Below are 57,671 nucleotides of genomic sequence, written 5' to 3'. Positions count from 1 at the left end.
TTCTTCATTTCACCGGTTGAAGCTGAAACGATATCAATCGCGCTCCAAGGTGTGTAGCCAATCAGCGGCACACCATCTTCAGCGACAGCCTTTTCGGCTTGCAACAAGTGGTCGCTCAGGTACTTGATGCGGTAGTCATCGTGAATGCTGCCATCCGCTTCCACCGTATCGTAAGCACCAAAGCCATTTTCTACGATAAACATTGGCTTGTGCCAACGGGCGTTCATCCAGTTCATCGCATAGCGCAGGCCGACGGGATCGATTTGCCAGCCCCAGTCGGAGCGCGGTACATACGGATTTTTGACGCTGGAGTTCGGTTCGTCGTAGTCCATTTCGGGGTTGTTTTCGTTATATTCTACGGCATTGCTGTTGTAGTACGAGAAGCCGATGTAGTCCACGGCGCCGGCCTTCAAAATGGCCTCGTCTTCCGGCGTTACATCGACATGGATGCCTTTGCGGTCCCAGTAGTGGCGGACCCAAGCTGGATATTCGCCATTCGCCTGCACATCGCCGAAGTAGTAGCGGTAGTCCATGGCCCGCTGCGCAAACAGCACATCTTCTGGCTTGGCCGTCAGCGGGTAGATTGGGGAGAAGGCAATCATATCGCCAATTTGTAGGCTTGGATCGATGGCATGACCGATTTGAACCGCTTGGGCGCTAGCGACGAATTCCAGGTGAGCGGCTTGGAACATAGCTTCTTCCCAGTTTTCGTCATCCTTCAAAATCAAACCAGAGTTTTGCAGCAGCGCATGATCACTGCGCCAGTTGGTCTGGTTGTTGATTTCGTTGAAGGTCATCCAGTACTTGACCTTGTTGTGATAGCGGCGGAAGCAAGTTTCGGCAAATTTGGTGAAGGCATCCACCACGGCTCGGTTGCGGAAACCGCCGTATTCCTTGACCAGCTTCAGCGGAATTTCAAAGTGCGACAAGGTGACAACGGGCTGGATGCCATTTTCTAGGCAGGTATCAAACAGGTCGTCGTAGAACTTGAGGCCTTCCTCATTCGGCACGGCTTCGTCGCCATTGGGATAGATCCGAGTCCAGGCAATTGAGGTCCGGAAGCACTTGAAGCCCATTTCAGCAAATAGCTTGATGTCTTCCTTGTAGTGCGAATAAAACTCAACGCCCCAGTGGTTAGGGTAAGTCTGGTCAGGCAAAACCGCATCGTCCTCGATGCGGGCCACCCCATTGGCGCCGGCGCGCATCACATCCGCGATACTTAAGCCCTTGCCGCCTTCTTGCCAACCACCTTCAGCTTGGTGCGCCGCAATCGCGCCGCCCCATAAAAAGCCTTCCGGCATCTTATAACCTTTGCTCATAAAATGATCCTCCTTGTGACGATAAAATAGACGAGTGTGACGGACGAAATGCGGCCCGCAGCCTCTAGTTGCGCTCCGTGGGGCCAACGCCCGAGCAAGTAGCCTTTAGTTACGCTCCATGGGGCCAACGCCGAAGTGAGTAGCTACGCCAGAGGGCTCGCCGCCAAAACCAGCGGCAATCCCTCTGGCTAGGCTACTCATTCGGCTAAAAACAGCCCCATTGCGCAGCCTCTTTTACAAAAGTTTGGCGCTGCTTTGGGCCTCGCGACTCTGGCTAGCCAGGGGCGGGGCGCCATCACAGCGCCAAACGGAAATTATTTGTCAAGCAAACGCGGGAGACTACTTGCCTTCCTTGTCCAAACGCTTGTACAGATCAACGATTTCGCCCGCCAAGTCGCGGAACGTAATGCTGGTCATCAAGTGGTCTTGTGAGTGAACCATGAGCAGGCTAACCTTGGCGTGTTCGCCGTTAGCTTCAGCCGTCAGCATCTTAGTCTGTGAGTTGTGCGCATCAACTAAGAAACCATCAGCTTCTTTGAGCTTGGCATCTGCCGTGTCAAAATCACCCTTCTTGGCGGCTTGAATTGCTTCAAAAGCGGAGCTCTTCGCGTTACCACCATTCAGGATCAAGCCCATGATTGCGTCCATGTTCTGTTCTTCTTCAGCCATTGTATTCTCCCATCAAAAACTAGTTATTGCGTTCTGGTACCGGTTACTTTTTACGGCAAGCTTACTTTTGGAAGTTGTCGATTGAGGTAACGGCTTCCTTGAGGACCTTTTCGCCGTTCATCATGCCGTAGTCTTGCATGTTGATGACTTCGACAGGAATGTTGTTAACCTTCTTCTGGAATTGGCCAAGCAGGTAACGAACCTGAGGTCCAAGCATTAAAATGTCTGGGTTCTTCGTTGCCAATGCGTTGTCAGCATCGGAGGCAGCGGTTGCAAAAATCTCCGTATCAAGACCTTGAGCTTCAGATGCCTTCTGCATCTTGGATACAAGCAAGCTGGTGGACATCCCAGCAGAGCATACGAGCATGATTGTCTTTTTGTCAGCCATAATTAAGAACTCCCTTTGATTAAAATTTTCGCAGTTAAAGTTTAACCGCTTTCATTACAATGCTATAATAATACGTGGGTACAAAATAAACAAGTGCTTAGTGCAAAAATTTGTTTGGAGGGGCGCTCATGTATCATCAAATCGCGGAGGAACTGCTTCAATCGATTCAAGCTGGGGAGTACCAATCGAAACTCCCAACCGAGCAAGAATTGATGAAACGCTTTAATGTCAGTCGGAATACGATCAGGCGGGCGATCGATGTTGTTTATCAACACGGGTTGCTCCGCCGGATTCAAGGCAGCGGCTACTATGTCAATAATGTGCAATTGCAAAGCACGATGACCATTAATTTGTCCATCGGCGCCGGCAAATCCTTGGCCAAACGTGGCCCGCTGAAGTCGAAAATCGTCACCTTCGACCGGGTGCTGGCGCGTGAAATCCCGCTGGCTCAAAAAATGAAGATCAATGACGACACCGAATTGTGGCGCATCATTCGCCTGCGTTATTTCAACGGGATGCTTTACTGCCTTGAGGAAGCCTACTATCTGCGGGATGTCGTCCCATTTATCTCCACCGATGTCCTCGATGACTCGCTGTTTGACTTCGTGAAGGAAACATACGATATCGATCCCGATTCAAGTGATGACTTCTTATCCATGACCACCTTGGGCCCCGACAAAGCCGACCTGATGAACCTGAAGCCAGGCACGTCCCTGTTGACGCTGGCTCAGATCAACTACATGCGCAACAACGTCATCTTCAACTTCTCCCAAACGGTCTACTGCTACCCTGGGCTAGACTTCTACTTCCACTCAGCACACTTGAGCAGTAATTGACAGGCTGCGGAGGTCGACCGCACTTAGCCGGATGGGTAGCCTAGCTGAAGGCATTGCCGTCGCACTTTGACGGCGAGGCCTTCAGCGTAGCTATCCACTCCGGCGTTGGTCGGCCGGAGCGCAACTAGAAAGGGTGCGGAGGTCGACCGCACTTAGCCGGATGGGTAGCCTAGCTGAAGGCATTGCCGTCGCACTTTGACGGCGAGGCCTTCAGCGTAGCTATCCACTCCGGCGTTGGTCGGCCGGAGCGCAACTAGAAAGGCTGCGGAGGTTGACCGCCCCTAGCCGGATGGGTAGCCTAGCTCAAGGCATTGAAGCCTTTCCTTGGCTTCGGTGCCTTGGGCGTAGCTATCCACTCCGGCGTTGGTCGACCGGAGCGCAACTATAAAGGCTGCGGAACGGGGCGCACTTAGGATGATGGCGAGCCTAGCACAACACCTTGAAGCTGGACTTTGGTTTCGAGGTGCTGTGCGCAGCTGGACACTCATCCGTTGCCCCGTGGAGCGCATCTACGGCTGTGACGGTCGGCGGGCTTAGTCCGACAAGTAGCCTATCCAGCTGCTCTTTACCAGTATGGCACATTAGAATTCTCTCCAACCAGTCAAAAGGACTCGCCTTCTGCATGAAGACGAGCCCTTTTGCGTTCCTTTTAAACGGCCTATAACGGTCGCGCTGGCTGCTTATCGCTAACGGTATTCCTGTCCCCTGCCAAGCGTCAAAGCGTTGAGCGTGCCTGCTAGGCGGTTTTAACCTCATACTGGTCGGCATCGCGTCGGCCAGTTCGAGCCCGCAGTGCGTACAAAATCGTGATAGTATCGACGACTTCTTGGAACAAGGCGCCAATGATCACCGGAATGACGCCGGCACTGGCAATCAGCATCAGGACGGTACAAATCCCAATCCCGATCCACACCGCTTCTTTCGCAATCCGCATGGTGTCTTGGGAAATGATCACGGCACACGCGACTTTGGTCAGGTCATCGCGCAAGACCACCGCGTCGGCGGATTCGCTGGCGGCCGTGGCACCGTGGGCACCCATGGCAATCCCAACATCGGCGACCGCCAAGGAAGGTGCATCGTTAACGCCATCGCCGACCATGACCACTGGCCGGTTTTCCTTAGGCGTTTGATCGAGCACGGCAATTTTGTCAGCCGGCAATTGTTCGGCATAGACCTCATCCAGACCAACTTGAGCCGCTACTTTATCAGCAATCGCTTGGGAGTCGCCAGAAATCATCAAGGTCTTTTCCACGCCTAATTCGTGCAAAGCCGTGATGGTTTGCTTAGCTTCAGGCCGCGTGCGGTCGGTAAAGGTGATAACGCCGGCGTACTGACCGGCCACGTTAACGAAGACGGAGGTGGCATCAACTTGCTGGTCAGTTTCAGCAAAGGCCGCCTTCCCGACCCGCACTAGTTGACCATTCACCGTACCTTGCACGCCTTGCGCGGTCACTTCTTCGGCATCCGCCACCGGCAGCAAGTCCTTGCCCGCTGCTTTAACCAACGACCGGGCCAAAATATGAGTGGATTGCTGTTCAGCACTGGCTGCCAGCTGCAAGAGCTGATCGGCCGTATAACCGGCTGTAGGCAAAATCTGATCCACCGCCAAGACGCCTTGCGTGATGGTCCCAGTTTTGTCGAAAGCGACAGTTTTCGCAGTGGCGAGCTTTTCCAAAGCGGTCCCAGACTTCACAATAATCCCGGCCCGGCTGGTGCGGCTCATTCCTGAGACCATGGCCACCGGCGCCGCCAAAATCAAAGGACATGGGCTGGCCACCACCAGCACCTCAGCGAAGCGCAACGGGTTACCCGTCACAGCCCAAGCCACGCCGGCAATCAGGTATGCCACCAGCGTAAATGGCAAGGCGTAGCGATCGGCCATGCGGACAAAATGCGCTGGCCGCGCTTCTGATTCTTGCACCAGCCGCACAATCCCTTGGTACTGGCTGTCGGCGGCGCGCTTGGTGACGCGTACGGTTAAGGCGGCATCGCCGTTGACCGTCCCACTCATCAGCTCATCATGAACGTTTTTCTCCACGGGCTTGGATTCACCAGTCAAACTGGCTTCATCGACCAAGCTACTGCCGGCCGTGACCACACCATCGACAGGCACCAGTTCACTCGGTTTTACCACGACGATATCGTCCACCTGCACGTCATCCACTGAGATATCGTGCAATTGACCGTCAACGAGGCGATGCGCCGTGGTCGGCGTATTATCCAGCAGTTGCTTGAGGTCAGCATTGGCCTTGGTGGCGGCAAAGTCTTCCAGCGCATCCCCACCAGTCAGCATCAGTAGCACAATTAAGGCTGCCCAATACTCCCCTACCGCCAAGGTCGCGACTACCGCGGTGATGGCCAAGAGGTCCACCCCAAAAGAGCCGCTCCGCAGCGTTTTGATCATATCAAGCAACATCAAAAGGGCAATGACCGCCCCAATCACTGTAATGACCACTTGCGCCCACTGTGCGTGGTGAAGCCCAAACTCACAAATCAACGCAATAATCCCGACACCTAGTACCGCCCAAAGCCGACGATAGTTTTTCACCGATCTCACTCCTTCATCAAATATCCGTCTTAATTATAACGGTTCTAATGTAGAAAGTCCAGTTAGATGAGAATTATTCTTCTTTAGGCGGGCACAACTCAATTGGCCACGCCACAGTCCCCGCTGCAATCAGGTTTTGCATGTGATTGAACAAAAATAGCAACCAGGTAAAGCCAATGGCAAAGCCTTGCATCTCAAACGCGGTTAATGACGGGTAGCGGAAAAACTGAAAGCCCATGTACATTAGGAATTCCAGTCCACCAACGGCATACGAAGCCCAGAGGAATTCTTTGGACACCCCTGGCAGCAGCCAGCGCAGGCTCAAAATGATGAGCAGGATAATCGACACCAACCACATCGACACCCGGTCGTGCAAGACGTGGAACTGGGCGTTGTTCGGGAAAATCCCAATGCACGCCAAGTCCACCGCCGCCAGTGTCAGCAAGCCGCGCAGGACATTCAGGCGCATGTTATGTGGATACTGCTCCGCCAAACACACAAACAGGTAATCGACCAAGGTGATCATCACCAGCGCGGTCATCACCAACGTGAGATTGAACTGCCAGGCATTGCGCGCCAACTGCGTCCCCAAAAAGCTCAGGTTATACTGCCACCAGCGGCGACTACCATTAGACGCCATCGCAATGACCGCGCCGGAAATCACCACCACCGTCAACAAAGTGGACAAGGTCGTGGCATTGAGCCGCAGCGCCATTTGCACCATAAAAATATTCGCTAACGACAAAAATACCAACAGCAGTACCAGCGCCGTGAACAGGTCGAAACTCGCGCCAGGGAACAAAGCCCCCAACACCCAAGAACCCCCTAGCAGCAGCATGCCCAAGATCACCACAAAGGCAATCATGATCACAGGAAAATTCCGCCAGTACACCCGCTTGGAAAAGCGATTGTCTGGGTCATTGCGCGATTGGATGAAGAACCCGGCAAAGAGCAAGGTCCCACTGACCAGCCCCAACCCAATGGTAAAACTGGCCACTGACACATCCCCATCCAGTGGTATCATGCGCAGGCCTTGACTCAGCCAATAAATGAACGCTCCCAGCGCTGCAACCCCTGCAGCCGCCAGTGGCCAAAGGAAACTCAGCCGCCCAGAGCGCAGCCGCTCTACCCGCTCTGGTTGCATGATGATGCGATCATTTTTAATTAACAGTTGCATTGGGGTATCTGGTTTCACCCGCAACTGTGCATACACCCCTTCTGGCACGGTGACGGTCAAGCGCTCGGTCGCCGGTTGCGGCGGGATTTTTGCTTGCTCCGTTTCTTTCATGATGATTTTCACTCCTATATTTGATCTCTTTGCCTATAATACCGTAACCAGCTAGCAAAATTCGCCTTTCACGCAAAAAAGCCCCGTCTCAGACTGGGCAATCTGAAGCAGGGCTCACTTTTTGGGAGGAGGAAATGGGTATCGATGATGAGAATAGTGGAGTCTATTCAATCTCGATGTGATGAGGATCTTGTTGCTGTTCGGTCAGCTTCGGCAAGGTAATGGTCAACACGCCGTTGTCGTAAGCCGCCTTGATGTTATCTTCGTCAACGTTGGGCAACCGATAGCTACGGCTCATCGCACCATAGCCACGTTCACTCATCAAGATATTGCCTTTGTCATCACTGTGATCGTTGAAGTCTTCCTTCTTCACACTGATGTTCAGCACATTGTCTTGGTAGTTGATGTGAATGTCGTCCTTCTTGATGCCAGGCACATCCACCTTCGCGACATAATTCTTGTCGGTTTCTTTGATGTCGGTCTTCAGCACCTTCGTATCAGGCATCATACGGTCAAAGAACCGTGGAGCAAAGTGATCGAAAAAGGGATCATCCAGCCAGTCATTCCGCGTCAACAAGTCATTTGCCATAACCAAAACTTCCTTTCTAAAATCTGAACTAGTCGCGCTGATTGCGCGGCGCGTACTTCTTTGGAACAATTCAAGGCTAACAGGTCGCCATTTTGACATTCAAATAAAATGCTTAAGCAATTGGAATCTGATGGTCAGCGGCAGCTTGGGTCAGCTTCGGTAGTGTGATGGTCAAAACCCCAGCCGTTAAATCAGCGGTAATCGCGTTAGCTGCCACGTTCGGCAACCGAAATGCCCGCTTGGCCGCCGCTTGGGGCCGCTCTTGAATCAAGTAATTGTGGTTCCCAGCTTCGGCCGACTTTTGCACTGCCACCGTCAACTGTTGATTTTGATAATTGAGGTCAATCTGATCTTTAGTGACCCCAGGAACATTCAACCGCGCAATATAAGCATCGGCAGTTTCTTCAATATCCGTTGGTAAATCGTTGGTTGGGCCCGCGTCCAGCCAATCGGAGAATGGATCAGCCAACCAGCGATCGCGCATAAGTTCATTTGCCATCATTGATGACTTCCTTTCATATCCAGCTCAACAAGGTTTCGTTCATTCCTTGTTTACATAATGTATTATCAGCCCTTTTAGCACTCTTGTCAATAGAGTGCTAAAAATAAATCAAAAAAACTGCTGCACCCGCATGGTCCCGATACAGCAGTGCTTTTAATCACCTGTTAGCAGATTTTGCCACCCAAGGCTTTCATTTCTTCACGCCGGGCTTGTTCCTCGTCACTGAGCGACTGCGCGCGGTCTAAGGTCACCGCACCGTCCAAGACGCCACTATCATCGCGCAGGTTCAGGGCCCCATTGCGATAATCCAGGGTGAGACCATGGCCCAAGTACATCGGCTCCAAGCTACCAGTCGTGATGGTCAGATCGGCATCATTGGCGAGAACGTCGGCATAATCGTCATCGGCCACTTCGCTGATCACCAGCTGGAACTTGTTGCCAATGGCACAGGTGCCGCCGAGCTTCGAGTACTTGCTGCTACCGTCGTCTAAGGCGAGGAACAGGTGCTCACTAGGTAAGACCTTTCCTGCTAAGTACGTCTTTGCTTCCGGCTTGATTGAGATTTCCATTTGACTCACCCTTTCGTGGTTTTTAGGTTGTGCACAACCTTTCCATCTCTTATATTACGGAGTTGCGAGGATAAAGTCAAGATTAACTTACTTTACGATAGTCCGTAAAGTGATCATACACACCCAAGCACACGCTATCCCCAACAGTTATCCACACGGTCAAAAACTTGACCCCTAGTGATTGTGTTCACTTCTGCTTTTGACACCAGATTTCGTGTCGCAAAAAATCAAGTCAATTATTTTTGATTTGGAGTTATCCACACTGACCAAATATTCAATTTCACGAACTACCCTGTCCAAAACCGCGTCCCAATAGGCCGTACAGGTGTTTGGTGAGCAAGAAAATTTTCTTATCCACAGGCCATCCACACCCTGTGCAAAAAACTATCCACGCTCGACAATCCAAGTTATGAACACTATCCACAGACTTATCCACAGGCTAAGGGGTCAGTTGTCCCCACTCGCAATTCACACTTGACAAAGTAATCCTGAACATTTCGGCGTGGCCACTGTCCAACATCTGGAAATGGGCAGAAAAAAGCCCGTCGCATCGTCGAATGCAACGGGCTTTACGAATGAGGGGCAGGGTGGGGTGAGTTCTTCGTGAATCATTCAGAGCCAGAAGCTGCTAACAACGCCAAAAAAGCGGAATGACCTTAACCGGGTCATTCCGTTTTTCTCATTAATGATAATTAGTTTGAACTCGACGTATCCAGCTGATCCGTGGTTTGACTCAGCTTCACACTGACGGTCTTCTTCTCGCTGCCGCGATAGTACGTCAGCTTGATGGTATCCCCGACTGCGTGCTTGTAAAGCGCGGTGTGCAAGGTGGCCACACTGGAGACGCTGGTGCCGTCAACGGCGACAATCACGTCGTAGCGCTTGAGGCCGGCTTGCTTGGCCACACTGGTCGAAGTAAAGCCTGCCACGACGATGCCTGAGGTGACACTAGATGGCACCTTCAGTAAGGAGCTCTGCTGCGAAGCGGAAACCGAGGACAGATCCCGGGCTTCAATCCCTAAGGCTGGGCGGACAACTTTCCCTTTTTCTACCAACTGGTTGATGATCGAAACGACTTCGTTACTTGGAATAGCAAAGCCCATCCCTTCAATCGTCGCTTCTGAGTTGCTGGTGCCAGACAGCTTCATCGAGTTAATCCCAATGACTTGTCCAGACAAGTTGATCAGCGGCCCACCAGAGTTCCCAGAGTTGATGGCGGCATCGGTTTGGATAACCGTGGCTTGGCCGGTAGTTTGGCCGGTGGTTTCATCGGTCACATCCACGGTCCGGCTGGTGGCAGAAATAATCCCTTGGGTCACTGAGGTTGCGTATTGCGAACCCAGCGGCGACCCAATCGCCAAGACGGTTTGGCCAGCGGCAATCGAGCTGGAGTCGCCGAAACTGGCGACTGTGGTGACCTTGCTGGCATCAATGGACAGTACCGCCAAGTCGGAAGTCGAATCCGTCCCGACTAATTTCGCGGTGACCTTGGTGCCATCAGACAAAATGACTTCCAGCGCATCGGAACCGGAGACCACGTGATTGTTCGTCACAATGTAGGCCTTACCGTCTTTCTTTTGGTAAATGACCCCGGAACCTTCGCTGGCTTCTTCTAGCTTGCCTGAGCTGCTACTATCACTGGATGATGAGCTGCTATCTTGGCCGAACATGTCACCAAAAACATCGAGGCCGCTGCTGGTGCTTTGCGACTTTTGCATATTGATGACCGAAACGACGGCCTTTTCAACCTTCGCAAAAGCGGTTTGCGAAGCGCTGCTTTCCTTCACTGAAACATTTGAAACTTGGGTGGTGCCAGATTTCTGACTGGTATTCGTCACGCCAAGATCCGCGCTACTACTTTGGCTGAGGCCCCAGTAGGCGACCCCGCCACCAACGCCGCCCCCGATCAAAGCCGCCACCACGGCAACGATGGCAAGTTGCTTGATGCCACCGCGCTTTGGTTTCGGCTGATTGTCAGGGGTTGGTTGTTCTTCTTGGAAATCGTGTGATTGATTATCCATTTCTGACCCTCCTACACGCTTATTTCGATAGTTTAAGTGTACAAAGTGGGTATGACGAAAATATGAAGAAGGCTAGTAATTATCGTGTCACTCGCCCTACGCGCCAACCGTGAACAACGGATCGGCAATTGCGGGGTCGGTGTCCAAAATCTTGAAGTCATGATCCACCGCCAAGCCTTGCGCTTTGAGCATATTCGCCACGGTCACATGGGCCAAGGCTTTGATGTTGTTATGCGGTGACAAGTGCCCGAGGTAGATGCGCTTGGTTTTCAGGCCAATCACATCCATGATGGCATTGGCCCCATCTTCATTGCTCAGATGGCCAAAATCGCCCAGAATGCGCTGCTTCAGCGACCACGGATACGGTCCTTCACGCAGCATTTCCAAGTCATGATTAGTTTCCATCACTAACGCATCGGCGTCGCGAATGGTGCCTTCGATGTGGTCCGACACGTAGCCCGTATCCGTCACAATCGCAAAGCGTTTGCCGTCATGCTGGAACTGGTAAAACTGGGCCGCCGCCGCGTCATGGGACACCCCGAAACTTTCGACATCGAGGTCGCCTAAATCTAGCGCCGCCCCGCGGTCAAACACCCGCAGCTGATCTGGTGGCAACTCGCCGACACTGCGCGGCAGTGCCGCAAACGTCGGGGCATTGGCATACACCGTCAGCTGCGGATACCGCCGCGCCAACACCCCAACGCCGCGACAATGATCCGTATGCTCATGCGTAATAAACACACTATCGATATCTTTGAGATCCCGATCGATACTATGCAGCAAATCATTCAGCTTTTTGCCCGACAACCCCGCATCCACTAGCACCTTATGCTGCGGCGTTTCGATATACGTAGCATTACCTGAACTACTTGATGCCAGCACCGACACCCGCATCCCAAAATCCTCTGTCAAAATAGTCACCTTTCTTTATAGGCTGCGGAGGTCGACCGCACTTAGCATGACGAGTAGCCTAGCCAGCTGGTTTGCCACCGCTTTTTGTGGCGGACCAGCTGGCGTAGCTAATCGCTCAGGCGTTGGTCGACCGGAGCGCAACTTTAGAAGCTGTGAAATAAGGCCGCTCTTAGCCGGGTTAGTGTAGTTGCGCTCCGCCGAGCACCGGGGGGAGCGTCCAGCTACGCTTAAGGCCTCTCCGTCAAGACCAGACGACAATGCCTCAAGCTTGATCAGTCTGTAGCGCATAGCGCGTACAGACTGACATGCGTTAGAAAGGCTAGCCGTCCCCCTAAGTGCGCTCGGCTCCGCAGCCTGTTAATCTGCTACTCTAGCTTTCAGCACAGTCTTATTGATCGCGTTGACTTTCTTCACGGTCAAATTCTTCGACCCTTGACTTTCAATCCCGACGAACCAGGCGGGGATATAAACGGTACTGCCTTTTGCATCCAGGAGGTAAGTATAGGCTAAGCGCGTCCATTTGACCGTGCTGTTGTTGGCAATTTCGTTTTCCCGGTACAAGGTCGTTACAGCATCTTGCGCGCTGCACAACGCGACATTCGCACGCAAGGTGGTGGCGCTTGGCAGGTAGGTTTGGGTATAACCGGTCAGGCGGTGGTTGGCCACATGCAGCGTCAACTGCGCCCGGTCATCATAAAACAGATGGCCCCCGATTTTCTGCGCGAAGACGTAAGCACTGGCGCTGGAAAGTTGCGGGGCGTAGACATAGACCTCGCCATGGATCACATTGCCTTCCGTCACCCAGCGCTTGAGCCGCGCCGTGACATTGCTTTTGACCGTAAGCGGACTTTGCAAGGTCGCCGTGAGCGTCGTGCCATCAGTCTTGGAGAAGCGCAAACTTTGGCCGGCCAGCGGCGCCGCATCGGCTTGAAGGGTCGAGGCGTTGGTGCTGGCTAGATAGCTGCCTTCGCGCGTGGTAGCGCTGAGTTTGGGCAGCTTAATGTCATCGCGCTTAATGTCTTGCAGCACTTCCGAAGTCGCATCCCCAGCCGTGGCCAAATCCACCTGCTGATTTTGGAAGAACGTCATCCCTAAAAAGATGTTCAGCGCCACGAACACAATTAGAAAAATAGTTTCGATGCGTCTAAAGTCCATCCTTCACCCCTCCTTTCTATTGCACGATTTGCGTCGCTGCCCGGTTGATCTGGGCGGCATTGCTTGGTAACAGCCATTCGGTATAGCGTTTGTACTCATTATTGATTTTGACGAAATACGTTGGCGTCAAATCCACGACCTGGCTGTTGTCCTTTTGCGGTTGCCAATAGTAGCCAAGTTGAATATCTTGCACCGAGGTTTCACTGTAACCGGCATGATCCAACTGCGCCAGGACATCTGCGGTGCTCGGCAGGGAAACTGCCGCCTGCTTCGTCGGAATCGCGACAGTTAAATTGTTCAAGGAGAAGGTCATGGCTAAGCCGTTGCTGGAGTTGGTGACTTCGACGGTGCCATTATAAACATCGTTGAAAATCGGCAAGCCTTGCGCGTATGAACGGAAGGTGACCGTATGATTGGTTTTGTCATAACCGGCGTAATGCATGGTATTCACGCCTTGCAAGTTCAACTTGGTAATGGCTTTATACCCCGCCTGCAGGGTCGCGGTCAACTGCTTCGCCTTCGTTGCACCGTTGCTATCTTCATACTGCACCACATCGTCGTCATCGTTCAGCGTCATGCGGTAGCGGTCATTGAGTGTATAAATAACTTCATTCCCAATCTCCCGCGAATCGACCGTATTACCTTGTGAACTTGGCATCAGTAACGACACGAAATGATTGGCGTTTTGCTGATCGAGCAAAAAGGCATACGGCGTCACGGCGATACTCTGGTCAAACGCGGTGATCCATTTCCCGTTCAACTTCTTTTCGGTGACCGGCAAACTGGTCGCTTTAACACTGGCCAACACTTCATTCACTTGCGTGGCACTGGCGTTTTTCAAGGTGACTTCACGTTTGGTGTGCGTTTCGTCATTCAACAGGGTCAGCTTTGGCGTCTTATCTGCGAGGTGAATCAGCAGCCGGTCAAACTGGAAATCAGCTGGGGTGTTCACTGCCTGATGTTTGAAATAACGCGTGTCGAACAGCTTAAAGCTAATCGGCCCCGCATATTTCAGCTGCAGGGTTTGATCCGTCTGGAGCAGCGCGGTGTAAGCCGCACCGCTTAAGGTCGCCTTCGCGCCGACTTTGACAATGCGCCAGTTGCGTAGCGCTTTGTGCAGCTGGCCAGTTACTGCCGTATCGGGCTTAAACAGCAATTGTTTTTGGTCTGATTCCACCGCATACGCCGTGGTCGGCATCAACAAATACTCGGTCTGCTTGCCCACCGCGGTATCCGGCGCGGTTTTGACCGTGGCCGATGATTCTTGGCGACCAAGGCGGGAGGGATTTTGCCAAATGAGCCAAGTGAAAATCAGACTCAGGGCCACCATCGTCATTAAACTGACGCGTAAAATCCAGCCACTAAGCTTCATCCCAATCACCTCCGTCTTCATCTAGCGGTTGGTAAGGCAGCGAAATGTAGAAGGTACTGCCTTTGCCTTCTTGCGAATCGACCCAGATGCGGCCGCCCAGCACTTCGATGACTTCCTTGGAAATCGCTAGGCCCAGCCCGGTGCCGCCTTGCTGCCGGGAGCGCGCCTTGTCGACGCGGTAGAAGCGATCGAAGACTTTGTTGATATCCTGGCGCGGAATGCCCAAGCCTTGGTCGGAAATCGACAGAATGACGTGGTTATGCGTTTCCAGCAACCGCGCGGAAATCACGCCGCCATCGGGGCTGTACTTGATCGCATTATTCATAATATTGTCGATGACTTGCATAAACTTGTCTTGATCGATTTCCACCCACAAATCGCGCTTGGTGATTTCACGGCGAATCGAATACTGCTTGTGCGTCGCATGCGCAGGCAGGCTCTGGTTATTATCCTTACCGGCCTGCTCATTATCGGTTTTCAGCATCATATCGAAGCGATCGAGGATGTAGTTGAAGAACTCATTCAGGTTCACGTATTCCAGTTCAATCTTGCTGGTGCCAGAATCCATCCGCGACAGCGACAGCAGGTCGTTAATCATGCGAATCATGCGATCCGTTTCATCCTGCGTCACCTTCAAAAACTGCGGTGCAATCTCGGGATCCTGCCAAGCGCCATCGCTCAGCGCCTCAATGTAAGAACGCATGGAGGTGAGTGGTGTCCGCAATTCATGCGAGACATTTGACACGAATTCCCGGCGCTCGCGCTCGTCTTTTTGCTGTTCCGTGACATCATGGAGCACCGCTACCAGCCCGGAAATAAACCCGGTTTCCCGCTGGATCAAGCTAAAGTCCACGCGTAAAATCAGCTCGTGATTGAGCTGCTGGGAGAAATCGAGCAGCAGTTCTTTTTGATTTTCCAGCAAATCACGCAGCGTGTAATCTTTTTCAATGTTAAGCAAGCGCAAAATCGAGACGCCAATCACGTCTTCGTTCTTGGTGTTCAGGAAATCCAGCGCCGTTTCATTGATAATGATGACATTGCCGCGGCGATCGGTGGCGATAACGCCATCAGTCATGTGGGCCAGCACCGAATCCAACCGGCGCCGCTCGGCCTCACTGGCTTCTTGCGCCTCTTCCACCCGCACCGACAGGTTATTAACCGCTACCGCCAGCTGACCCAGTTCATCTTGCCCGTAAATCCGGACTTGGCCGGAATAATCGCCGCGGGCCATGCGAATGGCTTGCTTTTTCATTTCTTCAATCGGCCGCGTGATGGCGCGACTAATGACAATCGAAATAATGACCCCCAACATCCCTGCGACTAAGCTGGCAATCAGGAAAATACGGACGATTTGATTGATATTGTGATACACGGTTTCCATCGAGGCCGTCACCGAAACGGCCCCAATCACGGCATTACCTTCACCGGTAGCACTCGGGTTTTTAATCGGGATAATGCGGGTATACATCGAGCCGGTGTTTGAGGCATATTCATAGCCCTCAAAAATCTGACCATTATACAGTACATTTTTGATGTTGTTATTCGCCGACTTGGTCCCAACATCGCCTTGCGCGTTCACGTTGGAATTCGCCCGCACCGTCCCTTTGGCGTCTACCACCACAATCGTCGCGGTATTGGCAATATCAGCCTGAGAAATCGTGGACTTCATCGACCCATTGGCATCATCGGTATCCGTGCGCATCAAATCCGTGGCCAACTTATCCTGCAAATAAGGATCCAAGTTAATGCTGGTCTTGAACGTATCAATATTCTGCTGCTCAAGCGACTTCACAAAATACGCGCCAATGATTTCCACCGTCACTAACAACAGCAGAATAAACACCAGCGCGATTTTGAAGTTGATCGATTGAAAGAACTTGATCTTCTTATTCATGAAAATCTCCAAATGAAGGCAGGCTGCGGAGGTCGACCGCACTTAGCCGGAAGGGTAGCCTAGCTGAAGGCATTGCCGTCGCACTTTGACGGCGAGGCCTTCAGCGTAGCTAACCACTCCGGCGTTGGTCGACTGGAGCGCAACTATGAAGGCTACGGAGCGGGGCGCATTTAGGATGACGGCTAGCCTAGCTCACCGCATTGAAGCCGGTTTTTGGCTTCGAGGCGGTGAGCGTAGCTAGACGCTCATCCGTTGCCCCGCGGAGCGCAACTATGAAGGCTGCGAAGGCCGGCCAGCGCAACTACAGGCTGCGCGCCTTCACGCCCTTATTCCGCGTCTGGGTTCTTCAGGTAATACCCCACCCCACGCCGGGTGATCAGCCATTCCGGATGCGAAGCGTTGTCTTCTATTTTTTCGCGCAACCGCCGGACAGTCACATCAACGGTCCGCACATCGCCGAAGTAATCATAGCCCCAAACGGTTTGCAGTAAGTGCTCCCGCGTCATCACCTGGCCCAGGTGCTGGGCTAGGTAATGGAGCAACTCAAATTCACGGTGCGTCAGCTCGATTTTGTCGCCGCGCTTAGTGACCGTGTAAGCATCAGGATGGATGGTCAAGTCGCCGACGGTCAGCTCCTTGTTGTCATCATCTTGCTCCTGCTGCTGCATGCTGGCGCCACTGCGCCGCAAATTAGCCTTGACTCGCGCTACCAGCTCCCGGTTAGAAAATGGCTTGGTGACGTAATCATCCGCGCCCATTTCTAGGCCCAAAACCTTGTCGATTTCGGAGTCCTTAGCTGTCAGCATGATGATCGGCGTGTCGTGGTCTTTGCGCACTTGACGCGCGACTTCCAGCCCATCGATTTTCGGTAGCATTAAGTCCAGTAAGATCAAATCAGGATTTTCTTCGTTTACTTTGGCTAGCGCTTCTTCACCGTCGTACGCGGTGACCACGTCGTAGCCTTCTTTACTCAAATTAAATTTGACGATATCAGAGATTGGTTTCTCATCGTCCACCACAAGGATTTTTTTTGCCATCATTGGCCTCCAATACTCTCCAGTTGCGTTGTTTCTATTATAACGGTTTCTCACGGGTTGGGCAAAAGGCTGTGGAGTGAGGCTGCCTTTAGCCTGATGCTTAGCCTGTCTGGGCCCGGGCAGGCCAGCCTCCGCAGCAAGGGGCCGGAACGTGGTGGCCAGCGCTTTGAGCCTCTGCGAGTCTCAAAGTCGCGGCTTGTTCTAAGCCGGAAGTCCACCGGCTAAGAACAATTTCACCACTGAGCCCCTTGCTGCTCCGGCCGGCCTGCCCTACGGTAGTAGTTCTTGTTTCACTATCGGCTTAACCCTAAGATACGTAGCGGTCTGACACGTCCGTTGCCATCGACAATGCTCGCGATGGAATCGGCAACTTGTCCCAGTGAATATTTTTTGCATATTCTTGAATTTTTCTTGCATATTTTCCCAAATGGGTATATATTCATATAAAATTCATCTTGAGGGGTTGGCAGGTTATGCATAAATTTTATCGGTGGGTCCTCAGTCTCATCGCCATCTTATTCATCGGTGGCGGACTGATCTCAACTTCGACCCAAACGGTCCAAGCGGCAACGAATGACAGTACGCCGGCGGCCATCAAAAAACGGGGTTACATCATTCTTGGGGTGTCAGCAGACTACGCCCCGATGGAATTTCATGCGACCGTTGATGGCAATGACAAAATCGTCGGCGCCGATATTTCCTTAGCGAAGAAAATCGCCAAGGATATGGGCGTGAAATTACAGATTAAGGAAATGGGCTTCGATGCGTTGATTGGCGCTTTGAAGACTGGCAAAGTCGACATGGTTATTTCTGGGATGTCTGACACCCCAGAGCGGCGCAAGCAGGTCGACTTTTCCAAGCCTTACACCTACGAAAAGCAAATCATGGTCATCCAGAAAAAGGATGCCAGCAAGTACAAGAACATTGCGGATTTCGAAGGCGTGAAGGTCGGCGCCCAGAAACAGTCGACGCAGGAACAAATCGCCAAAGCCGAGCTGCCTGATGCCAAGATCGTCAGCCTAGAAAAAGCGAACGACGTGATTGCCCAGGTTCAATATGGCAAAATCAACGCTGGGGTCATGTCCAACGTGGTTGCCGGGGCCTATGTTCAAAAGAACCAAGCGCTGAAGATCATCGATCCTAAGTTTGCCACTGGGAAGGCGCCTACCGTAGTCGCCATCGCCAAAGGCAACAGCGGCTTGACCAGCGCCGTCAATAAGAGTATCAAGGACATGCAAAAGCAAGGCCTCTGGTCCAAGTACATGGACGAAGCCTACACCTTGCAAAACCAAAGCAATAGCTTCTGGCAAAAATACGGTAGCTTCTTCATCAAAGGGGCCGTTAACACTCTGGTCTTCGCGCTGTTAACAGTTATCGCCGGCACAGTGTTAGGTACCCTGCTGGCCTTGATGCGTCGCAGCAAGGTTTGGATTTTGAAAGCCATCGCGGTCATCTACGTGGAATTCATCCGCGGCACGCCTTTGATGGTGCAAGCCTTCATCGTGTTCTTCGGGACGCAGGTGCTGGGCCTGAACCTCTCCGCCTTCGTGGCTGGGGCGATTGCCATGGGCATCAACTCTGGCGCTTATGTCGCCGAAATCATTCGCTCCGGCTTGAACTCCGTGCCGATTGGCCAAACCGAAGCGGCGCGTTCCTTGGGCCTGTCTGGCACTGAAACCACCCGCTTCGTGGTGCTGCCACAAGCCATCAAGAACATCTGGCCAGCGCTGGGGAATGAATTCGTCACCGACATCAAGGAAAGTTCCGTGCTGTCCGTGATTGGCGCGACGGAATTGATGTTTGAAGGGACCACGGTGCAAGGCGCATCGTTTGAACCGTTCTTCCCGATGATGATTGTGGCTTTGATCTACTTCGCCATGACCTTTATCCTGAGCCGGTTGCTCGGGGTTGTGGAACGGCGGATGAACTAGCACTGCGACAAAAGGCGGGCATGAGCCGGCCTTTTGCACGTTACCCGGTTAGAATTAAACTTTGATCTGAACTAATCTAGGAGGAATTATTGATGACAGACAAAATTGTATTGGCATATTCTGGCGGCTTGGATACTTCGGTGGCCATTCCTTGGCTCCAAGACCGCGGCTACGACGTTATCGCCGTGTGCCTGAATGTCGGCCAGCCCAACGCGGACATGGCCTTCATTCAAAAAAAGGCCCTGCAGGTCGGCGCGATTGAAAGCTACGCCATCGACGCCCAGGACGAATTTGCCGATACCTACGTGGCGCCTGTGATCAAAGCCAACGCCTTGTATGAAGGCGACTACCCGCTGGTGTCCGCGCTGTCGCGGCCACTGATCATCGATCACCTGGTGCAAATTGCCCATGAACACGGCGCCGTGGCCATTGCCCATGGCTCAACTGGGAAAGGTAATGACCAAGTCCGCTTTGAAGCGGCCATTCATGCCTTGGATCCCCAGCTCAAAATCGAAGACCCGATTCGCGATTTTCATTGGTCCCGGGAAGAAGAAATCGACTACGCCAAGGAGCACAACGTTCCCGTGCCGATTGGCAAAAAGTCCCCTTACTCCATCGACGCCAACCTCTGGGGCCGCGCCAACGAAGCCGGCATTCTGGAAAACCCTTGGAACCAAGCACCAGCTGACGCTTGGGCGATGAGTGTGGCCCCAGAAGAAGCGCCAGACCAGCCAGTCTTCATCGATTTGACCTTTGAGCAAGGCCTGCCGGTGGCGATTGACGGCAAAGCGATGAAACTCGCTGATTTGATTAAGCACTTGAACAAGCTGGCCGGCGAAAACGGCATCGGCCGCATCGACAAAATCGAAAACCGCATGGTGGGCATCAAGTCCCGCGAAGTTTACGAAGCGCCAGCCGCAGCGGTGATCATGGCGGCGCACCACGAACTGGAAAACCTGACCTTGGAACGCGATGTGGCCCACTACAAGCCGCTGATTGAACAGCAGCTCGCCACCATGATCTACGAAGCCAAGTGGATCACCCCGCTGTTTGACGCCTTGATGGCCTTTGTTGACCACACGCAAACCGTCGTCAACGGCGTCGTCAAAATGAAGCTGTACAAAGGCAACGCCACCGCAGTCGCGCGCAAGTCCGACACGAACTCGCTTTACGATGAGAACCTGGCAACTTACACCTCGGCTGATACCTTCGATCAGGAAGCCGCCGCTGGCTTTATCAAGCTGTGGACCTTGCCAGGCACGGTCTTTGAAGAAGTTAATCACGTGCACTCACAGAAACCGGAGGAAAAATAATGACCGACAAACTCTGGGGCGGCCGGTTCACCGCCAAAGCCGCCAAATGGGTGGATACCTTTGGCGCCTCCATCAGCTTTGACCAGCAAATGGCCAAAGAGGACCTCACCGCTTCCATCGCTCACGTCAAAATGCTTGGCGCTCAAGCCATCATCCCAAAAGCTGACGCAGCAACGATTGAAGCGGGTTTGAAGACTCTCATGACCCAGCTGGAAAACGGTGAACTGCACTTCACCGTTGAAAACGAAGATATCCATTTGAACATGGAAAGCCTGCTCACGGATTTGATTGGGCCGGTGGCAGGCAAGTTGCACACGGCACGCTCCCGCAACGACCAAGTCGCCACGGATTTTCACCTGTGGCTGAAGAACCGCCTGCCGGAAATCATGGCCGCGATTAGCAACCTGCAAACCGTGCTGGTGGAAAAGGCTGAGGAGAATGCCGGCACCATTATGCCTGGCTACACCCATATGCAGCACGCCCAGCCCATCACGTATGGTCACTATCTGCTGGCGTATTTTGAAATGCTGCAGCGCGACTATGAACGCTTTGAATTCAACCAAAAGCATACCGATATGTTGCCGCTTGGCGCCGCCGCACTGGCCGGTACGACCTTCCCGATTGACCGCGAAGCCGTGGCTGAGAGCCTCGATTTTGATGCCGTCTATCACAACAGCTTAGATGCCGTGTCGGACCGTGATTTTGCGCTGGAATTTCTCAGCAACGCCGCGATTTTGATGCAGCATTTGAGCCGGTTGGCTGAAGAGCTCATTCTCTGGTGCACGTACGAATTCAACTACATCGAAATGGCGGACACTTTTGCCACTGGTAGTTCGATTATGCCGCAAAAGAAAAATGCCGACTTCGCCGAGCTCGTGCGCGGCAAAACCGGCCGGGTCTACGGCGCCTTGATGGGGCTGTTGACCACCATGAAGAGCCTGCCCCTGGCCTACAACAAGGACATGCAGGAAGACAAAGAGCCGGTGTTCGACGCGTACACCACTATTCTCGGCTCGTTGCACATTTTCACCGGCATGCTGGAGTCGATCACCGTGCACAAAGAGCGGATGCATGACGCCACCGTGAGCGACTTCTCCAACGCTACCGAATTAGCGGATTACCTCGCCACCAAAGGCGTGCCGTTCCGGCAAGCCCACGGCATCGTCGGCCAGCTCGTGCTCCATGGCATTCAGACCCACCAGAGTCTGCAAGACATGCCGCTAAGCGAACTGCAAGCCGCCGCGCCGCAGATCGAAGCAGATGTTTATACCGAGCTCACCTCGGAAGCCGCCGTGAACCGCCGCACCAGCCTCGGTGGAACAGCCGTGGCCAACGTTGAAAAAGAAGTGGCCCGCGCTAAGGGCATAATCGCCAGCCACTAAAGCCAAAAATGACCAACCTCGCGGATTCGCAAGGTTGGTCATTTTTTAGTTGGGGCGAGCGTCAATGACTCGTTATCGACTGCACTAAAGCCGCTGGTAGCCACTGATTTTGACGTCTGTATGCGCCGCTAAGTAGGTCTGCCAGGGGTCAACCAACCATTGCCGATCAAGTGCCCGGTCTTCATTCAACGAGCTACGCTGCGCCAGCAGCGAGCTCGGCGTGCCTGGATGGGTAATCAAAGCCAACGTGCTCGCCTCCGGAAGCGCCTTGATGGCAGCGGCAACGGTTTTCAAATCATCGGCGGTGTGCCGCAAACCTAACGCTTGCGTCGGCGCCGTAATCGACCGCGTCTTCAGCATCCCCCAGAGCTTGGACTGCTGCCCGGCAACCAGGTTGTGCCGCAGCGGCAGACCGGTTTCCTGGGCCAGCTGTGACACCACGTCAAACACCGCGGGGCTGAGCAACTCGAAGTTCTTGTGGGTGGTGATGTGATCAATCGTGACCCCGAAGCGCTGGGCCAGCTTGATTTGCTGGCGCAGTTCGCTCGCCAGTTCACCGAGGTTGATTTCACCAATCGCCAGCCGGGCCGTGAATTGATCAAACGCCAGCAAGTAGCCGCGTTCATCCACCAAGGACGCTATTTGCTCCGGCGAGCTGGCCGGCAAATGGCGGTCGATGATCAGATGAATGCCCATCTGCGTGCGACCAGCCGCCTCGGCTAGTTGCATCGAGTCCTGAAAGCCTGGCATGGTGGGCATGCAATTTGTCGCCGTCACCACGCCTTGGTCCAACAAGGCCAAAATGGTTTTGGCAATCGCTGGCGTCAGGCCAAAATCATCCGCTTCGACAATCACTTGTTTCACGATGACACCCCCTTTTTGCTTACTGTAACACAAAACCGGCCGCACGAAGCGACCGGTTGCCGGCAAAACTAAAGTAGATATTGTTGCCACAGCTGGGTGGCAGTGTTCAGGAAGCGCGCGCGATTTTGACCTTGCACATTACCTAAAATCACCACGCCTGACTGCCCGTCGCGGCTGATTTGCACCGTCGACAAGAAGCCATAACCCGAGCCGTTGGCATGCAGCGCTTGCGGCTCATTCAGATAGAAGCCGCCGCCGTAATGTTGCCCAGCCGGATACAGCGCAGCCGGCGTGACACCAAGCAGCTTGCCAGAAACCAAAGCCTGCTCGGCGCGGAACAGATCCGTGGCACTCATATACACCTGGCCAGTGCCGAGTTCGGCATGCATCGTGTCCTTCGAAACGAATTGCGGCTCAGCGTACAGGTTACTGCCTTTCAGCGAGTAGCCGGTTGCGACCGGCTGGGTAGCAGACAAGTCGTACGCCATCGCGGTGTGTTTCAGCGCAAGCCGGTCGCGGTAGAGGCCCATGAACAGTTGCTGATAATCTTGCTGGGTGATCTGTTCGAGAATGCCCGCCAGCAGTACATAATTCACTGGCATATAGGCATATTGCCCCAGAGTTTTCGGCCGCACGGTCAAATGCGCCGCGTCATAGGCCACCAGCTGCGCATCACTTTGATATTTGGGCACCAAGGTATGCGGCGTGCTCAGCCCTGAGTTCATGTGCAGCAGGTGCGCCACGGTCAAGGTCGGCTCGCCTTGCAGGCGGGAGTAAAATTGGCCGACCGGGGTGGTCAGTGCCAGCTTACCGAGCACCATTTGCTGCATCACCAGGCCCGCGGTGAGACTTTTTTGCAGCGAATCGATTTGAAACATGGTATCGGCGGTGTTCAGGCGCTTACGCGCGGCATTGGCATAGCCCGCACTGTATTCGGCGACAATGCGGTTATGCTTCACCATCAAAGCCGTGCCGGAAAAATGCTGTTGCGCCAGCGGGCGTTCCAGCGCTTCTTGCATGGTATTGTTAATCGCACGTGGCAGCGAACTGCCGGCTTTTTTGGCTGGTTTGGCTTTAGCCTTCACCACCACTGTCTTCGTTTTCGCGGGCGTTTTAGGGGCCGTCCAGCGGCCCAAGCTAAAGCCTAAGCCCAAACTCAGCGCGGCCACAATGCCCAGCAAAGCCAGCCGGCGGTGAACGCGAGTGCGGTTATTTTGTGCGTAACGCATGTGCTCACCCCACTGTCTTCGTCTGCGCCCAGGATTTGGTGTAGAAATAGTCATTCAGCTGGTAGTGCGGGGCCAGTTGCGGCGTCGTCAAAAACGGTTTGACCACGTGATCAACGGCCAACCAGCCTTGCCAGCCCAAATGAATGGTGTCTTGCATGAAATACGGCAAGCTCCCTTTGCGACTCAGATCCAGGACTTTATCGAAGCCTTGTTCGGCGAGCTGATATTTGAGCTTACCCACTGCTTCTTCGTATTCCGGCATCGAGAGCCCGGTGTAACGGGCCCATTTTTGGTTGATCGGCGGAATAATGAATTGCACGTTCATATTGGCCTTGGCAAACTGCTGGAGCAGTAGCTGAAAGTCGCCGTACTCTGGGCTGACGCGATAGTCGAAGCCGCGCTGACTGCCAGCCAGCTGTTTGAGCCGTTTGCCCTTGAGCCGCTTGTTGAAAAAGTCATTGTCGATGCCCAAGTTGTTTGAAGTGGTGCGTGCCTTACCGATTTGCGTGGCCAACGTGCTGAGGGCAGCGGGATCGTCAGTGGCTGGCAATTGCCGCATACCGCGTTCAATCTCGTGCCAGCGCGGTGAAATCGACAAGGTGCTGAAGAGGTTGTCCTCATTCTTCAACGCTTGCAGTTCGGCTTGCAGTCCCACGCGTTGCGGCTTGGTCAGGCGCTGACCAGCAGCAATGCGATACAAGGCATCGCGCATCACGATACTTTTGGCTGGGGCCCCCATGGCGAGCAGGCGGCGCGCGGCATAGCGATCCGCTTCGCCGCGGCCGGCCTTAAGGAGCCAAGTGGCAAGCTGCAACGGGGAGTAATACTGATCAAAGGCCGCCGGAATCTGGCCTTGCTTGGTGAACCACTGCATCGAGACAATGAACACCGCCCGTTTACCATGGAGCTGCGGCATCATGGTTTGCTCATCGACAAAATGCACCAGTGACTGGGTCCCAGGATCACCCAGCAGCAGCGGTTGATAAGACCGGTGATACTTAGCCGCTAAAACCGAAGGATGAAACGGGTCCATCCGCGCCAGCTCTGAAGAACCGTAAAAGGGCACATAGTTTTTGGCCAAGGCTTGGTGTTTGATGCGCTGGCCGCCGAGAACGGTTGGGGACAGTGAGACGGCGTCGGCGTGCAGCCGCTGAACGCTTAATTTCTGGTTTGGTAGCGGCGCCAGCAGCAACCCCAGCACAATCAAAGCCGCTAGCACTACCGGCCCGAAAATTTGCCAGAGTCGTTTTTTCATACCGTTGCGCTCGCTTTGGCAATGATTTTAGCTGGGGTGTCCCACTGGCTGCGGTCGAATTCAGAGACAGGCACGTCCACGCCGAGCTGGGATTGCAATTCCAGCAGGAGTTGCACGGTGTCCATTGAGTCAAGCAGGCCGCTGTCGAAGAGGTTTTCGTCCAAGTTGGCGGAAAAGTCCTCGCCGGTTAAGTCGTTCAGAATTGCCAAAACAGTTTCTTTTGTATCCATGTTGTTTTCTCCTTTGATTGTGATTGGGTTTGGGCCGCGGTTGGATGTCGCTCTGGGGTGGCGCCTCGCTGTGCGGCCGGCCCGAGCCGAAAAGCGGTCTCGGACCTAAAGTTGAAGCCAGCTTCGCTTCGCTCATTGCTGGCTTCAACTTTGCCGCGAATGGCTCTGGCAAGCCTGCAAAGGGCGCAGTCTTGCGGTCGCCATTCGTTTCACTGCGAACCGCCGCCCCGCCGCTTGACCCAACCTCACTCCACTCGCTCGTTAACAAACGCTTTTGACATTTCTCGAGTCTGTGCGAATGAGTTTATTTAAACCACAGGGTGTCTAAGAACCCTGAGAAGATGAGGAAGCTGAAGCAGACGACGTTAAAGGTGATGAAGATGGCCAAAGCTTCGGTCCAGCGGTTGTGGGGTAGTTGTTTGCGATGCTTCTTTTTGAAGCGGAGCCAGTAGTCGTTGATGATGATGGCCCCGGCGTGGAAGAGGCCGTAGACGATGTAATACCAGGTGACGCCGTGCCAAAAGCCCATTACCAAGAAGTTGATCAAGTACGCGACTTGCGAGATGCGAATGCGGTTTTTGATCAGTTTATGTTTCATGATGAAAAAGGTGACGCGCATGAAGATGAAATCGCGGAACCAAAATGACAGCGTCATGTGCCAGCGGTTCCAGAAGTCCTTGATGTTGTGCGCCTGAAACGGCCGGTTAAAGTTCATCGGGGTGTTGATGCCCATCACTAAAGACAACGCGACGGCGAACAAGCTGTAGCCGGCGAAGTCGAAGAACAGATACATGGCGTAATCGTACATGTATAAGCCTAAGGCCGGGCTGAGGCCGAGCCAGCCGCGGTGCACCAAGGCGGCTTGCGCAAGGCGCGGGAGCCATAAGGTGCCAAAGACATAGCCGAGAATGAACTTGTAGAAGAAGCCGAGAAACAGGTACCACACGGCGCGTTCCAGCATGCCCACATAGTCGCTTTGGGTCGGCACCTGCTCATAATCCTTGGCGAAGCGCCGGTAACGGTCGATGGGGCCAGAGGAGATGACCGGCATGAACAGCATAAAGCGCAGGAACATCCCCAGCGACAGCTGTTTGATGGTGCCGTCGCGCAGTTCCATCAGCACTTGCACGGCTTTAAAGGTCAGATAGGAAATCCCCAGGAACCCCAGCAGCGATTGGTTGGGACCAAGCGCCGGCGTCACTTTGACAATGACCAACGGCAAAATGCTCAAGGCCACCACGGAAACAAACACCGGGGTCGTGTTTTTGGTTTGGCGATACCGCGCGTAGCCGGTGACCAGCAGCAGCTGATACACCACGTAAGCGATCAGGGCCACGCCCTGCTGCCACTTCGCGCCGGTGAACATCAGCGTGATGAATGCCGCCGAGACGATGGTTTCATAAACGCGCAGCCGGTGCCCGTAATACAGGCCAATCATCAGTGGCAACAATGCCACCAGCAAGAGGACAAAGTATTTGGGGTCGGCATAAGGTTGTAAATTGATCATTGGCCATTGACCTCAGCAATCAGCGCTTTGACCGCCACCTTGCCATTTTGGGTTAGCGGCAGCTCATCGCGGTAAATGAAGCGTTGCGGCACCATGTAAGGCATCATCACGCCTTGCAAGTACACGCGAATGGCTTTGGTCAAGGCCAACCCGGATTCGGCTGGCGCTTCCGGCACCACATAAGCCAGCAGTTGTGCCACCTTATGCTCGGCGTTGTATTTCGGCACCGCCACAGCTTGGTGAATCATTGGCGCCTGGTTGAGGTAGTGGTCCACTTCTTCCAGCTCAATGCGGTAGCCGTTGAGCTTGATTTGAAAATCGGTCCGGCCTTGATAAAAAATCAAGCCGTCCTCGGTGATATAGCCGAGGTCGCCGGTTTTATAGCCGCGCACAGCGCCGGAGGTAAAGGCCGCAGCGGTTTTTTCTGGGCGGTTGAGGTAGCCCTTGGACACGCTCGGCCCAATCAGCTCCAGCTCGCCGCTTTGATGGTTTTCGGCTTCACGCTCTGAGCCTGGCACCAAGGTAATGGTGGTATCTGGTTTGGCATAGCCAATCGGTAGCCGATCATGATCGGCCAACACTTGATCCGTGATTTCAATCGCCGTCACCGCCACTGTGGCTTCAGTTGGGCCATAGGTGTTAAACACCTGGGCCTTCGGGAACCGTTGCCGCAATTTGGCCGCGGTGGCATGAGTCAGTTCCTCGCCGCAGAAGAACAGCTGCTTCAAAGCCGGGTAATGACTGGCATCAAAGGTCTGATCCAGCAGGCAGATATCGATGAAACTCGGCGTGGACACCCACACATCCACCGGCAGCTGCGGCAAGGTTTCAAACAGCTGCTTCAAATTCTCGGTCGCTTCACGCGGCAAGATCTGCAAGCAACCCCCTGCGGTTAAGGTCGGGTATAAGGACATCACGGACAGGTCAAAGGAAAATGGTGCTTGCGCCAACATCCGCGGCTGGCGCGGCAAGTTGAAGCTGGCCATCCAGGCCACAAAGCTGGTGAGGTTGCCATGGGAAATCTGCACACCCTTGGGCTGGCCGGTGGTGCCGGAAGTGAAGATGATATAGAAATTATCATCAGCCGCTGGCGTCGGCAGAGCCGTTGTCAGCGGTACGGTCATCATTTCCGCCACTTGACCCGGCGTTTTCACTGGGGTCTTCAGCGCCACTGGCACGGGCTGCGTGGCCAGCACCACGGCCGGTTCAGCGATAGCTTCAATCATCAGCAGCCGGTCTTGCGGCGAATGGGTATCCACCGGAATGTAGGCCCGTCCGGCTTTGACGACGCCTAAAAATGCCGCGATGGTGGCAAAGCTTTGGTCGCAGTAGACCAGCACCGGGCCGGCGGGTAAGCTGCTAGCCAGCAGCGCTGCCGCAATGCCATCAGAGGCGGCCTTCAACTCGCCGTAGGTATAATGATCGCCCAGCACGGTCAGGGCCAGCCAGTCGGGATGTGCCAGCGCAATATCATCGATTTGTTGCACGATTGTTTTCATGAGTGCCTCCTAGAATTCGTTGTAAATAAAGTGGCCACCAGCGACGCCGCGATAGCTGTATAAGTAGACCAAAATCAGAATGATCACGGTGTAGAACAGCGTTTTGGCGACGAATCTCACGCTCGGTTTCGCGAAGAAAGCTTTCATCTGGGATCCTTCTTTCTGCATTAAAAAAGCAATGACCTTAGTGTAGTGGTCATTGCTTTTGCCTTCAGGAGTACTTTCTAAACCCAAGATTAGAGATTTTCAGAAACCGCCAACGGCAGATGCACCATGAAGCGACTGCCTTGGGGCACATTATCGACCACGCTTAACTCACCGCCGCTGAGTGTGGTCAGCTGTTTGGCAATCGCGAGGCCCAACCCGGTGCCCTTAATCGCTTTAGACCGGGATTCGTCCACCCGATAAAAGCGATCAAAAATCTTCGCCTTCTCCGCATCAGGAATCCCAGGCCCCAAATCCGCCACACTTAACAGCGCGCGCTGGCCGCCCTTAGTGATTTGAATCGTGACAACACTGTTAGCTGGGGCATATTTGCGGGCATTGGACAACAAGGCCAGCAAAGTATGTTCGATCGCCTCGGCATTGGCCTGCACCATCATCCGATCCGGCACGATGACTTTGAGGGTCTGCGGCGTTTGCTGCTGATAGCGACTGACCACTCGCTTGACCTGCGCCACCAAATCATACGCGGCCACGCTCATTTGGGCGTTTTCCATGCGTGACAGGGCTAGCAGGCTTTCAATCAGCTGCTGCATCTTCTGCGATTCGTCATCGATTACCGCCAGCGAGTCGGCAAACAGTTCCGGATGGGCCTTGCCATGGCGCTGCAGCAAGGCCACATGCCCGCGAATTGCCGTCAGCGGCGTGCGCAGTTCATGACTGGCATCTGAGACAAATTGGTTGTCCCGCACCACCTGCTGCTTCAGCGAATGGAGCAAGCGGTTGAACTCCACCGTCAGCTCCCGCACTTCCTCTGGTCCTTGCGGCACCGGCAGCGCCTCTTGCCCATCGGGACTCGGGGCATTGGAAATCACCTTCGCCGCACTGGTCAAGGTTACCAGCGGCTGGTTAAGCCGCCGGGCCAAGACCCGCGTCGCCCAGCTACCGACCAATAGGCCAAGCAAGGTGATGCCGGTACTCATCAGCAGAATCATTTTGAAGATTTCGATCATGCCATTGAGACTCAGCCAGGTATCATACACCACTTCCAGCTGGCCTTCCTGTTCCACCGCCTGGGTGTGGTAATACACGCCTTGGTTGCCTTGATATTGGACGTTCGAAATCAGTGGCCAAGTGGACCAAGTATTATCCAAAAACCGGCGCGTGTTGCGGGTGTAATAACGCTGCACCGTTTTTTTGCCCTGCTTAACCTGAATGCGGGCAAAGGTGTGGTGCGTGTTGACCGGGGTATTTTCGTGCCAGTACTGCCAGTCTGGTTCATCCTGGTCGAACGAGGCCTTCAGGGTTTTCATCAGCTCCACGCTGTCATCATGCTTATTCTTGATTAAATGAATCCCCACCACCGTGATGGTTGAAAAGCTCACCAGGAGCATCAAAATCACCAGCAAGCGATTGTAGGCATGGGTGATGCGGGCCGCACTGCTATTGCCCCGCTTACTCATCAGTTGGCCCCTCAGCTAGCATGTAGCCAATGCCACGCACCGTTTTCAGCAGGGTGGGCGTGCCAGGTTGGTCGAGCTTTTGCCGCAGGTACCGGACGTACACATCAACAATGTTAGCCTGGCCATCAAAGCTGGTGCCCCAGACAGCATCCAGCAATTGGTCGCGGGTCAGTGGCTCGCCGCCGTGTTGCATGAACACCAAGAGCAAGTCGAACTCTCGCTGGGTCAATTGGGTCAGCTGGCCGCCGCGCCGCACCTGGCGGGCTTTGGTATCCAGTGTCAGATCCGCCACATGGAAATTCGTTTGCACCTGGTGATTGCGGCGAATCAGCACCCGAATTCGGGCCAGCAGCTCCTCAATTTCGAAGGGTTTGGTGATGTAATCATCCGCACCATTATCGAGGCCCGCAACTTTATCGCCGACATAATCGCGCGCCGTCATCATCATGATGGGCACGGCTGAGGTTTTGCGAATGCGGCGCATCACTTCCAGACCGTCAAGCTTGGGAATCATCCAATCCAGCAAAATCATATCAATCTGGTCCCCTTGCGCCTGAAAAGTGGCAAAGGCCGCTTCCCCATCCTGCGCCGTCAGGACCTTGTAGCCTTCAAAATTTAATTCTCGATCCAGGTATGAAATCAACCCGGCTTCGTCTTCTACTAGTAAAATCGTTGCTGTCATGGCTGCCTCCTGCAGTTAAACTCCTCTTATAAGGATAGCACGCGGCAGACACGGCCTAAGATAACAAAAATGTCACCTCATCAAAGCAAAAGGCGCCGTGACAAAAGGCGGTTTTGGAGCCGACAGGTAGCCTTTCTAACGCATGTCAGCCTGTACGCGCTTCGCGCTACAGGCTGATCAAGCCAACCACCAAGTCCGAATTTTGGACTCGGTGGTTGGCGTAGCTACATGCTCGGCTCCGGCCTTTTGGCACGTAACTCTGGAAACATTCGCAGTGAATCTAAGGGGCTGTGACAAATGTCACAGCCCCTCTCAATAATGTTATTTCTTCGCTGCGCGCTTGGCGCGAATGTTGCTGATGTAGCCCCGGACGAGTTGCAAGAACGTCTGCGTCTTCACGATATGTTCAGCGGGAATGTAGACCCGAATGGCACGCAAGGTGCGCTTGGGATCCTTGCTGGCAAAGGCAAAGTTCCCGCTATGCTTCGTGTGAATCGTGAAGCGCGGAATGTATTTACCTTTGAACATAATCGTCGCTTCCACGATGGTGACTTCACCCCAGGGGATCTGGATGAACTTGCGCCGGTTGCGATTGGAGAACCACTCGAAGCCTTTGTCGCCGACCATGATTTTGCCGTAATCGGCGATGCCTAGATAGGACGTGGCATCGACGGTCAAATCGACTTTCGTGTTGATGGATTGAATGACTTCTTGCATGGTTAATCCTCTCTTGGCTTTTGCAACGATTATACGCATATTAATGACAAAAAAGAAAACCTCGAAGCGGCTGCTCCGAGGTTCTGCGGAACACTATTACATCCAGCCGGCAACGTGGAAGAGAATCCCGACCACGAACAGACCCAGGATGATGACGATTGGTGAAATCTTCTTCTTCAGCAGCCACATGCACAGCAAGGTGAGCAGCAGTGCCGCCAAACCTGGAATCAGTTGATCCAAGTTGTTTTGCAGCGTCGTGACTTTAATCTTGTCCAAGGACAAACCGTTTGCTTGCTGCGTCAAAGCTTCCTTGATCCCTTTCGAACCGGAATCAAGTGAACTCCAGTCGATGTAGGCCCCTTTTTGCTGGGAAATCTTGGACACAATCGGCGTGAACTTCACACTGACCCACCGGTTAACCAAGGCGCCCAGGATGAACATCCCGAGAATCGAAGCGCCCTTGGTCACGTCTTGCAGCAAGGTACCGGACATATCATCGGCAATCCGGGAACCGGCCTTGTAGCCGAATTCCTGGGTGTACCACATGAAGGCAATCCGCATCAGGTTCCAAACCACGAAGAAAATGATTGGGCCCATGATGTTCCCGGACAAGGCCAAGGAAGCGGCCAAGCCGCCTAGAATTGGCCGCGCGGTAAACCAGAACACTGGATCGCCGACCCCAGCCAGCGGACCCATCATGCCGACCTTAACCCCTTGAATGGCGACATCGTCAATTGGGGCCCCATTCGCGCGTTCTTCTTCCAGCGCCAAGACCACACCCAAAACCGGTGAAGCCAGGTATGGATGGGTGTTGAAGAATTCCATGTGGCGCTTCAAAGCAGCAACGCGGTCCTTCTTGGCCGGATACAACTTCTTGATTGCTGGAATCAGTGAGTAAGTCCAGCCGCCGTTTTGCATCCGTTCGTAGTTCCAAGAGCCCTGAAGGAAGGTCGACCGCCAGCAGACCTTCAAACGATCTGACTTAGTTAATTTAATCTGTTCAGCCATGTTTATCCCCTCCTTCGTCAATAATTATCGATGATGTCGCCGACAGGATCGCCGGTGCTTGCGGACCCACTGTTACCGTTAGAGGAGCCGCCCATCTTCGACAAGGTCAAGTAAATCAATGCCAGCGCCACGCCAATCGCCCCCAAAGCAATCAGGGTCAACTGGGAAATGGTAGCCATTACGAAGCCAAGGGCAAAGAACGGCCACACTTCGCGGGTCGCCATCATGTTCAGCACCATGGCATACCCAACCGCCACGACCATGCCCCCGCCAATGCCAAGGCCATCAGTCAGCCATTTTGGCATCAGGTTCAGCAAGGAGCGCACTGGGCCAGCCCCAACGGCCAAAATCAGGCCGGCTGGAATTGCGATGCGCAGTCCCTGCATGGCAATCGCCACGTAGGACCAGAAATCAATCATCTTGAAGCTGCCTTCTTCGGCGGCTTTATCCATCAAGTGCACAATCGCCGTGGCAAGCGTCCGCACCAAGGTGGTCAGCAGCAAGCCAGCAACGGCCAGCGGTACCGCCAGCGCAATCGCGGAGTTAACCCCGGCGCGGCCCTGGCCACCCAGAACCAAAATAATAGCAGAAGCAACAGAAGCCAGTGCGGCATCAGGCGCCACCGCGGCCCCAACGTTCGCCCAACCCAAAGCAATCATCTGCAGCGTCCCACCTAGAATCAGGCAAGGGACGAGCTGGCCGGTCACCAGGCCAATCAACGTACATGCAATAACTGGTTGGTGGAATTCGAATTCGTCAAGAATCCCTTCGACCCCAGCTAAGAATGCAACGATGAGGACCAAGATGATTTGAATAAAGTTCAAACTCATTAGTGTATCCTCCCTTTAATGTTAGGAATGTCGATTATTTCTGTGCGTTCAGTGCATCTTGCGCCTTTTTGAGGATGGCATCCATGTTGTCTGGCTGATCACCTGGGACCTTCCGGACATCAAAGGACACACCCTTTTCCTTCAAGGTTTTGAAGGTATCAATATCGGTTTGGTCAAAGGCCAAGACCTTGTTCGGTTGGACTTTACCCACCGAGTGCGCCATTGAGCCGACGTTCAGGGTCTTCAGCGGTACACCGCCTTCGATGGCCTTCAGGGCGTCTTCTGGCGTCTCAAATAATAGCAATGCCCGTTCGCCGCCGAAATGCTGATCGTCTTTGGCGATTTTGATCATCTGATCGATAGGAATAACATGCGCCTTGATCCCAGCTGGCGCCGCATCGGTGATCAATTGCTTACGCAGCTTGTCATGCGCGACACTGTCTGAAACCACGATAATCCGCGTCGGGTTAACCGACTTACTCCAAGCGGTGGCCACCTGACCATGCAAAAGCCGCGAGTCGATGCGGGCCAGAACATAAGTCAAGCTGCCTGGCCGCCCGCCTTTCGCTGCTGGCGCAGCGGCAGCAGGAGCTACTGCTTCCGTCTTCGGTTCAAGGTCCTCGGGCTTAATTTTGACCCCATCGCGGCCCGCTTCAATGATGTGGGCAGCGATTTCTTGTGCTGAATCCATGGACAAACGGGAACCGTAAGCTTCAATCAGCATTGGCAGGTTCAACCCAGTCACAATTGCCCACTTATCTTTGTGGTCTTCAAACAACCCATTGGCTTGGTTGAAGGGTGAACCGCCCCACAAATCAATAAGGAACAAGACTTGTTCATCTGAGTCGAGCTTGGCAACGGCCTCCTGAAGATGCGCCTTCAGATCGTCTGGGCCTTCGTTGGGCTGGAACGTGACTGCTTGCACATTTTCCTGCTCACCGAAGATCATCGAACCTGATTGCATAATGCCACTGGCAAAATTACCGTGGCTGGCAAGGATGATTCCGACCATTGTTTGTCGCCTCCTGTATTTATTTTATTCGGGACACAGTATGCGCTCTCATTTGTCTGAAACCGGTTCGACAGTTCAGCGCATAAACTCATCCAGAGGTTAGTATGCCCAAAACTTCGGGTAATTGCAACAAACAACCCCTGAAAAAGCGGAGCGTTTTCATGAAAGTTCCTGAATATCGGTATTCAATTGGGTAAAAGTTTTTCAAGAATTTTTTTATTTTTCACCGGAATGGCTCACTCCTGATTCAAAGCGGCTTGTTCGCGTTATATCGTGATTTGTCGAGCAATTAACCAGCTTTTCTCAGCTTAGGTTCTTGTCTTAACACCATACTTATCTTAATATTAGCTCTGAAAATTGAACCTTTGGCAGGCCAATTTTGAGCAATTGGTTAGCTTTGTTTAAAAGCGCTTTCAACAGTTTTTACATTGTGCACTAATGGCGAAAAATTGCTTATCATCTAAATTAGAACGCATAAAAATTGTAAATTTAGTCTATACTTTTCATCTATACCACTACCCAACGCGTGAACCGCGCGCACCTGATCGTTGCCTTGATCGCCAAGTTAATCAAAGCCGCGACGCTAAGCCATCTCTGGACGTAGGTTACTGTCTGACGGACGAGGCTACGCTTGGTCTTCCGACCGCAAACTGACCTAAACCGATTGCGTTTCTCAAAACCAGTCAAATCAGTCATCCCCACCGTTCACACGCTTTCCTTTTAGCCGCTACTGTTATTTAGCAGGGTGGGTGGTAAGGCAGAGGGGCGCGGTGGTCCAGCCGTCCCCCGCAGCTGGATTGCCGCGCCCCGGCGCCGCACCACCCGCACTGCGGCAACCATTCGCCCCTTGACAACCGTGGCGCTAGTCAGTACAGTAGAGCTCGACAATTGAATTTACCACTACGAAATAGAGGTCGCGGAGAAGACGAACGCTGAGGAGTGCCTGACCACGTTGAATCAGCCGTAAGCGAATCCGCCGAAATTGACCAGCTCATCAAGGGCGCTGGTCAGTTGGGCCAGAGGGCGAATAGCTCCTGGACTGTCGAAGCATCTTGCTTCGGAGCGCTATGATTCTGGTTTAACCACTGAAATCATCGGTCGACCTTTGTTTGCTACGGGTCGACCTTTTTTGTTGGGCCGAAACGGTACCGACCGCTCAGTCAGCTGAGCGAGCACTCTATTTCCCGATGTCTGGTCTTGGCAGCAAGGCCAATTTGAAGGGAGTTTTTCACATGATGAAGGGTTTTAACCGTCGCCTGCTAGCCGTGGGGGCGACTGTGATTGCGGCGTTGGGGCTCGCTTGGCCAGCCCAAACCACGCATGCCGCCGACAACGGCACGTTCAAAGTCGGCATGGAAGCCGGTTACGCGCCGTTCAACTGGACGCAAAGTACCAGCGCTAACGGTGCCGTGAAGATTCAGGGTTCGCAAGATTACGCCAACGGTTACGACGTGCAAATGGCGAAAAAAGTTGCCAAAGCCTTGGGCAAAAAGGTAGTCGTGGTCAAAACTGACTGGGATGGCCTGGCCCCGGCTTTGACCTCTGGCAAAATTGACGCCATTATCGCCGGCATGTCCCCGACTGCGGAACGGCGTAAGACCATCGATTTTTCCAGCACCTACTATGCCAGCAAGCTGACCGTGGTCGTACGCCGCGACAGCAAATGGGCTAAAGCCAAGAGCATCAACGATTTCAAAGGCGCCAAAATCACCGCTCAGTTGTCCACCTTCCATTATCAAGCGATTAAGCAAATGAAAGGCGTCATCAAGGAAACCGCGATGAACAACTTCCCGGCCATGCGGGTGGCGCTGGAGTCTGGCACCATCGACGGCTATGTCTCCGAAGTCCCAGAAGGCATCACCGCTCAGGACGCCAACCCGAATTTGACCTATCTCAAATTCAGCAAGGCCAATGGCTTCAAGACTGACCCCGCCGACGTGGATTTGGCGATTGGGCTGCGCAAAGGCGATCCTGACAAAGCCACCATCAACGAAACCCTAGCCAAAATTTCCACCGCCGAGCGCAATCACTTGATGGACGAGGCCGTGGCGAACCAGCCCACCACTGACAAGCAAGGCAACTGGCTACTGGCCATTTTGAAGCAATATGGCCCGATGTTGCTGCGCGGGACCGGCATGACCTTGCTGTTGGCCTTGGTCGGCACACTGGTCGGGTTCATCATTGGCCTGCTGGTCGGGGTCATTCGCACCATTCCCCGGCAGAAAAAAGCTGCGCAGCGCGGCCTGCTGGCTGTCGGCAACTGGCTGCTGTCGGTTTATATTGAAGTGTTCCGCGGTACCCCAATGATTGTTCAGGCCGCTGTGCTGTATTACGGCGCCGCACAAGTGATGCACATCAACATGGACAAAACCTTGGCCGCGCTGGTGATTGTGTCCATTAATACCGGCGCCTACATCGCCGAAATCATGCGCGGCGGCATTATTTCTGTCGATGAAGGCCAATTCGAAGCGACGCACGCGCTGGGCATGACCCATTGGCAAACCATGACCAAGGTGATTTTGCCGCAAGCCATTCGCAACAGTTTGCCTGCCGTCACGAACGAATTCATCGTCAACATCAAGGACACCTCGGTGCTGTCGGTCATCTCCGTTTCCGAACTATTCTTCACCGGGGAAACCATTTCCGGGCAAAGCTTCCAGTTCTTCCACACTTACCTGATCGTCAGTGCCATTTACCTGATCATGACCTTCACCATCAGTCGCCTGTTCCGCTTGATTGAAAAGCGCCTCGATGGCCCGAAGAACTACAATGTGGAAAATAACCAGATGCAAGTCGTCACCCCAACGATTAAGTAAGGAGGCTCCTCATGACAGAACCCATTATTGAAGTCCGTAATTTGAAGAAAACGTTTGGGACGCATGAAGTCCTCAGCGATATCAACTTTGCCGTGGAAAAGGGCCAGGTGATTTCGATTATTGGCCGTTCCGGCTCTGGGAAATCCACCTTGCTGCGGAACATCAACCTGCTGGAAACCCCGACCTCTGGCGACATTTTGTTCCACGGGGAAAGCATTTTGGCTGACAAATTCGATTTGCCGCTGTACCGCGCGCATGTCGGCATGGTGTTCCAAAGCTTCAATCTGTTTAACAACCTCACCGTGCTGCAAAACGTGATGGTCGGCCAGCAAACTGTGTTGAAGCGGGACGCTGACAGCGCCAAAAAGCACGCCTTGGAGCTGCTTGCCCAGGTCGGCATGGATCCCTATATCAACGCCAAGCCCAGCCAGCTCTCCGGCGGCCAGGAGCAGCGTGTGGCCATCGCCCGCGCCGAAGCCATGGACCCAGAAGTCCTGCTGTTTGACGAGCCAACTTCCGCCTTGGACCCAGAAATGGTGGATGACGTGCTCAATGCCATGACGGCCTTGGCGCATACTGGCTTGACCATGATCATCGTCACCCACGAAATGGCCTTCGCCCGTGACGTATCGGACAAGGTCGTGTTCATGAACCAAGGCGTGATTGCTGAAAGCGGCACGCCGGATGAACTGTTCGGCCACCCACAAAAACCAGAAACTCAGGAATTCCTGAAGCGGTATTTGAACCGCGTTTAGCCAAACGAAGCGCCGTCGAGATCGTATCTCGGCGGCGCTTTTTTTAGTCTGATTTGAAATGGGGCTGAAGTAACGAAGGGGTTATCGCAGTTGCGCTCCGGTCGGCAATGCCCGAGCGATTAGCTACGGGCAAGGTCTCACCGCCAAAAAGCGGCGTCAAGGCCTTGCCCTAGGCTACTCGTCGGGCTAAAACCGCCCGCCTCCGCAGCCTGTTTATACATTCAAGATCCACATAAACCCGACAAAGACGAAGAATAGGCCGTACATAATCGGCGAGACTTCTTTGCCGCGTTTGGCGGCGAGCATGGTGATGGGATACATGATGAAGCCCAGGGCGATACCATCCGAAATACTGTAAGTCAGCGGCATGCCGATCAGAATTAAGAAGCTGGGAATCGCGATTTCCAATTGCGACCAGTTGATCTGGCGCAGGGATTGGGCCATCAGCACGCCGACAATGATCAAAGCGGGCGCGGTGACTTGGTCCGTGACCACCGCGAGGAGTGGTGAGAAGACCAGGCCAACAATGAACAAAATCCCGGTGGTGACGGCGGTTAACCCACTGCGGCCGCCGACAGCGATGCCGGCACTGGATTCAACATAGGCCCCCACTGGCGAGGTCCCTAAAATCGAGCCTGCCAGCATGGCTGTGGAGTCAGAGGCTAAGGCTTTGCCGACCCGCGGCATTTTATTGTTCTTCATAAAGCCCGCTTGGTTGGCCAGGCCAACCAACGTCCCAGCCGTATCAAAGAACGTGACCAAGAGGAAGGTCAGCACGACCACCGCGAGTTGCAAGGTATTGATGTCGCCAACATGGGCAATCGCCACGCCAAAGGTCGGCTTGAGGCTCGGTGCCGGTGCAATCAAAGCGCTGGGCAGCTGAATTAGCTTGGTGGCCAAGCCTAGAATCGTGGTCAGCACCATGCCGATGAAAATCGCCCCTGGCACTTTTTTGACCATCAGGATGGCGGTCACGACCAAGCCGAAAATCGTCAGCCAAGTGGTCGCCGTGGAAAGCGAGCCCAACCCCACCAAGGTGGACTTGTTGGCAGTAATCAGCCCACCATTACTCAAGCCCAAGAAGGCAATGAACAAGCCAATCCCACCGGAGATGGCATACTTCAAGTCGGCCGGAATGGCGTCAATAATCATTTCCCGCAATTTGAAAATCGTGATCAGAATGAAAATCAGCGACGCCACGAACACACCGGCCAGCGCCGTCTGCCATGGAATCTTCATGCCGATCACCACGGAGTAAGCGAAGAAGGCATTAATGCCCAAAGCCGGCGCGGTGGCAATCGGGTACTTCGCCAAAATCCCCATCAGCAAACAGCCCAGCGCCGAGGCCAAGGCGGTAGCGGTGAAAACGGCACCTTTATCCATCCCGGCTGCCCCCAGCACGGAAGGATTGACGAACAAGATGTAGGCCATTGAGATGAAGGTGGTAAAGCCAGCCAACAATTCCCGGCGGACCGTGGTGCCTAACTGGTCGATTTCAAAATACGACAATAATTTCTGTTTCACATTGAATACCCTCTATTTTCCTGATTTAGCACCTAACAATCGTATAATATTCGGGGTTAAATGTAAATAGAGATAATTGATACAATTATCGTTCGTGTTTTTAATGAAAACGACACCAAAACGCGGCTAGTGGCGCTTGCCGACGTTTCAATTTTCGCCACCGCCGTGCCTCATTTGCTGTAAACTGGTTTCTACCTAGGAGGTGCACCATGACCACAGACAAACTCGACGAATTATGGGACGCTTATAACCGCCAGGGCCAGATGATTGGGGTCCAGCGCCGCGGTGATGTGATGCCACCAGCGACTTATCATCTGACCGTCGCCATTTTGGTCTTCGTCGGCCCCGACCAGTTGTTGCTCCAAAGGCGAGGTCACCAAAAACTGAATCACCCCGACACGTGGGACGTAGCTGCCGGCGGTTCGGCCTTGCGCGGGGAAACTGCCGCGCAAGCCGCCAGTCGGGAACTGGCTGAAGAACTCGGCCTCGAACATAGCTTCACCACACCACTGACGACGGTTTGGCACGAGAGTTGGTTTGAAGCGATTTTTGCCATCAACCTCCCCCAGTTGACGCTTGAACAACTCCGGCTGCAAGCCAGTGAAGTCAGCGCAGCCAAAATCGTTACGCTTGAAACAGCGGCTGCGCTCATGTCAGGCCAAAGCACTGACTGGGGCGACATCATCGCCCAAGCCCAAACAAAAATCGGCTGACGCCAGCTCAAAACGAGCGGCAGCAGCCGATTTTTTTTGACTTAATTAGCCTTCAACGCGAGAAATCAGCACGTTGTTAGTGGAGCCGGCTTCGTACAATGGCAAGCCAAGGACGATCACAATCACGTCGCCTGCTTCAACCACGCCTTCGTGAATCAGGCGCTTTTCCGCTTCGGCAATCAGTGATTCATAAGCATCACCCTTAGGCAGCACCATTGGGGTCACACCCCATGACAGCAGCAAGCTGGACGCGGTGCGTTCCGTGTAAGTCAGCGCAATGATTGGGGCGGTTGGCTTCAGACGGGAAATCTGCCGCGCGGTGTAGCCACTGGCGGTCAAGGCGATGATGGCCTTGGCACTTACGCGTTCTGCCGCCGTCACTGCCGCAATGGCCGTGGTGGTGGTGATGGAGCCAGATGTCTTCAGTTCTTCAAGGACTGGAGAGTGTTCTGGCAGCATCTTGTCGGCGCGTTCGTCGATCACTGCCATGGTGTGTACGGATTCAACTGGGTAGTCCCCGTTGGCAGATTCGCCAGACAGCATGGTGGCATCGGTGCCTTGCAGCACAGCGAAGGTGACGTCAGTGACTTCAGCGCGGGTTGGGCGTGGGTTTTCCTGCATGGAATCCAGCATTTGGGTCGCGGTGATGACCGGCTTGCCGACCAAGTTGCACTTGCGAATCAGCATCTGTTCAACGGCTGGCACTTCTTCATAAGGAATTTCGATCCCCATGTCGCCACGCGCGACCATGATGCCATCCGCTTCAGCCAAAATGGCGTCGGTGTTGTCGATGCCTTCTTGCGATTCAATCTTTGGAATCACGAGCACATCTTCGCCGCCGACTTCAGCCAGCACGTCGCGAATTTCCTTGACGTCGCTTGGCTTGCGGACAAAGGACGCCGCGATGAAGTTGATGCCTTGCTTAACGCCAAACCGAATGTCGTCTTTATCGCGTTCGGTAATGCCCTTCAGCTTCAGGGAAACGCCTGGGGAGTTCACGCCTTTTTTCGCACCCAAGGTGGCTGGATTTTGGACTTCCAGCACCAAAGCATGACGCTTCTCGTCTTTTTCGATGATCTTGGTGTCCAAGAGCCCATCGTCAAACAGCACATGATGACCCACGTTCACGTCGTCGTACAAGCCGCCGTATGTAATATCCACAGCGTCTTTGGTCGTGTTTTTGCCGGTGTTCATGGTCAAAAGGAACTTATCGCCGGTGTCAAAGTCAATCTTGCCATCGTTGTCGATTTCCGTGGTGCGGATTTCGGCGCCTTTGGTATCAAGCATCAAGCCCACTTTAACCCCGGTATCCTTCATCGCCTGCTTCACCAGGTTCATCCGGCCCAGTTGTTCCTCATGATCCCCATGAGAGAAGTTGAACCGGAAGATGTTCGCCCCGGCGTGAATCAATGCGGTGATCTTTTCCAAATCATTCGATGCCGGCCCTAAAGTCGACACGATCTTAGTCTTGCGCATGTTTTTCCTCCATATAATGCGGCACCCAGGCCGCTGACTGGCGTGATAAGTCTCACACCTTCCATTGTAAAAAATTTCAGCCCAATATACAAACGCTTTCTTGCCCCATTGCTAGGCGTTGCAACAAAGCGCTCGTCCCAAAGATGCGCGCCGAATCATTCAGTAGCAGGCTGGGCCGAAAGCCGGTTCTCAACACCAGTCAGCCGGCTCGTTTTACACGATTAGTTGATAACGTTAACTAACGTTATAATCGCTATCAAATTTTACCATAAACAATTCACTTATATGCTAATAACTGAGTCGTAGTGCTTGAATAACCCACCTTGTTCTGCTATTTATAGAGTGGCGAATGAAGGGGACTGGTTCTACTTTTTCTAAACGAAATTATTAGTTTGTGAAATATTCTCGGGTAAGAATGATGATATCATTAAGTTAGGAAGTTATATGAACCCGACCCAACTGGATTGGTTCGAGCAAAGGAGGAGGTAGCATGAAGAAAATACTGTTCAGTCTCGCAATCTTGATGGCCGGCTGCTTAACGCTACTGATTCCGGCTTACCCGGTCTCAGCAGCCACCGCCAGTGTCACCATTAACAAACGGGTCAGTGTGCCAACCACTGGCACCACCCAGCAAACCGCGCCGCTGGCCGGTGCCCAGTATCGCCTGACCCGGATTGTCGCCGCAACGCCAGGGGTCGCCATTGATCCAGCCCAACCAGCCACCTACCGCGAGCCAGAAGCCCAGCAACTGAGCGTGGTTTTAACCACTGACCAAAACGGCAAAGCCACTTACGCCGAAACCGACCTGCGCTTTGGCATTTACCTGCTGGCTGAACTGGCCAGCGCTCAAATCACGACTCCGGCCGCGCCAGTCGTGTTTGCCCTGACAGCTGATGCGCCTACTTTTACCTATGCCCCTAAGTCCGGCCTGGCCGATCTCAGTAGCAGTGCTGAGCTTCAGCAGAATCACGCGGCGGCCGAATCAACGATTATGCAAACAAGCGGCCAGCTCCCGGCGTTCCCCGGGTCCCTGACCGCATCACTGGCAGCCGCTTTGTTGGCCCTGACGGCGCTGTTGGCCTGGTGGCTAAGAAAGAAGGTGAGATTGAATGCGCCAAACTGATCCTCGACCAACGCGTAAAAAGATGTATAAAAAGGGCAAACGCTGGATGACGGCCTTGCTGGCGAGCACTTTAATTGCTAGCGGACCAGTTTCTCTGATCGGTATTATTCCGGCCGCCCCAGTTGTGGCCGCGACGATTGTTCAACAAGGCAGCGATGGCACGAGTACTTGGGCGCTTGACGACAGCGGCACGCTGACCATCACTGCCGGCGAGCTAGCCAGCCGTTCAAGTGCCAGTGCCACCAGCCCGGCGAACCCCTGGCAGAGCTATGCCTCGCAGATTACTCAGATTAACATCACCGGCAACGTGACGTTGAATCCCATTTCCCGCGGCTTGTTCGGCGACTTGCCAAACCTCACCAGTATCACTGGATTGGATAAAGTGGACTTCGCTGGCGTCACCGATGCTGGCGGCCTATTCTATCAAGATCGAGCCTTAACCGACCTAACTTTCAGTGGGGACTTATCCAGTGCCACGACGCTGAGCAACATTTTTGCGCAGATGACGAATCTGAAAACCCTGGACTTAACTGGCATGAAGACGAGTCCCAGTCCTTCCGCCAGCCTCTGGGCCGACGCGTTGACCGGCGATGCGGCTTTGACCCAAATCACTTTCGGCGGTCAAACCTACACCGACGCTGCCACCGGCATCACGCTACCAACTGCCGGCACTTGGTTTGACGCTAGCGGCGCCGCCAAAACGGCCTACATTCATACGACTGGGCAAGGCACTGCCGCCCAAATCTACAAGCGCTCCACGGTGACCGCCACCTACGTCGACGCCAATGGCCAGCCCATTATGAGTGAAGGCATCAACCCTGATGCCACCACCTATACACCAAAGACGCCGTGGAACACGGCCGCTCTGCAGAACTATATTTTTACGCCTACTAGTGCGGATGACTGGAGCTCGGCGTATACGCAAGCTGATATCCCGGTCACCGATCAAAATATCACCATTCCTATGACTAAGGTCTACGCGACTGGCACGGTTGCCGCCAGCAACGTGCCTTGGTTCGCCATTCAGACCTCGAACACGGACGCAACATTGCATCTCGGCAGCGGACAACTTCCTGAAGGGAGCGATACTCAGTTCTCCAGCCCCTTCAGTAGCCTCATTTCCGGGTTGAAGTTGACCTCGTTATCCATTGACCAACCGATTAAAGCGGCCGTCAATTCGGGCGGCTTATTCGCCACTTTGACCGATTTGACGAGCATCACAGGGCTGGAAAAACTTGACACCAGCAATACGACGAGCATGGCTAACATGTTCCGCATGCTGTGGAAGTTACAATCCGGCCTAGAAGGCGTGACGAATTGGGATACCAGTAAGGTCACCAACATGAACGCGATGTTCTACGGCATTAACTTGGTGACGCAAAGTAATGAAGTGACGACCAACCTCGATCTGAGCGGTTGGGACACGCGCAAGGTCACTAATTTTACCGACATCTTCCAAGGCACCCAACTTAACCAGATCAAATTCGGGACCAATTTCAAAACCGCTCAGGCTGGCCCCGATGGCGTTTTGCTCCCTGACCCAAGCAAAACTGACCCCACCAAACCTCAGGTGCCTTGGTTGCTAGTGCCAAATCCCACTGGTCAAAAGGAATCGCTCATTTACAAAGACACGATGATTCCCGGCACTTACATTCGCGGCACCGCGGCTTCAGCCGATATGACCTATCAGACCAGCACCGGCACCACGGTCCAAACCGATACCATTTGGGGGGCGCTGGGTAACAGCATCATCTATCAGCCAATTGATCCTTGGGCAACGGCGAACCTCGACTCATTCAAATTTCTCTACGCCACCAGCAGCGGTGAGTACACCGACACCATCCCCGCTGCCGTGACAACGACGTTAACCAGCGACACCACTGACAACCAATCCTTCACCGTGCTACCGGTCAAAGCCAAAGGAATCATCGGTAGCGGCGACAACGCTGCCCGCTGGTACCTGAGCGAAGACAACACCTTGACCATCCTCGGCGGCACCCTGAGTAATGTCGATGGTGCGGCCACGAACCCATGGGCGGATATTCAAACCTACGACGGCCAGATTGTCGCTGACGTGGTGCAAAAAATTGATGTCGTGCAGCCAACCGCGCTCGGCGCCAATGCCGCTTACCTCTTCGCGGACATGCCAAAACTGGCCAGCGTCAACTTCAGTAACCTGGATACCGCTGGCACCACCGACATGAGCGGCATGTTCAACAACGACGCCGCACTGACGGCGGCCGACCTGTCCATGTTCGATCCATCAAACGTCACGTCAATGAAGGACATGTTCGCCGGCGCTAGCACGCTTAGTACCTTGACGCAACCGAGCGACGGCCTAGTGGGTAGCAGCGTCACCGATCTCTCAGGCATGTTTCACGGCGATTCAGCGCTCACCGCGCTCGATGTGGCGAACTGGGACACCAGCAATGTCACCGACATGACCGACGCGTTCAATGGGGCCAGCGCCCTGACCAACCTGGCCGTGGATGACTGGCAAACGGACAAACTGACGGCCTTCGATGGCGCGTTTGCCAACATGACCAGCCTCACCAGCATCAGTTTAGGCGCCGCCGATTCAACCACCGCCTGGAGCACCGCCAGTTTTGACCCGGCCACCCAGAGCCTGACTAACCTTTTTGCCGACGATTCGGCATTGCAAACCGTCACCTTCAGCAAGGCGTTCTCTGCCGCCAGTGGCATCAGTGTGCCCCTGCCGCAAGCCACCGCCAAGCTCTGGCTGCGGACCAGCGATGGCGTGGCGCTACCGGCCAATGAATACACCGGCACTGCCGCCAGCAATGGGACGTACACCCTGACGACTGCCACCTATACCGTCACGCTAATTGATGACAAAACCGGCCAAACGCTTGGCACGGTCACCAGCGACCCGCTATCCGCCGCTGATCTCGGTCAGCCGCTTGATCCTGATGCCATCCTTGCCGACTGGCCGGGCTTCATCCCAGTCGAGGACACCGGGCCAACGGTGGGCACTCAGTTCACTATGACTGATGACGTCTGGACCCAGCCCCTCACGCTCAGGGTCCGGCAAGTCGGTGGTCCCGATCAATTTCCTAACGCCGGTCGGGACGATCGCCTCATTATTTTGACAGTCGGTACCCTGGCACTGTTCGCCGGCTTGGCGGGCATGTTGCTGTTGACGCATAAAACTAACAAACGGTCCTAAGGAGGATTCTAGCAATGAAAAAAGTTGACTACAAAACACGTCTGTTCCACACCCTCGCCGTCAGCGGCCTGGTGCTTGGCTCCCTCGGCGCCATGACCGTGCCGCTCATGACGAACACCAACATCATCCGCACTCACGCGGCCGCCACGCCAGTGCCAGATGATACTTCTGAGCGCAGCATCACCGTGCACAAGTATGACGGCGGCGCCAGCACCACACCCGCCACCGGTACCGATGCCGATGAGGCGAACCTCGGCTCGCGTAACCCACTGGCCAACGTGTCCTTTACCGTGCAGAAAGTCACCCCCACCAACGGGGCGAAGAACATGGACCCTACTGATGCCACGACCTACACCACCGTGGGCGATCCGCAAACCATCACCACGGATACGAATGGCGCGGCCACCGCGAATCTTGGCACCGGCAATGCCAATGACGGTTACTACCTGATCACCGAACAGCAGTCGCCTTCCCTGACCGACAAATCGGCGCCATTCTTCGTGCGCGTCCCATTGACGCAAACCGGCACCAGCGGCGCGGATGCGACCCTGGTTTATGACGTCAATGTCTATCCTAAAGGCGAAACTGAAACGGTTGACCTGAGCCCAGTCAAGACCTTCACTGATTCCTCCCAACTGGAATCCCTGAAGGTCGGGGCAGACGTAAGCTGGAATTTGACCGTTGCCACCCCTAAGGACATCTACACCCCGGCGGCTGGCTCGGTAGGCGAAGTCTATGCCAACTCCTTGGTGATTTCTGACCCCATCGACACCAACTCCTTGGACTTCAAAGCCGTTGATTCCGTCAAACTCGTGGGCGGCCCGAACGATGGCACGGCGCTCACCGAAACCACCGACTACACCGTGGATAGTACCAAAACTAAAACCAACGGCGATACCACTTACACGGTGGTGCAAATCAGCCTGACGCAAGCCGGGATGAAGAAGGCCGCCGGCTCCACCAACATCGTGGCGCAAATCACCACCACCACCAAGGCCAACGGTGGCGATGCCAAAATCGTCAACACCTTCGATACCTACTATGTACCGGCAACGAACGTCCCTGGCCACCAAACCACGGTACCAACCGACAACCTGACGCCAGGGAGCACCACTGATCCTTCTGATCCAAGTGTGCCAACGGATCCCGACACAGACGATTCAACCAACCCGACCATCAAGTTCGGGAACATCGACGTCTTGAAGACCGATGATACTTCCGATGCAAAGCCGTTGGCCAATGCCAGTTTCCGGCTCGCGGCTTCAGAAGCTGACGCCAAAGCTGGCACCTGGATCACGGACAACAACGACCAGGTCATCACCGTGACCACCGATAGCGATGGCCGGGCCCAGTTCAACGGGCTGGCGGTTGATCCAACGACCGGCACCAAAGATTACTATCTGGTTGAAACCGACGCTCCTGCCGGCTACGACATTGATGGGACCATCTACCAAGTGACCGCAACCCAGGATTCGACCATTGATAAGACCATCCAGGATGCGGACAACATGCTGCCGAACCTGCCAATGACCGGTTCCGATGCTCGCCTACTGCTGCTGGTCACCGCTACTGTCCTGATTGTCGGCTCCGGCTCCGCGCTTTACATCAAGCGGCGCCGCCGTCAGGCCAAAGAAGAAGCTTAACTGATCACCAATCGCAAGACTCCCAAAGGCTCCAGGTGCTGCCGTACCTAGGGCCTTTGTGGTATGTTGAAAGAAAGCCTGCATAGGTCGGCGAACTTAGCACGCTGGCTAGCCTAGGCCAAGGTATTGCCGCTGGGCTTTGGCGGCGAGACCTTAGCCGTAGCTGCTGCCGCATGTCAGTCTGTATGTGCTTTGCGCTACAGACTAATCAAGACACTCGTGCGTTGCCGACCGGAGCGCAACTACAGGCAGCGAGGCTCGACGAACTCAGCTTGACGCTCACCCTCACACAGAAAGGAGCCCCACGATGACCCAACGCAAAGACCGCTGGTTTTACACCCTGTTTGGCAGCCTGTTTGTGCTTGGGCTCATCCTGTTGCTCCTGCCATTCGGGTATGACGCCTGGCTCACGCAGCGTAACCAGCAAGCTGTGGTTGCCTATGAGCAACACCATACCAAGCAAAGCCCCAAAACCGAGCTGATTCAGCAGTATAACCGCATGATTGAAGCCGAACAGCTCGGCGGCACGCTGCCTGAACCGGTCAAAATTAGCCAGATTCAAACCGACCTGCACAAGCCGCTGGGGTATATCGACATCCCCGCCGTCAACGTCGACAAGACGCTGATTTACTTCGGCGATTCCGACTGGGCGCTGAACCATGGCGCCGGCACAATGCCGCACACCAGCCTGCCTGCCGGCGGCAAGGACACCCTGGCAGTGGTCACCGGCCACTCTGGCCTCGCCAATCGCATCGTGTTTGACAACATTCGCTACCTCAAAAACGGTGACGTTTTCTACCTCAACACCTTCGGCACGCGCAAGGCCTACCGCGTCTATACGCGCAAGGTCGTGGACCCCAACGACAAGCAAGCCCTCAAGGCGGTTTACGTGCAGCCCGGCAAAGACCGCGTTGTGCTATTAACCTGCACCCCACTGTTCATCAACACCGACCGCCTGCTGGTTTATGGTGAGCGCATTTCGCTGAAAGCCGCCGCGCACACCCCCACCCACCGCCGCGACCTGTTTCGGCTGGACCACATTTGGGTGGCCGCAGTGCTCCTGTTTATGGTGATCCTTGTGGCCATTTTCATCTGGCAACAACGCCGCCGGAAAGGAGCTCGCCATGAAAAATAGTCGCCGTTCACGCCTATTTGACGCGCTTCTGATCGTCGTTTTGTTTATCGGCATCGCGCTTTTCATGCTGCCCTTCGCCTTCGACTGGCAGCAAACCAATCAGCGCGCCCACAGCGAAACCACCTACAAGCAGGCCTATATCCCTCAACCTGACGGCCTACAAACCAAAATCGACGCCTATAACGCCATGATTTTTGCCCAACAACAAAAGCGCGCCAGCACTAAAGTCGCCATCACCAGCATCCAAAAGGACCTCAGAGACCCGATTGGCTACCTCGACATTCCCGCCATCAAGTTGCGCGCGATGACCATCTACTACGGTGACTCCGACTGGGTGCTAAACCGCGCCTTGGGCACCCTGCCGTTCACCAGCCTGCCGACCGGGGGTAAGAACACCTTGGGCGGCATCACCGGCCACTCCGGCCTCGCCAACCGCATTTTCTTCGACAACATTCGCTACCTCAAACACGGGGACATCATCTATGTCAACGTCTTAGGCAAGCGCCACGCCTATGCAGTGGATGCCAAAAAAGTGGTCGATCCGGAATCACCAAGTGCCATCAAGGCCTTTTACGTGCAACCCGGCAAAGACCGCATCGCACTCATGACCTGCACCCCCTTGTTCGTCAACACTAAACGACTCATCGTGTATGGCAAACGGGTCCCGCTGAAGCAGGCAAAGGCAACCAAAACCGAGCATCGTACGTTCTGGAGCGTGGAGCACATCTGGCTGGCCGTCATCGGTCTATTTCTGCTGCTCCTGTTGCTGGCCATGTGGCGGCGAAGGAGGAAGCACCATGCGCAGACTCGTTAAATGGTTCATTTGGCCAGCGCTCGTCATGCTGGCGAGTATCGCGCTGGTAGCAGCCCGCTACCACCACCTGTTGCAAGCGCCGACCACGCTTATTCCCGCCAATAAAGCCGCCTCCCAGCAGGCGAACCTAGCAGACAGTCAGGCGGTATCCGCCCACCATCGCAGTCAAATCGCTGAGGCCGACCTCACGACTCTGCTCACCGCCCGCCCGCAAACCGAGCGGCTGGTGGCATCAGCCGGTGTGGGCCGGGTGGCGATCCCCACAGTGGACATCAGCCTGCCGATTTTTAACCAGATCAACGACAGCACCCTCAGCCTTGGCACAGTGTTGTACTTCCCGGAGCGCAGGCTGGGCCAAGGCAACACTGTCCTCGCATCCCACCACTACCTCGGCGGCGAAGGACTGCTTAATGCCCTGAACCGGGTGAAAAAAGGCGACGAGATCTTGGTCTCCGACCTGACCACCGTGTGGGTGTATCGAGTAGCGGCAAATCAAGTGGTGAACCAGGACCAGGTCAGCGTCCTAGCCAATACCGGCGATGCTCGCGTGACGCTCATTCGCTGCGAAGGCCCGCGCGGCACCGACTACCGCCGCGTGGTCACCGGCTTACTCACGCGCCGCACCAGCTTAACCACTAACTCGGCTAAAAGCCTTGGCATCACCGCCAGCAAGCTTCCCGCCAAGGACGACGGACCGCTGGCCTTCGTGGCCGCCGCCCTTGCGCGCACCATTAGCCACCATCAGCTGGATGGCTGGCTGTGGCTACTACTGGCGATCAATCTGGCAGTCCTGATTGGTTGCGGCGCTGGCTACGTCCTGGCCGGCGACCGGCCAAAAAAGCCGTCACGCGCCGAACGTTAGGTGTAACAGTGTTCGTGCGCTTTTGATCGCAATCATCGGCGTCTTCGTGCTCCCGCGAAGGCGCCGATTTTTCGTGCTCAAATTACCGCTCATTCTCTACTTCACCTTCCTCCTCAAGAGCAAAGGGTCCCCCGCTTATGGTTCATCCCCTTGCTCAGTTTTGCGTTTAGCACGAGCATTGCTCACAGTTTAGCGACTAGAAACAGTGAAACTTGCCCTCTCACGTCACTTCCTGGCTACTACTGTTATATAGACAGTGGCGCGGGCGGTGGGCGGAGCTTGGCGGGGGTCTGGCCGTGAATCGATTAGCGACAGGCAGACCGGCGTGCCTTTTGCGCAGGGCTGCCCAGAGCTAATCGCGGCAAAGTTGGAGACAACAACGAGCGCAGCGAGGCTGGCTCCAACTTTAGGGTCGAGACCGCCTTTCGGCTCGGCCCGGTCGCACTGCCAGCACCCCCGCCAAGCGGAGCCCACCGCCCACGCCACCCGCGCAGCCGCGGCGGCTGAAAACCAAATCTGTTGACAGTAACATTAGGTATCCTTTAAACTAGTAATAACAGATAACTAATTGCAAAAATTCGGTTGGGCGGTGCTCAAGAAGGCTTTCTCGGGGAGGAAAGCGATTCTTGGGTGCGGCCTTTTCTTATTGGAGGAAAACTTATGACCCCCTACAACGAACACAAAGCAGACGTCCTCGCCCGCCTCGCCACCAGCCGCCAAAGCGGCCTCACCAGCGAAGAAGCACAGGCCCGGCTCATCCAGCACGGTCCCAATGCCCTGGCTGCCAGCAAACCCCTACCCGCCTGGCGCCAGTTCTTGGCGACCTTGAAAGAACCGCTGGTCATCATTTTATTCATCGCCGTGCTGTTGGCCTGGGCCAGCGCCGGCTATGACTTCTTCGTGCGCAATGACCCCAGCCACGGCATGGCGGCTGTGTACGAAAGCATCGCCATTCTACTCTTAATTTTCGTCAATGCTGGGCTTTCCTTCTGGCAGGCCAAAAGCGCGCAGAAATCCCTGGACGCGTTAAAGGTGATGGCCGATCACCATGCCAAAGTCCTGCGCGATGGCGACTGGCTGACGGTACCCGCCACTGAGCTGGTGCCCGGCGATATTGTCAGTGTCAAAACCGGCGACTTCATCGAAGCCGATGTCCGCTGGCTCCATGTCGCCGAGCTGCAAACCAATGAGGCCCACCTCACCGGCGAGGCCGAACCCGTGCAGAAACAAACCCACGCGCTGGGCGCCGACGTGCAAATCGGGGACCGCACCAACATGGGCTTTTCTGGTGCGACAGTGACGCATGGTAATGGCCTCGGGGTGGTGGTGGCCACCGGCATGCAAACCGAGCTCGGCAAAATCGCCACTTTGCTCGATCAAGTTAAAGACAAAAAGACCCCGATTGAACGCACCATTGCCCGTTTGACCACCAAACTGATGATGGTGGCGATGGTGATTGTGGCGTTCACTTTGCTGGTGGAGCTCTTTAAAGCCTACCAACAAACCGGTAGTCTCTCCTTTGCCGCGTTGGCGGAATCCCTTTCCACGGCGATTGCCTTGGCGGTGGCGGCGATTCCCGATGCCCTGCCAGCAGTGCTGTCGATTGTGCTCACGATTGGGGCCACGATGCTGGCCAAAAACAACGGCCTGATCAAATCCCTGAACAGCGTGGAAACCCTGGGTGCCACCAGCTACATCGCCTCAGATAAAACCGGCACCTTGACCAAAAACGAGATGACCGTCACTCGCTTTTATGCCAATGGCGCCAGCTATGTGGTGGAAGGCGATGGCTATGAACCAGTGGGCGAAATCATCCCTGATGACGAAGGCGACACCCCCGGCTTTTCGCGGTTCATGCTGGCCAGTGTGCTGAATAACGAAGCCGCCATCCAAACCGACGACGAAGGCCGCAGCCGCCCTTATGGCAACCCCACCGATGTCGCGCTGGTGGTGATGGGCCACAAGTTTGGTATCGACCGCGACACGATTTTGAACAAAGATCAGGCGCTGGACATCGACATCATTCGCGAGTTGCCATTTGATAGCGACCGCAAAATGATGAGTGTGGTCATCAAAGATGGCGACCAGTATCAGGTGCTGACCAAAGGCGCGCCGGATGTCATTTTAGCCAAAACCGATGCGATTTTGGACCACGACCAACCCATCACCCTGGCGGCAGGCCAGGCGGCGGTGGAGGCGCAGGTCAACCGCTTTGCCGAACAGGCGCTGCGGACCTTGGCGGTGACGCTGCGTGATATCGACGAGGACCTAGCGCTGCATGGTAGCACCGGCGATCTCGAGCAGCACCTGACCTTGCTGGGGATTGCCGGCATCATCGACCCACCGCGGCCGGAAGTGCGGCAAAGTGTGACCACCTTGCATCAAGCCGGCATTCAGGTCGTGATGATCACCGGCGACCACGCGGTGACCGCCCGCGCCATCGCCTTGAAGCTGGGCATTGTCACCGATCCCAGTGCCAGGGTGGTGGAAGGCAAGCAGCTGGAAGCCATGACCGATGACGATTTGTTCCGCCTGGCACCAAGTATCCGCGTCTACGCCCGAGTGTCGCCGGAACACAAGCAGCGCATTGTGCACGCCTTGCAGCGGCATGGCGAAACCGTGGCCATGACTGGCGATGGCATCAATGACGCGCCGGCCTTGCGCGCAGCGGACATCGGCATTGCCATGGGCATCAATGGCACCGAAGTCACCAAAGACGCCGCAGATCTGATTTTGCTGGATGACAAATTTACCACCATCGAGCGCAGCGTTCGCGCCGGCCGCACCATTTTTGGCAACATCAAAAACTTTATGCGCCACGAGCTCACCACCAACGTGGCTGAAGTGCTGGCGCTGCTGTTCGGGGTGCTGCTGATGACGCAGCCGGTGGGGCAAGTGGCTGCCACCACCCCGACATTAACCGCGCTGATGGTGCTGTGGGTGAACATGATTTCCGATGCCTTGCCGAGCTTTGCCCTGGGCTATGATGTGCCGGAAGCCGACCTCATGAACCAGCCGCCGCGTAATGTGAAACAATCCATTTTACATGGCATGCTGGGTCGCATTTTCCTGCGCGGCATTGTGATGGGTGGGCTCGTGTACGTCGCCTTCATCTGGGCCGCCAGTCAAGGCATGAGCGGCGCCGAAGCGCAAACCCTCGCCTTTTTGACCCTAGTGTTTGGCCAGCTGTGGCATGTCTTCGACGCCCGCAGCACCCGTACCTTGTTCGCGCGCAATCCCTTTGAAAATCATCAGCTGCTGCTGGCAGTGGCGTTTGCTGCTGCGGCTTCACTGCTCGTCACCATCATGCCGTTCTTCAACGAAGTGATGGGGACCGCGCCGCTTTCCAGCACGTTGTATGCTGCAGTGGTGTTCATTCCGGCCCTGCCGACCTTCATTTTGTCCGGGATTAAAGAACTGTGGCTGCGCTGGCACCGCCCGCCGGTGGCCCCAGAGCGCCAAGCCGCGCCGGAGCATGATTAAAGATTGTTTTTTCAGGCCAGATTGCCTACAATCGGGGTAACAATATCGAGGTGAGCCAGTTGAATGTTTATCATGCGCTGAAAATGATTCAGATCGAGCACCAGCCCCTCAATCATCGCCAGGTCGTGATCACCGATGAAAACGGCAAGCCGCTTTCGCAGCTGACAGATCTGCTCAGTGATTGTCTCAGTAAAATCGACCTATTCGTTGATCTGCCCAGCACCGACACCGCCAGCGATGTCATCGATGACCTGCATTTGCTGACGCCCTTGCCGAATGATGTGCTGGACGAATACCAAAAAGTCCTCGATCAGCCGATTCAGGCGATTAACGTCGCTTTGCACAAGGCCTTAGTCGAGCTGGTATATTTGCCGTTGATGTAGGGGCTGTGACAAAAGGCAGTCTTGGCGCCGACAGGTAGCCTAGCCATCCATCAAGTCCGATTTTTGGACTCGATGGATGGCGTAGCTGCTGCCGCATGTCAGCCTGTACGTGCTTTGCACTACAGGCTGATCAAGCTGCTCGGCGCCGGCCTTTTGGCACGTAACTCTGCTGAAACATTCGGAACACATTGAAGGGGCCGTGGCATCAGTCACGGCCCCTTTTTGCCAGCGCGGCAATAGACTTAGCCCGCCTGGCTAGTGATGTTACTCGAATGAAGCAGCCTTCATTCGTGGCTGGAGCTTACATCACGCCGCTAAAAGCGTCAAATTAGTAATCGTATTATCAATTCTTCGATACTACAACCGCGCTTGCGCTGAGACGCGGTCAGTTTGGAGGGGTCTCGCTTGGCGAAACAATCACCACCCACCATTACGTTAATTCTACTGTTGACCGCTGGTTTTCTGCTGCCGCAGCTTGGGCTGTCCGCCTTGGCCATGGGCTGGTTCGCGCTACTACTGCCGCTGCTCGGCTTTTTGTGTCTGCGCCTGGCCGCCCGCCAGCCACTTGCGCCGCAGTACCAACGGCTCGTGGTGTGGGGGCAACCGCTAGCCGCCGTCATGGCCCTGTTAATCTTGAGTAAACTGATTCAAGGCTAGAAAGAAGTCTTCTTGTGAAAATTAAACCCTTAACCCCAGTGGATTTTGCCGCTAGTTTAAGCCTGATCACCACTGCCTTTGCCACCGCGCCGCATACCGATGGCAATGAGGCCAACCTGGTGGCGGCCCTGCGGCAAAGCCCCGATTACCATGCCGACTATGACGTTGGCGCCTTCACTGACGATGGCGCCTTGATTGGCCACGCCTTGCTCTCCAAGGCCACCATTCAAAACAGCACGCAGGCTTGGCCAATCTTTGTGCTCGCCCCGTTGGCCGTCTTGCCTGCGTACCAAAATCAAGGCGTCGGCGGTGCGTTGATCACCTACCTGGAGGCGCAAGCAGGGGAAGATGCCCGGCGTGCCATTTCAATTCTCGGCGATCCTGCTTATTATGGCCGCTTCGGCTACCAACCAGCGGCCAATTTCAATGTGCAGGCGCCGTTTGAAGTGGCGTCTAAATACTTTCTCCTGCGGCCGATTGTTGAAGGCGGGTTAACTGGCGTCAGCGGCACCTTGCATTACGATCCGGCGTTCGGCCTGGCCTAATTTACAGAAAACCGGGGCCAATAACGGAGCAAAACTTTCATCAGGCCCGCGAACGTGGTAACTTAAGCCTTATAGTTTCATTTGGAGGTTATCATGAAAGACCAAGAACCAAAGCCAGCCACTGCGCCGGTTAACTTACCCCACCACATGACCATTCACTGGCACCGCTTTGCCAAAGGAGAAGCACTGCCTGTCACCCAGGTGCGCTTGACCGAGCGGGCCACCATTGTGGGCCGCGTCGGCTTGATGATGCTGGCGTGCGGCACTGGGGCGTGGCGGGTGCGCGAGGCCATGAACACCATTGCCCGCGCCTTGGGGCTGACTTGCAGCGCCGATGTCGGGCTGATTACGCTGGAATACACCTGTTTTGAAAATGGTCGCCATTATTCCCAGACGCTAGCCTTGCCCAGCAGCGGTGTGAACACCGACCGCCTGCACGCCATGGAAGTCTTCGTTAACCATTTTGAGGAAGAATGCACGGGCTTAACCGTGCATGAAGTGCATGAGCGCCTGGATGCCATTCAGCGCCGCTCCGGCAACTTCTCCCCGCTGCAAGTGGGCTTGGCGTCGGCTCTGGCCTGTGCCGCCTTCGTCTTTCTGCTGGGCGGTGGCCCGATTGAAATGCTCTGTGCCTTCTTCGGCGCCGGGGTCGGCAATTACACTCGGCGGAAAATGATTGACCGCCACATCACCTTGGTGGCGCATGTTGCCGTCAGCGTGGCGGCGGCGTGCCTCACCTATTTTGCCGTTTTCAAGCTCCTAGAAATAAGTTTTCACATTGCGGCAGCACATGAAGCTGGCTACATCGGGGCGATGTTGTTCGTCATCCCTGGGTTCCCCTTCATCACCTCTGGCTTGGATATGGCCAAGCTCGACATGCGTTCGGGTTTAGAACGCGGTACCTTCGCCATTTTGACCATTGTGGTTGCCACCCTCACCGGTTGGGTGGTGGCGATGCTGGTGCAATTCCACCCGGAAAACTTCCTGCCGCTGGGCCTGTCATTCTGGCCACTGCTGGGGCTGCGGATTGTCGCCAGCTTCTGCGGGGTGTTCGGCTTCTCAATTATGTTCAACAGTCCCGTACCCATGGCCACCATGGCTGGGCTGATCGGGGCGCTGGCCAACACCCTGCGCCTGACGCTTTCTAGTAGCGCTGGCCTGCCGCCAGCAGCAGCGGCATTTCTCGGCGCGCTGCTCGCCGGTCTGCTGGCTTCGCTGGCCAACCGGCGCGACGGCTACCCACGAATTTCGCTCACCGTCCCTGCCATTGTCATCATGGTGCCAGGGCTTTACATGTACCGTGCCATGTTCAACCTCGGCTTGAGCAATGTTGACGTCGGCGGTAGCTGGCTGATTCAAGCGGCCATGATGGTAGTCGCTTTACCGCTGGGGCTCGCCATGGCGCGGATCATCACTGACCCCACCTGGCGGCATGCGGATTAACCCATTTAACGAATAACAATAGTGGCTTCAGGCCACTTTAGGAGTCGCTCAGAAATGGGCGGCCTTTTTGGTTAACCACACTTATGCCAAAGTTGACACCTAAACCTCGTCCATGAGATGATGCGATCCTGATGACGGCGAATTCTCGAAATAGCGCAAGGCACACAAAAACGACGATTATCATTCAGGACAAACAGTCTAATTCATCTGGACGTTGCACATCAGGCGCGATTTTGTTGAGGTGATCGTGGTGAAACTCGCCGACCAAAGTTATACATTGTATCTCGATGAAAGCAAAATGCGAATTGGTAACAAAGGGGAAGATGCATATTGCGTTGCCGGTATCATCATCCAAAGTGTTCAAATTCAGCAAATTCGCAAAAGGTTAAAGCAACTTAAGCAAGAAATCTGGCACACCTCCGATGGTTTCGTTCCGGCACCGGCCTTTCGCTCTATTCATCAGGCAGAAGTACGAAATCCATCACCGAAAAATATTGACCACCATCCCTATATGCAGGTCTTTCGTTCACGTTCGAATCAGAATAAAGCAATCAATGGCATCGGCAGAATCATTGCGGACTTTGAATTACCAGTTCTTGGTGCCATTGTTAATGAAAAGAGCCTTCAGCACGACTATGGTGCTCATCAAGATTCCTATACTGCCTACTACACCTCTTTGAGGGTCATCATTGAAGATTTCTCGCACTTCTTGGTCAATCACCAAAGCCATGGCAAAATTATGTTTGAAAGTAGGGCCAACGCAAAAGGAAATTTAAGCCCCCAGTTTACAATTCAAGTGCAACACCCTGACGACTAGACCAAAAAGGCCATGAAGACCTATTCTTGTTAGTACTAGCTAAACAAGAAAGCAGGAATCTTCATGACCCACTCTCAGACTAACACCCACAAGCATTACCAACAACTCAGTT

General features: G+C 54.5%; 48 protein-coding genes and 1 riboswitch (1 of these 49 running past the window's edge). Of the genes, 19 read left to right on the top strand and 29 right to left on the bottom strand.

The window, feature by feature from the left end:
• The 3 genes from JUF11_RS04225 to JUF11_RS04215 all read right to left on the bottom strand — a co-directional run.
• Positions 1-1,319: the 5' portion of a 6-phospho-beta-glucosidase gene (locus JUF11_RS04225; RefSeq protein WP_204118481.1), read on the bottom strand. 121 nt of this gene lie to the left of the window's left edge; the window shows 1,319 of its 1,440 coding nt (coding positions 1-1,319); it begins with the start codon at positions 1,317-1,319; its stop codon lies off the left edge, out of view.
• A gap of 339 nt (positions 1,320-1,658) precedes the next feature.
• Complete coding sequence (locus tag JUF11_RS04220; RefSeq protein WP_125579324.1) at positions 1,659-1,988, bottom strand: PTS lactose/cellobiose transporter subunit IIA; 330 nt, start codon at positions 1,986-1,988, stop codon at positions 1,659-1,661.
• Between the two features lie 61 nt (positions 1,989-2,049).
• A complete protein-coding gene (locus JUF11_RS04215; RefSeq protein ID WP_125579325.1) occupies positions 2,050-2,376 on the bottom strand; it encodes a PTS sugar transporter subunit IIB in 327 nt (108 codons plus the stop codon).
• A 128-nt stretch (positions 2,377-2,504) separates the two neighbouring features.
• Between JUF11_RS04215 and JUF11_RS04210 the strand changes: the two genes are divergently transcribed.
• Positions 2,505-3,212: a GntR family transcriptional regulator gene (locus JUF11_RS04210; protein WP_125579326.1), complete on the top strand. Its 708-nt coding sequence runs from the start codon at positions 2,505-2,507 to the stop codon at positions 3,210-3,212.
• Positions 3,213-3,948: 736 nt separating this feature from the next.
• Here JUF11_RS04210 and JUF11_RS04205 read toward each other — a convergent pair.
• The 11 genes from JUF11_RS04205 to yycF form a co-directional block, all read right to left on the bottom strand.
• Positions 3,949-5,760, bottom strand: a complete 1,812-nt coding sequence (locus JUF11_RS04205) for a heavy metal translocating P-type ATPase (protein ID WP_204118480.1) — start codon at positions 5,758-5,760, stop codon at positions 3,949-3,951.
• 73 nt (positions 5,761-5,833) lie between these two features.
• Positions 5,834-7,048: a hypothetical protein gene (locus tag JUF11_RS04200; RefSeq protein ID WP_236000428.1), complete on the bottom strand. Its 1,215-nt coding sequence runs from the start codon at positions 7,046-7,048 to the stop codon at positions 5,834-5,836.
• Positions 7,049-7,211: 163 nt separating this feature from the next.
• Positions 7,212-7,637, bottom strand: coding sequence for an Hsp20/alpha crystallin family protein (locus JUF11_RS04195; RefSeq protein WP_125579328.1), 426 nt, complete (start codon positions 7,635-7,637; stop codon positions 7,212-7,214).
• Positions 7,638-7,749: 112 nt separating this feature from the next.
• Positions 7,750-8,136, bottom strand: a complete 387-nt coding sequence (locus JUF11_RS04190) for an Hsp20/alpha crystallin family protein (RefSeq protein ID WP_204118479.1) — start codon at positions 8,134-8,136, stop codon at positions 7,750-7,752.
• A 167-nt stretch (positions 8,137-8,303) separates the two neighbouring features.
• Positions 8,304-8,708: an iron-sulfur cluster biosynthesis family protein gene (locus tag JUF11_RS04185; RefSeq protein ID WP_204118478.1), complete on the bottom strand. Its 405-nt coding sequence runs from the start codon at positions 8,706-8,708 to the stop codon at positions 8,304-8,306.
• A gap of 692 nt (positions 8,709-9,400) precedes the next feature.
• Entirely contained in the window at positions 9,401-10,729 is a 1,329-nt protein-coding gene (locus tag JUF11_RS04180; RefSeq protein WP_204118477.1) for a S1C family serine protease, read from the bottom strand.
• Positions 10,730-10,825: 96 nt separating this feature from the next.
• Positions 10,826-11,650 carry an MBL fold metallo-hydrolase gene (locus JUF11_RS04175; RefSeq protein ID WP_125579332.1) on the bottom strand — a complete coding sequence of 275 codons (825 nt, stop codon included), beginning with the start codon at positions 11,648-11,650 and terminating at the stop codon, positions 10,826-10,828.
• Between the two features lie 348 nt (positions 11,651-11,998).
• Complete coding sequence (locus tag JUF11_RS04170; protein WP_204118476.1) at positions 11,999-12,796, bottom strand: two-component system regulatory protein YycI; 798 nt, start codon at positions 12,794-12,796, stop codon at positions 11,999-12,001.
• Positions 12,797-12,812: 16 nt separating this feature from the next.
• Positions 12,813-14,168 carry a YycH family regulatory protein gene (locus JUF11_RS04165; RefSeq protein ID WP_204118475.1) on the bottom strand — a complete coding sequence of 452 codons (1,356 nt, stop codon included), beginning with the start codon at positions 14,166-14,168 and terminating at the stop codon, positions 12,813-12,815.
• The gene (walK, locus tag JUF11_RS04160) at positions 14,158-16,062 is read right to left on the bottom strand and encodes a cell wall metabolism sensor histidine kinase WalK (RefSeq protein ID WP_204118474.1); all 1,905 of its coding nucleotides are present in this window, start codon (positions 16,060-16,062) and stop codon (positions 14,158-14,160) included. Before walK ends, JUF11_RS04165 begins: the two co-directional genes overlap by 11 nt.
• Positions 16,063-16,388: 326 nt before the next feature.
• Positions 16,389-17,099, bottom strand: a complete 711-nt coding sequence (gene yycF, locus JUF11_RS04155) for a response regulator YycF (protein ID WP_125579336.1) — start codon at positions 17,097-17,099, stop codon at positions 16,389-16,391.
• 473 nt (positions 17,100-17,572) lie between these two features.
• Between yycF and JUF11_RS04150 the strand changes: the two genes are divergently transcribed.
• From JUF11_RS04150 to argH, 3 genes are all read left to right on the top strand, one after another.
• Complete coding sequence (locus JUF11_RS04150) at positions 17,573-19,030, top strand: ABC transporter substrate-binding protein/permease (RefSeq protein ID WP_204118473.1); 1,458 nt, start codon at positions 17,573-17,575, stop codon at positions 19,028-19,030.
• 92 nt (positions 19,031-19,122) lie between these two features.
• Positions 19,123-20,343 (top strand): argininosuccinate synthase, encoded by a 1,221-nt coding sequence (locus JUF11_RS04145; protein WP_204118472.1) that lies wholly within the window; start codon positions 19,123-19,125, stop codon positions 20,341-20,343.
• Entirely contained in the window at positions 20,343-21,725 is a 1,383-nt protein-coding gene (gene argH, locus JUF11_RS04140; RefSeq protein WP_204118471.1) for an argininosuccinate lyase, read from the top strand. Before JUF11_RS04145 ends, argH begins: the two co-directional genes overlap by 1 nt.
• Positions 21,726-21,809: 84 nt before the next feature.
• On the opposite strand, the gene JUF11_RS04135 is transcribed toward argH, so the two are convergent.
• The 13 genes from JUF11_RS04135 to JUF11_RS04075 all read right to left on the bottom strand — a co-directional run bounded on the left by JUF11_RS04135 (position 21,810) and on the right by JUF11_RS04075 (position 34,183).
• On the bottom strand, positions 21,810-22,589 hold the full coding sequence (locus JUF11_RS04135) for a carbohydrate deacetylase (RefSeq protein ID WP_204118470.1): 780 nt from the start codon (positions 22,587-22,589) through the stop codon (positions 21,810-21,812).
• A gap of 68 nt (positions 22,590-22,657) precedes the next feature.
• Positions 22,658-23,818, bottom strand: coding sequence for a serine hydrolase domain-containing protein (locus tag JUF11_RS04130; RefSeq protein ID WP_204118469.1), 1,161 nt, complete (start codon positions 23,816-23,818; stop codon positions 22,658-22,660).
• Between the two features lie 4 nt (positions 23,819-23,822).
• A complete protein-coding gene (dltD, locus tag JUF11_RS04125) occupies positions 23,823-25,073 on the bottom strand; it encodes a D-alanyl-lipoteichoic acid biosynthesis protein DltD (protein ID WP_204118468.1) in 1,251 nt (416 codons plus the stop codon).
• The gene (dltC, locus tag JUF11_RS04120) at positions 25,070-25,303 is read right to left on the bottom strand and encodes a D-alanine--poly(phosphoribitol) ligase subunit DltC (RefSeq protein ID WP_204118467.1); all 234 of its coding nucleotides are present in this window, start codon (positions 25,301-25,303) and stop codon (positions 25,070-25,072) included. The genes dltD and dltC overlap by 4 nt, the downstream gene beginning before the upstream one ends.
• A 304-nt stretch (positions 25,304-25,607) precedes the next feature.
• The gene (gene dltB / locus JUF11_RS04115) at positions 25,608-26,810 is read right to left on the bottom strand and encodes a D-alanyl-lipoteichoic acid biosynthesis protein DltB (protein WP_204118466.1); all 1,203 of its coding nucleotides are present in this window, start codon (positions 26,808-26,810) and stop codon (positions 25,608-25,610) included.
• Positions 26,807-28,309, bottom strand: a complete 1,503-nt coding sequence (gene dltA, locus JUF11_RS04110) for a D-alanine--poly(phosphoribitol) ligase subunit DltA (protein ID WP_204118465.1) — start codon at positions 28,307-28,309, stop codon at positions 26,807-26,809. The genes dltB and dltA overlap by 4 nt, the downstream gene beginning before the upstream one ends.
• Before the next feature lie 9 nt (positions 28,310-28,318).
• Positions 28,319-28,456 (bottom strand): teichoic acid D-Ala incorporation-associated protein DltX, encoded by a 138-nt coding sequence (locus JUF11_RS04105; protein WP_204118464.1) that lies wholly within the window; start codon positions 28,454-28,456, stop codon positions 28,319-28,321.
• A gap of 89 nt (positions 28,457-28,545) precedes the next feature.
• Positions 28,546-29,934, bottom strand: a complete 1,389-nt coding sequence (locus tag JUF11_RS04100) for a sensor histidine kinase (RefSeq protein ID WP_204118463.1) — start codon at positions 29,932-29,934, stop codon at positions 28,546-28,548.
• Complete coding sequence (locus JUF11_RS04095) at positions 29,927-30,616, bottom strand: response regulator transcription factor (RefSeq protein WP_125579348.1); 690 nt, start codon at positions 30,614-30,616, stop codon at positions 29,927-29,929. Before JUF11_RS04095 ends, JUF11_RS04100 begins: the two co-directional genes overlap by 8 nt.
• A gap of 321 nt (positions 30,617-30,937) precedes the next feature.
• Positions 30,938-31,333 (bottom strand): DUF956 family protein, encoded by a 396-nt coding sequence (locus JUF11_RS04090; RefSeq protein WP_204118462.1) that lies wholly within the window; start codon positions 31,331-31,333, stop codon positions 30,938-30,940.
• A 96-nt stretch (positions 31,334-31,429) separates the two neighbouring features.
• Positions 31,430-32,341 (bottom strand): PTS system mannose/fructose/sorbose family transporter subunit IID, encoded by a 912-nt coding sequence (locus tag JUF11_RS04085; RefSeq protein WP_125579350.1) that lies wholly within the window; start codon positions 32,339-32,341, stop codon positions 31,430-31,432.
• Between the two features lie 17 nt (positions 32,342-32,358).
• Positions 32,359-33,171, bottom strand: coding sequence for a PTS mannose/fructose/sorbose transporter subunit IIC (locus JUF11_RS04080; RefSeq protein ID WP_125579351.1), 813 nt, complete (start codon positions 33,169-33,171; stop codon positions 32,359-32,361).
• Positions 33,172-33,205: 34 nt separating this feature from the next.
• On the bottom strand, positions 33,206-34,183 hold the full coding sequence (locus JUF11_RS04075; RefSeq protein WP_204118461.1) for a mannose/fructose/sorbose PTS transporter subunit IIA: 978 nt from the start codon (positions 34,181-34,183) through the stop codon (positions 33,206-33,208).
• Between the two features lie 900 nt (positions 34,184-35,083).
• Positions 35,084-35,259, top strand: a riboswitch (Lysine riboswitch).
• A gap of 156 nt (positions 35,260-35,415) precedes the next feature.
• Here JUF11_RS04075 and JUF11_RS04070 point away from each other — a divergent pair.
• Positions 35,416-36,999, top strand: coding sequence for an ABC transporter permease subunit (locus JUF11_RS04070; protein WP_204118460.1), 1,584 nt, complete (start codon positions 35,416-35,418; stop codon positions 36,997-36,999).
• An 11-nt stretch (positions 37,000-37,010) separates the two neighbouring features.
• Positions 37,011-37,754, top strand: a complete 744-nt coding sequence (locus JUF11_RS04065; protein ID WP_204118459.1) for an amino acid ABC transporter ATP-binding protein — start codon at positions 37,011-37,013, stop codon at positions 37,752-37,754.
• Between the two features lie 213 nt (positions 37,755-37,967).
• On the opposite strand, the gene JUF11_RS04060 is transcribed toward JUF11_RS04065, so the two are convergent.
• Positions 37,968-39,278, bottom strand: coding sequence for an NCS2 family permease (locus tag JUF11_RS04060; protein WP_204118458.1), 1,311 nt, complete (start codon positions 39,276-39,278; stop codon positions 37,968-37,970).
• A 209-nt stretch (positions 39,279-39,487) separates the two neighbouring features.
• Here JUF11_RS04060 and JUF11_RS04055 point away from each other — a divergent pair, with 209 nt between their 5' ends.
• Entirely contained in the window at positions 39,488-39,991 is a 504-nt protein-coding gene (locus JUF11_RS04055) for an NUDIX hydrolase (protein ID WP_204118457.1), read from the top strand.
• Between the two features lie 45 nt (positions 39,992-40,036).
• On the opposite strand, the gene pyk is transcribed toward JUF11_RS04055, so the two are convergent.
• Positions 40,037-41,467 carry a pyruvate kinase gene (gene pyk, locus JUF11_RS04050; protein ID WP_204118456.1) on the bottom strand — a complete coding sequence of 477 codons (1,431 nt, stop codon included), beginning with the start codon at positions 41,465-41,467 and terminating at the stop codon, positions 40,037-40,039.
• Between the two features lie 490 nt (positions 41,468-41,957).
• Between pyk and JUF11_RS04045 the strand changes: the two genes are divergently transcribed.
• The 12 genes from JUF11_RS04045 (at position 41,958) to JUF11_RS03990 (ending at position 57,559) form a co-directional block, all read left to right on the top strand.
• Positions 41,958-42,590 carry a SpaA isopeptide-forming pilin-related protein gene (locus JUF11_RS04045; protein WP_204118455.1) on the top strand — a complete coding sequence of 211 codons (633 nt, stop codon included), beginning with the start codon at positions 41,958-41,960 and terminating at the stop codon, positions 42,588-42,590.
• On the top strand, positions 42,577-45,777 hold the full coding sequence (locus JUF11_RS04040) for a BspA family leucine-rich repeat surface protein (RefSeq protein ID WP_204118454.1): 3,201 nt from the start codon (positions 42,577-42,579) through the stop codon (positions 45,775-45,777). Before JUF11_RS04045 ends, JUF11_RS04040 begins: the two co-directional genes overlap by 14 nt.
• Before the next feature lie 14 nt (positions 45,778-45,791).
• Complete coding sequence (locus JUF11_RS04035; protein WP_204118453.1) at positions 45,792-47,420, top strand: SpaH/EbpB family LPXTG-anchored major pilin; 1,629 nt, start codon at positions 45,792-45,794, stop codon at positions 47,418-47,420.
• Positions 47,421-47,727: 307 nt separating this feature from the next.
• Positions 47,728-48,555 carry a class C sortase gene (locus JUF11_RS04030; protein WP_204118452.1) on the top strand — a complete coding sequence of 276 codons (828 nt, stop codon included), beginning with the start codon at positions 47,728-47,730 and terminating at the stop codon, positions 48,553-48,555.
• Positions 48,545-49,369 (top strand): class C sortase, encoded by an 825-nt coding sequence (locus JUF11_RS04025; RefSeq protein WP_204118451.1) that lies wholly within the window; start codon positions 48,545-48,547, stop codon positions 49,367-49,369. The genes JUF11_RS04030 and JUF11_RS04025 overlap by 11 nt, the downstream gene beginning before the upstream one ends.
• Positions 49,353-50,231: a class A sortase gene (locus tag JUF11_RS04020; protein ID WP_204118450.1), complete on the top strand. Its 879-nt coding sequence runs from the start codon at positions 49,353-49,355 to the stop codon at positions 50,229-50,231. Before JUF11_RS04025 ends, JUF11_RS04020 begins: the two co-directional genes overlap by 17 nt.
• Positions 50,232-50,891: 660 nt before the next feature.
• Entirely contained in the window at positions 50,892-53,714 is a 2,823-nt protein-coding gene (locus tag JUF11_RS04015) for a cation-translocating P-type ATPase (protein WP_204118449.1), read from the top strand.
• 59 nt (positions 53,715-53,773) lie between these two features.
• Positions 53,774-54,097 (top strand): hypothetical protein, encoded by a 324-nt coding sequence (locus JUF11_RS04010; RefSeq protein WP_204118448.1) that lies wholly within the window; start codon positions 53,774-53,776, stop codon positions 54,095-54,097.
• Between the two features lie 405 nt (positions 54,098-54,502).
• The gene (locus JUF11_RS04005; RefSeq protein WP_204118447.1) at positions 54,503-54,754 is read left to right on the top strand and encodes a hypothetical protein; all 252 of its coding nucleotides are present in this window, start codon (positions 54,503-54,505) and stop codon (positions 54,752-54,754) included.
• A 14-nt stretch (positions 54,755-54,768) separates the two neighbouring features.
• A complete protein-coding gene (locus JUF11_RS04000) occupies positions 54,769-55,299 on the top strand; it encodes a GNAT family N-acetyltransferase (RefSeq protein ID WP_204118446.1) in 531 nt (176 codons plus the stop codon).
• Positions 55,300-55,392: 93 nt separating this feature from the next.
• Positions 55,393-56,742, top strand: a complete 1,350-nt coding sequence (locus JUF11_RS03995; RefSeq protein ID WP_204118445.1) for a threonine/serine exporter family protein — start codon at positions 55,393-55,395, stop codon at positions 56,740-56,742.
• Between the two features lie 250 nt (positions 56,743-56,992).
• The gene (locus JUF11_RS03990; protein ID WP_204118444.1) at positions 56,993-57,559 is read left to right on the top strand and encodes a DUF3800 domain-containing protein; all 567 of its coding nucleotides are present in this window, start codon (positions 56,993-56,995) and stop codon (positions 57,557-57,559) included.
• Positions 57,560-57,671 lie beyond the last annotated feature (112 nt).

This window comes from Lacticaseibacillus suilingensis, assembly GCF_016861845.1.
GTDB classification, from domain to species: Bacteria; Bacillota; Bacilli; order Lactobacillales; family Lactobacillaceae; genus Lacticaseibacillus; species Lacticaseibacillus suilingensis.
Note: the sequence above shows the minus strand (reverse complement) of the source record. Positions and strands in the feature narration are given on the sequence as shown.

What these genes read in the sequence shown, in the direction of transcription:
- JUF11_RS04220 (WP_125579324.1), bottom strand. Translation starts at nt 1,988, where the DNA reads ATGGCTGAAGAAGAACAGAACATGGACGCAATCATGGGCTTGATCCTG.
- JUF11_RS04215 (WP_125579325.1), bottom strand. Translation starts at nt 2,376, where the DNA reads ATGGCTGACAAAAAGACAATCATGCTCGTATGCTCTGCTGGGATGTCC.
- JUF11_RS04210 (WP_125579326.1), top strand. Translation starts at nt 2,505, where the DNA reads ATGTATCATCAAATCGCGGAGGAACTGCTTCAATCGATTCAAGCTGGG.
- JUF11_RS04200 (WP_236000428.1), bottom strand. Translation starts at nt 7,048, where the DNA reads ATGAAAGAAACGGAGCAAGCAAAAATCCCGCCGCAACCGGCGACCGAG.
- JUF11_RS04195 (WP_125579328.1), bottom strand. Translation starts at nt 7,637, where the DNA reads ATGGCAAATGACTTGTTGACGCGGAATGACTGGCTGGATGATCCCTTT.
- JUF11_RS04190 (WP_204118479.1), bottom strand. Translation starts at nt 8,136, where the DNA reads ATGGCAAATGAACTTATGCGCGATCGCTGGTTGGCTGATCCATTCTCC.
- JUF11_RS04185 (WP_204118478.1), bottom strand. Translation starts at nt 8,708, where the DNA reads ATGGAAATCTCAATCAAGCCGGAAGCAAAGACGTACTTAGCAGGAAAG.
- JUF11_RS04180 (WP_204118477.1), bottom strand. Translation starts at nt 10,729, where the DNA reads ATGGATAATCAATCACACGATTTCCAAGAAGAACAACCAACCCCTGAC.
- JUF11_RS04170 (WP_204118476.1), bottom strand. Translation starts at nt 12,796, where the DNA reads ATGGACTTTAGACGCATCGAAACTATTTTTCTAATTGTGTTCGTGGCG.
- JUF11_RS04165 (WP_204118475.1), bottom strand. Translation starts at nt 14,168, where the DNA reads ATGAAGCTTAGTGGCTGGATTTTACGCGTCAGTTTAATGACGATGGTG.
- walK (WP_204118474.1), bottom strand. Translation starts at nt 16,062, where the DNA reads ATGAATAAGAAGATCAAGTTCTTTCAATCGATCAACTTCAAAATCGCG.
- yycF (WP_125579336.1), bottom strand. Translation starts at nt 17,099, where the DNA reads ATGGCAAAAAAAATCCTTGTGGTGGACGATGAGAAACCAATCTCTGAT.
- JUF11_RS04150 (WP_204118473.1), top strand. Translation starts at nt 17,573, where the DNA reads ATGCATAAATTTTATCGGTGGGTCCTCAGTCTCATCGCCATCTTATTC.
- JUF11_RS04145 (WP_204118472.1), top strand. Translation starts at nt 19,123, where the DNA reads ATGACAGACAAAATTGTATTGGCATATTCTGGCGGCTTGGATACTTCG.
- argH (WP_204118471.1), top strand. Translation starts at nt 20,343, where the DNA reads ATGACCGACAAACTCTGGGGCGGCCGGTTCACCGCCAAAGCCGCCAAA.
- JUF11_RS04130 (WP_204118469.1), bottom strand. Translation starts at nt 23,818, where the DNA reads ATGCGTTACGCACAAAATAACCGCACTCGCGTTCACCGCCGGCTGGCT.
- dltD (WP_204118468.1), bottom strand. Translation starts at nt 25,073, where the DNA reads ATGAAAAAACGACTCTGGCAAATTTTCGGGCCGGTAGTGCTAGCGGCT.
- dltC (WP_204118467.1), bottom strand. Translation starts at nt 25,303, where the DNA reads ATGGATACAAAAGAAACTGTTTTGGCAATTCTGAACGACTTAACCGGC.
- dltB (WP_204118466.1), bottom strand. Translation starts at nt 26,810, where the DNA reads ATGATCAATTTACAACCTTATGCCGACCCCAAATACTTTGTCCTCTTG.
- dltA (WP_204118465.1), bottom strand. Translation starts at nt 28,309, where the DNA reads ATGAAAACAATCGTGCAACAAATCGATGATATTGCGCTGGCACATCCC.
- JUF11_RS04105 (WP_204118464.1), bottom strand. Translation starts at nt 28,456, where the DNA reads ATGAAAGCTTTCTTCGCGAAACCGAGCGTGAGATTCGTCGCCAAAACG.
- JUF11_RS04100 (WP_204118463.1), bottom strand. Translation starts at nt 29,934, where the DNA reads ATGAGTAAGCGGGGCAATAGCAGTGCGGCCCGCATCACCCATGCCTAC.
- JUF11_RS04095 (WP_125579348.1), bottom strand. Translation starts at nt 30,616, where the DNA reads ATGACAGCAACGATTTTACTAGTAGAAGACGAAGCCGGGTTGATTTCA.
- JUF11_RS04090 (WP_204118462.1), bottom strand. Translation starts at nt 31,333, where the DNA reads ATGCAAGAAGTCATTCAATCCATCAACACGAAAGTCGATTTGACCGTC.
- JUF11_RS04085 (WP_125579350.1), bottom strand. Translation starts at nt 32,341, where the DNA reads ATGGCTGAACAGATTAAATTAACTAAGTCAGATCGTTTGAAGGTCTGC.
- JUF11_RS04080 (WP_125579351.1), bottom strand. Translation starts at nt 33,171, where the DNA reads ATGAGTTTGAACTTTATTCAAATCATCTTGGTCCTCATCGTTGCATTC.
- JUF11_RS04075 (WP_204118461.1), bottom strand. Translation starts at nt 34,183, where the DNA reads ATGGTCGGAATCATCCTTGCCAGCCACGGTAATTTTGCCAGTGGCATT.
- JUF11_RS04070 (WP_204118460.1), top strand. Translation starts at nt 35,416, where the DNA reads ATGATGAAGGGTTTTAACCGTCGCCTGCTAGCCGTGGGGGCGACTGTG.
- JUF11_RS04065 (WP_204118459.1), top strand. Translation starts at nt 37,011, where the DNA reads ATGACAGAACCCATTATTGAAGTCCGTAATTTGAAGAAAACGTTTGGG.
- JUF11_RS04055 (WP_204118457.1), top strand. Translation starts at nt 39,488, where the DNA reads ATGACCACAGACAAACTCGACGAATTATGGGACGCTTATAACCGCCAG.
- pyk (WP_204118456.1), bottom strand. Translation starts at nt 41,467, where the DNA reads ATGCGCAAGACTAAGATCGTGTCGACTTTAGGGCCGGCATCGAATGAT.
- JUF11_RS04045 (WP_204118455.1), top strand. Translation starts at nt 41,958, where the DNA reads ATGAAGAAAATACTGTTCAGTCTCGCAATCTTGATGGCCGGCTGCTTA.
- JUF11_RS04040 (WP_204118454.1), top strand. Translation starts at nt 42,577, where the DNA reads ATGCGCCAAACTGATCCTCGACCAACGCGTAAAAAGATGTATAAAAAG.
- JUF11_RS04035 (WP_204118453.1), top strand. Translation starts at nt 45,792, where the DNA reads ATGAAAAAAGTTGACTACAAAACACGTCTGTTCCACACCCTCGCCGTC.
- JUF11_RS04030 (WP_204118452.1), top strand. Translation starts at nt 47,728, where the DNA reads ATGACCCAACGCAAAGACCGCTGGTTTTACACCCTGTTTGGCAGCCTG.
- JUF11_RS04025 (WP_204118451.1), top strand. Translation starts at nt 48,545, where the DNA reads ATGAAAAATAGTCGCCGTTCACGCCTATTTGACGCGCTTCTGATCGTC.
- JUF11_RS04020 (WP_204118450.1), top strand. Translation starts at nt 49,353, where the DNA reads ATGCGCAGACTCGTTAAATGGTTCATTTGGCCAGCGCTCGTCATGCTG.
- JUF11_RS04015 (WP_204118449.1), top strand. Translation starts at nt 50,892, where the DNA reads ATGACCCCCTACAACGAACACAAAGCAGACGTCCTCGCCCGCCTCGCC.
- JUF11_RS03995 (WP_204118445.1), top strand. Translation starts at nt 55,393, where the DNA reads ATGAAAGACCAAGAACCAAAGCCAGCCACTGCGCCGGTTAACTTACCC.